Annotated in this window: 60 protein-coding genes (2 of these 60 running past the window's edge); 22 read left to right on the plus strand and 38 right to left on the minus strand. The window is 58.2% G+C overall.

Annotation, left to right across the window (positions count from 1 at the left end; genetic code table 11):
- Window positions 1–357, plus strand: the 3' portion of a protein-coding gene (locus tag L0664_RS03345; protein WP_235224209.1) for a MarR family winged helix-turn-helix transcriptional regulator. It extends 159 nt beyond the left edge of the window; the window shows 357 of its 516 coding nt (coding positions 160–516); its start codon lies off the left edge, out of view; the stop codon is at window positions 355–357.
- Here L0664_RS03345 and L0664_RS03350 read toward each other — a convergent pair.
- The 6 genes from L0664_RS03350 to L0664_RS03370 are packed head-to-tail and all read right to left on the minus strand — an operon-like array spanning window position 351 to window position 4,642.
- Window positions 351–863, minus strand: coding sequence for a DUF1194 domain-containing protein (locus L0664_RS03350; RefSeq protein WP_336247086.1), 513 nt, complete (start codon window positions 861–863; stop codon window positions 351–353). The genes L0664_RS03345 and L0664_RS03350 overlap by 7 nt on opposite strands.
- Window positions 835–1,065, minus strand: coding sequence for a DUF1194 domain-containing protein (locus L0664_RS18620; RefSeq protein WP_336247087.1), 231 nt, complete (start codon window positions 1,063–1,065; stop codon window positions 835–837). The genes L0664_RS03350 and L0664_RS18620 overlap by 29 nt, the downstream gene beginning before the upstream one ends.
- Window positions 1,062–1,748, minus strand: coding sequence for a DUF1194 domain-containing protein (locus L0664_RS03355; RefSeq protein ID WP_235224886.1), 687 nt, complete (start codon window positions 1,746–1,748; stop codon window positions 1,062–1,064). Before L0664_RS03355 ends, L0664_RS18620 begins: the two co-directional genes overlap by 4 nt.
- Window positions 1,749–1,777: 29 nt before the next feature.
- The gene (locus tag L0664_RS03360; protein WP_235224210.1) at window positions 1,778–2,212 is read right to left on the minus strand and encodes a VOC family protein; all 435 of its coding nucleotides are present in this window, start codon (window positions 2,210–2,212) and stop codon (window positions 1,778–1,780) included.
- A 56-nt stretch (window positions 2,213–2,268) separates the two neighbouring features.
- Window positions 2,269–3,669, minus strand: coding sequence for a hypothetical protein (locus tag L0664_RS03365; protein ID WP_235224211.1), 1,401 nt, complete (start codon window positions 3,667–3,669; stop codon window positions 2,269–2,271).
- Window positions 3,638–4,642 carry a thymidylate synthase gene (locus L0664_RS03370; protein ID WP_235224212.1) on the minus strand — a complete coding sequence of 335 codons (1,005 nt, stop codon included), beginning with the start codon at window positions 4,640–4,642 and terminating at the stop codon, window positions 3,638–3,640. The genes L0664_RS03365 and L0664_RS03370 overlap by 32 nt, the downstream gene beginning before the upstream one ends.
- Before the next feature lie 205 nt (window positions 4,643–4,847).
- Here L0664_RS03370 and thyX point away from each other — a divergent pair, with 205 nt between their 5' ends.
- The 3 genes from thyX (at window position 4,848) to L0664_RS03385 (ending at window position 7,158) form a co-directional block, all read left to right on the plus strand.
- A complete protein-coding gene (gene thyX / locus L0664_RS03375) occupies window positions 4,848–5,756 on the plus strand; it encodes an FAD-dependent thymidylate synthase (RefSeq protein WP_235224213.1) in 909 nt (302 codons plus the stop codon).
- Between the two features lie 3 nt (window positions 5,757–5,759).
- Complete coding sequence (locus tag L0664_RS03380; protein ID WP_235224214.1) at window positions 5,760–6,674, plus strand: DUF4238 domain-containing protein; 915 nt, start codon at window positions 5,760–5,762, stop codon at window positions 6,672–6,674.
- Window positions 6,675–6,834: 160 nt separating this feature from the next.
- The gene (locus tag L0664_RS03385; protein ID WP_235224215.1) at window positions 6,835–7,158 is read left to right on the plus strand and encodes an arsenate reductase family protein; all 324 of its coding nucleotides are present in this window, start codon (window positions 6,835–6,837) and stop codon (window positions 7,156–7,158) included.
- Window positions 7,159–7,325: 167 nt separating this feature from the next.
- On the opposite strand, the gene L0664_RS03390 is transcribed toward L0664_RS03385, so the two are convergent.
- Window positions 7,326–7,532: a cold-shock protein gene (locus L0664_RS03390; protein ID WP_235224216.1), complete on the minus strand. Its 207-nt coding sequence runs from the start codon at window positions 7,530–7,532 to the stop codon at window positions 7,326–7,328.
- 135 nt (window positions 7,533–7,667) lie between these two features.
- Here L0664_RS03390 and L0664_RS03395 point away from each other — a divergent pair, with 135 nt between their 5' ends.
- Window positions 7,668–7,991: an arsenate reductase family protein gene (locus L0664_RS03395; RefSeq protein ID WP_235224887.1), complete on the plus strand. Its 324-nt coding sequence runs from the start codon at window positions 7,668–7,670 to the stop codon at window positions 7,989–7,991.
- The gene (locus L0664_RS03400) at window positions 7,991–8,356 is read left to right on the plus strand and encodes a hypothetical protein (RefSeq protein ID WP_235224217.1); all 366 of its coding nucleotides are present in this window, start codon (window positions 7,991–7,993) and stop codon (window positions 8,354–8,356) included. The genes L0664_RS03395 and L0664_RS03400 overlap by 1 nt, the downstream gene beginning before the upstream one ends.
- Here the strand turns inward: L0664_RS03400 and L0664_RS03405 are convergent.
- From L0664_RS03405 to L0664_RS03435, 7 genes are all read right to left on the minus strand, one after another.
- Window positions 8,353–8,886 carry a DoxX family protein gene (locus L0664_RS03405; protein ID WP_235224218.1) on the minus strand — a complete coding sequence of 178 codons (534 nt, stop codon included), beginning with the start codon at window positions 8,884–8,886 and terminating at the stop codon, window positions 8,353–8,355. The genes L0664_RS03400 and L0664_RS03405 overlap by 4 nt on opposite strands.
- A gap of 11 nt (window positions 8,887–8,897) precedes the next feature.
- Window positions 8,898–9,632, minus strand: a complete 735-nt coding sequence (locus L0664_RS03410) for an HvfC/BufC N-terminal domain-containing protein (protein ID WP_235224219.1) — start codon at window positions 9,630–9,632, stop codon at window positions 8,898–8,900.
- On the minus strand, window positions 9,629–10,474 hold the full coding sequence (bufB, locus tag L0664_RS03415; RefSeq protein ID WP_235224220.1) for an MNIO family bufferin maturase: 846 nt from the start codon (window positions 10,472–10,474) through the stop codon (window positions 9,629–9,631). Before bufB ends, L0664_RS03410 begins: the two co-directional genes overlap by 4 nt.
- A gap of 82 nt (window positions 10,475–10,556) precedes the next feature.
- Window positions 10,557–10,856 (minus strand): BufA1 family periplasmic bufferin-type metallophore, encoded by a 300-nt coding sequence (locus L0664_RS03420; RefSeq protein WP_235224221.1) that lies wholly within the window; start codon window positions 10,854–10,856, stop codon window positions 10,557–10,559.
- A 211-nt stretch (window positions 10,857–11,067) separates the two neighbouring features.
- Complete coding sequence (gene thrS, locus L0664_RS03425; protein ID WP_235224222.1) at window positions 11,068–13,014, minus strand: threonine--tRNA ligase; 1,947 nt, start codon at window positions 13,012–13,014, stop codon at window positions 11,068–11,070.
- A 222-nt stretch (window positions 13,015–13,236) separates the two neighbouring features.
- The gene (locus L0664_RS03430) at window positions 13,237–13,662 is read right to left on the minus strand and encodes an MAPEG family protein (RefSeq protein WP_235224223.1); all 426 of its coding nucleotides are present in this window, start codon (window positions 13,660–13,662) and stop codon (window positions 13,237–13,239) included.
- A 12-nt stretch (window positions 13,663–13,674) separates the two neighbouring features.
- Window positions 13,675–14,418 carry an ArsR/SmtB family transcription factor gene (locus L0664_RS03435; protein WP_235224224.1) on the minus strand — a complete coding sequence of 248 codons (744 nt, stop codon included), beginning with the start codon at window positions 14,416–14,418 and terminating at the stop codon, window positions 13,675–13,677.
- 105 nt (window positions 14,419–14,523) lie between these two features.
- Between L0664_RS03435 and L0664_RS03440 the strand changes: the two genes are divergently transcribed.
- The 4 genes from L0664_RS03440 to L0664_RS03455 all read left to right on the plus strand — a co-directional run bounded on the left by L0664_RS03440 (window position 14,524) and on the right by L0664_RS03455 (window position 18,389).
- A complete protein-coding gene (locus L0664_RS03440) occupies window positions 14,524–15,282 on the plus strand; it encodes an alpha/beta fold hydrolase (protein WP_235224225.1) in 759 nt (252 codons plus the stop codon).
- A gap of 133 nt (window positions 15,283–15,415) precedes the next feature.
- Window positions 15,416–16,759, plus strand: coding sequence for an MFS transporter (locus tag L0664_RS03445; protein WP_235224226.1), 1,344 nt, complete (start codon window positions 15,416–15,418; stop codon window positions 16,757–16,759).
- Entirely contained in the window at window positions 16,749–17,606 is an 858-nt protein-coding gene (locus L0664_RS03450) for an alpha/beta hydrolase (protein ID WP_235224227.1), read from the plus strand. Before L0664_RS03445 ends, L0664_RS03450 begins: the two co-directional genes overlap by 11 nt.
- 72 nt (window positions 17,607–17,678) lie before the next feature.
- Window positions 17,679–18,389 carry an alpha/beta fold hydrolase gene (locus L0664_RS03455; protein ID WP_235224228.1) on the plus strand — a complete coding sequence of 237 codons (711 nt, stop codon included), beginning with the start codon at window positions 17,679–17,681 and terminating at the stop codon, window positions 18,387–18,389.
- On the opposite strand, the gene L0664_RS03460 is transcribed toward L0664_RS03455, so the two are convergent.
- Both L0664_RS03460 and phaZ read right to left on the minus strand, forming a co-directional pair.
- Window positions 18,386–18,961: a DUF6151 family protein gene (locus L0664_RS03460; protein ID WP_235224229.1), complete on the minus strand. Its 576-nt coding sequence runs from the start codon at window positions 18,959–18,961 to the stop codon at window positions 18,386–18,388. The genes L0664_RS03455 and L0664_RS03460 overlap by 4 nt on opposite strands.
- Window positions 18,958–20,235: a polyhydroxyalkanoate depolymerase gene (gene phaZ / locus L0664_RS03465; protein WP_235224230.1), complete on the minus strand. Its 1,278-nt coding sequence runs from the start codon at window positions 20,233–20,235 to the stop codon at window positions 18,958–18,960. The genes L0664_RS03460 and phaZ overlap by 4 nt, the downstream gene beginning before the upstream one ends.
- Window positions 20,236–20,389: 154 nt before the next feature.
- Between phaZ and phaC the strand changes: the two genes are divergently transcribed.
- The 4 genes from phaC to L0664_RS03485 all read left to right on the plus strand — a co-directional run bounded on the left by phaC (window position 20,390) and on the right by L0664_RS03485 (window position 24,643).
- Window positions 20,390–22,195 (plus strand): class I poly(R)-hydroxyalkanoic acid synthase, encoded by a 1,806-nt coding sequence (phaC, locus tag L0664_RS03470; protein WP_235224231.1) that lies wholly within the window; start codon window positions 20,390–20,392, stop codon window positions 22,193–22,195.
- 204 nt (window positions 22,196–22,399) lie between these two features.
- On the plus strand, window positions 22,400–22,849 hold the full coding sequence (locus L0664_RS03475) for a Phasin (RefSeq protein WP_235224232.1): 450 nt from the start codon (window positions 22,400–22,402) through the stop codon (window positions 22,847–22,849).
- Window positions 22,850–23,031: 182 nt separating this feature from the next.
- The gene (phaR, locus tag L0664_RS03480) at window positions 23,032–23,592 is read left to right on the plus strand and encodes a polyhydroxyalkanoate synthesis repressor PhaR (protein ID WP_235224233.1); all 561 of its coding nucleotides are present in this window, start codon (window positions 23,032–23,034) and stop codon (window positions 23,590–23,592) included.
- Window positions 23,593–23,680: 88 nt separating this feature from the next.
- Window positions 23,681–24,643: a LysR family transcriptional regulator gene (locus L0664_RS03485; protein ID WP_235224234.1), complete on the plus strand. Its 963-nt coding sequence runs from the start codon at window positions 23,681–23,683 to the stop codon at window positions 24,641–24,643.
- On the opposite strand, the gene L0664_RS03490 is transcribed toward L0664_RS03485, so the two are convergent.
- The 17 genes from L0664_RS03490 to L0664_RS03570 form a co-directional block, all read right to left on the minus strand.
- Complete coding sequence (locus tag L0664_RS03490; RefSeq protein ID WP_235224235.1) at window positions 24,640–25,821, minus strand: DegT/DnrJ/EryC1/StrS family aminotransferase; 1,182 nt, start codon at window positions 25,819–25,821, stop codon at window positions 24,640–24,642. The two genes, L0664_RS03485 and L0664_RS03490, sit on opposite strands and share 4 nt — an antisense overlap.
- A gap of 100 nt (window positions 25,822–25,921) precedes the next feature.
- Window positions 25,922–27,229: an NAD(P)/FAD-dependent oxidoreductase gene (locus L0664_RS03495; RefSeq protein ID WP_235224236.1), complete on the minus strand. Its 1,308-nt coding sequence runs from the start codon at window positions 27,227–27,229 to the stop codon at window positions 25,922–25,924.
- Window positions 27,229–28,317, minus strand: coding sequence for a hypothetical protein (locus tag L0664_RS03500; RefSeq protein ID WP_235224237.1), 1,089 nt, complete (start codon window positions 28,315–28,317; stop codon window positions 27,229–27,231). Before L0664_RS03500 ends, L0664_RS03495 begins: the two co-directional genes overlap by 1 nt.
- Entirely contained in the window at window positions 28,314–29,666 is a 1,353-nt protein-coding gene (locus tag L0664_RS03505; RefSeq protein ID WP_235224238.1) for a glutamine synthetase family protein, read from the minus strand. The genes L0664_RS03500 and L0664_RS03505 overlap by 4 nt, the downstream gene beginning before the upstream one ends.
- A complete protein-coding gene (locus tag L0664_RS03510; protein ID WP_235224239.1) occupies window positions 29,663–30,340 on the minus strand; it encodes a type 1 glutamine amidotransferase in 678 nt (225 codons plus the stop codon). The genes L0664_RS03505 and L0664_RS03510 overlap by 4 nt, the downstream gene beginning before the upstream one ends.
- Before the next feature lie 57 nt (window positions 30,341–30,397).
- Window positions 30,398–31,726, minus strand: a complete 1,329-nt coding sequence (locus tag L0664_RS03515; protein ID WP_235224240.1) for a glutamine synthetase family protein — start codon at window positions 31,724–31,726, stop codon at window positions 30,398–30,400.
- 5 nt (window positions 31,727–31,731) lie between these two features.
- Entirely contained in the window at window positions 31,732–32,541 is an 810-nt protein-coding gene (locus tag L0664_RS03520; protein ID WP_235224888.1) for an ABC transporter permease, read from the minus strand.
- A complete protein-coding gene (locus L0664_RS03525; protein ID WP_235224889.1) occupies window positions 32,541–33,425 on the minus strand; it encodes an ABC transporter permease in 885 nt (294 codons plus the stop codon). Before L0664_RS03525 ends, L0664_RS03520 begins: the two co-directional genes overlap by 1 nt.
- Before the next feature lie 64 nt (window positions 33,426–33,489).
- Window positions 33,490–34,215, minus strand: a complete 726-nt coding sequence (locus L0664_RS03530) for a transporter substrate-binding domain-containing protein (RefSeq protein WP_235224241.1) — start codon at window positions 34,213–34,215, stop codon at window positions 33,490–33,492.
- 90 nt (window positions 34,216–34,305) lie between these two features.
- Complete coding sequence (locus L0664_RS03535; RefSeq protein WP_235224242.1) at window positions 34,306–35,076, minus strand: ABC transporter ATP-binding protein; 771 nt, start codon at window positions 35,074–35,076, stop codon at window positions 34,306–34,308.
- Window positions 35,077–35,094: 18 nt separating this feature from the next.
- Window positions 35,095–35,880: a phosphate/phosphite/phosphonate ABC transporter substrate-binding protein gene (locus L0664_RS03540; protein WP_235224243.1), complete on the minus strand. Its 786-nt coding sequence runs from the start codon at window positions 35,878–35,880 to the stop codon at window positions 35,095–35,097.
- A complete protein-coding gene (locus tag L0664_RS03545; RefSeq protein WP_235224244.1) occupies window positions 35,880–36,317 on the minus strand; it encodes a tellurite resistance TerB family protein in 438 nt (145 codons plus the stop codon). The genes L0664_RS03540 and L0664_RS03545 overlap by 1 nt, the downstream gene beginning before the upstream one ends.
- A 40-nt stretch (window positions 36,318–36,357) precedes the next feature.
- Entirely contained in the window at window positions 36,358–36,786 is a 429-nt protein-coding gene (locus L0664_RS03550) for a tellurite resistance TerB family protein (protein ID WP_235224245.1), read from the minus strand.
- 38 nt (window positions 36,787–36,824) lie between these two features.
- Window positions 36,825–37,595 carry a 23S rRNA (adenine(2030)-N(6))-methyltransferase RlmJ gene (gene rlmJ, locus L0664_RS03555; RefSeq protein ID WP_235224246.1) on the minus strand — a complete coding sequence of 257 codons (771 nt, stop codon included), beginning with the start codon at window positions 37,593–37,595 and terminating at the stop codon, window positions 36,825–36,827.
- A 94-nt stretch (window positions 37,596–37,689) separates the two neighbouring features.
- The gene (locus L0664_RS03560) at window positions 37,690–39,333 is read right to left on the minus strand and encodes a CTP synthase (RefSeq protein WP_235224247.1); all 1,644 of its coding nucleotides are present in this window, start codon (window positions 39,331–39,333) and stop codon (window positions 37,690–37,692) included.
- 201 nt (window positions 39,334–39,534) lie between these two features.
- Window positions 39,535–39,906, minus strand: coding sequence for a preprotein translocase subunit SecG (gene secG / locus L0664_RS03565; RefSeq protein ID WP_235224248.1), 372 nt, complete (start codon window positions 39,904–39,906; stop codon window positions 39,535–39,537).
- Between the two features lie 81 nt (window positions 39,907–39,987).
- On the minus strand, window positions 39,988–40,386 hold the full coding sequence (locus L0664_RS03570) for a DUF6524 family protein (RefSeq protein ID WP_235224249.1): 399 nt from the start codon (window positions 40,384–40,386) through the stop codon (window positions 39,988–39,990).
- Window positions 40,387–40,528: 142 nt separating this feature from the next.
- Here L0664_RS03570 and L0664_RS03575 point away from each other — a divergent pair, with 142 nt between their 5' ends.
- Window positions 40,529–41,824 (plus strand): adenylosuccinate synthase, encoded by a 1,296-nt coding sequence (locus L0664_RS03575; protein ID WP_235224250.1) that lies wholly within the window; start codon window positions 40,529–40,531, stop codon window positions 41,822–41,824.
- Window positions 41,825–41,833: 9 nt separating this feature from the next.
- A complete protein-coding gene (locus tag L0664_RS03580; protein ID WP_235224251.1) occupies window positions 41,834–42,064 on the plus strand; it encodes a DUF2842 domain-containing protein in 231 nt (76 codons plus the stop codon).
- A gap of 134 nt (window positions 42,065–42,198) precedes the next feature.
- On the opposite strand, the gene L0664_RS03585 is transcribed toward L0664_RS03580, so the two are convergent.
- On the minus strand, window positions 42,199–44,235 hold the full coding sequence (locus L0664_RS03585; RefSeq protein WP_235224252.1) for a hypothetical protein: 2,037 nt from the start codon (window positions 44,233–44,235) through the stop codon (window positions 42,199–42,201).
- Between the two features lie 222 nt (window positions 44,236–44,457).
- On the opposite strand from L0664_RS03585, the gene L0664_RS03590 reads away from it, so the two are divergent.
- Window positions 44,458–45,144 (plus strand): thiamine diphosphokinase, encoded by a 687-nt coding sequence (locus L0664_RS03590; RefSeq protein WP_235224253.1) that lies wholly within the window; start codon window positions 44,458–44,460, stop codon window positions 45,142–45,144.
- Here the strand turns inward: L0664_RS03590 and L0664_RS03595 are convergent.
- Both L0664_RS03595 and L0664_RS03600 read right to left on the minus strand, forming a co-directional pair.
- Window positions 45,089–45,994: a DMT family transporter gene (locus L0664_RS03595; RefSeq protein ID WP_235224254.1), complete on the minus strand. Its 906-nt coding sequence runs from the start codon at window positions 45,992–45,994 to the stop codon at window positions 45,089–45,091. The genes L0664_RS03590 and L0664_RS03595 overlap by 56 nt on opposite strands.
- 18 nt (window positions 45,995–46,012) lie before the next feature.
- Window positions 46,013–46,957 (minus strand): DMT family transporter, encoded by a 945-nt coding sequence (locus L0664_RS03600; RefSeq protein WP_235224255.1) that lies wholly within the window; start codon window positions 46,955–46,957, stop codon window positions 46,013–46,015.
- A gap of 177 nt (window positions 46,958–47,134) precedes the next feature.
- On the opposite strand from L0664_RS03600, the gene hisD reads away from it, so the two are divergent.
- Together hisD and L0664_RS03610 are read left to right on the plus strand one after the other, a co-directional pair.
- A complete protein-coding gene (gene hisD / locus L0664_RS03605) occupies window positions 47,135–48,442 on the plus strand; it encodes a histidinol dehydrogenase (RefSeq protein ID WP_235224890.1) in 1,308 nt (435 codons plus the stop codon).
- A gap of 113 nt (window positions 48,443–48,555) precedes the next feature.
- Window positions 48,556–49,545 (plus strand): alcohol dehydrogenase catalytic domain-containing protein, encoded by a 990-nt coding sequence (locus L0664_RS03610; protein ID WP_235224256.1) that lies wholly within the window; start codon window positions 48,556–48,558, stop codon window positions 49,543–49,545.
- Here the strand turns inward: L0664_RS03610 and L0664_RS03615 are convergent.
- Both L0664_RS03615 and L0664_RS03620 read right to left on the minus strand, forming a co-directional pair.
- Window positions 49,542–50,591 (minus strand): TauD/TfdA family dioxygenase, encoded by a 1,050-nt coding sequence (locus tag L0664_RS03615; RefSeq protein WP_235224257.1) that lies wholly within the window; start codon window positions 50,589–50,591, stop codon window positions 49,542–49,544. The two genes, L0664_RS03610 and L0664_RS03615, sit on opposite strands and share 4 nt — an antisense overlap.
- Window positions 50,591–51,964, minus strand: a complete 1,374-nt coding sequence (locus L0664_RS03620; protein WP_235224258.1) for an L-serine ammonia-lyase — start codon at window positions 51,962–51,964, stop codon at window positions 50,591–50,593. The genes L0664_RS03615 and L0664_RS03620 overlap by 1 nt, the downstream gene beginning before the upstream one ends.
- 187 nt (window positions 51,965–52,151) lie before the next feature.
- On the opposite strand from L0664_RS03620, the gene rpiA reads away from it, so the two are divergent.
- From rpiA to hflK, 3 genes are all read left to right on the plus strand, one after another.
- A complete protein-coding gene (gene rpiA, locus L0664_RS03625) occupies window positions 52,152–52,940 on the plus strand; it encodes a ribose-5-phosphate isomerase RpiA (protein ID WP_235224259.1) in 789 nt (262 codons plus the stop codon).
- A gap of 116 nt (window positions 52,941–53,056) precedes the next feature.
- Complete coding sequence (gene gor, locus L0664_RS03630; RefSeq protein ID WP_235224260.1) at window positions 53,057–54,415, plus strand: glutathione-disulfide reductase; 1,359 nt, start codon at window positions 53,057–53,059, stop codon at window positions 54,413–54,415.
- Between the two features lie 83 nt (window positions 54,416–54,498).
- Window positions 54,499–55,147, plus strand: partial view of an FtsH protease activity modulator HflK gene (gene hflK / locus L0664_RS03635; protein WP_235224261.1) — the 5' portion only. 560 nt of this gene lie beyond the right edge of the window; the window shows 649 of its 1,209 coding nt (coding positions 1–649); the start codon lies at window positions 54,499–54,501; its stop codon lies beyond the right edge, outside the window.

Consider the following 55,147-nt stretch of genomic DNA (forward strand, 5'->3'; position numbering starts at 1 on the left):
GAAATCAACGCTGTTCAGGCGTTGTTATTGTTCAACATCGGCGACAACGAAGTCACCGCCGGAGAGCTGAAATCGCGTGGCTACTACCAAGGCAGCAACGTCAGTTATAACCTGAAAAAGCTGGTTGATATGGGCTATATGCACCATCAACGCTGCGAAATTGACCGCCGCTCAGTGCGTGTCCGCTTAACCGAAAAGGGCCGTGCGGTGCGTGATGTCGTGTCTGATTTGTTCATGGGCCATGCAACGGGGCTTCAGGATAAAGGCGTGTTGGATATGAACGGTTTGGACGAAATTGCAACCGCCCTGCGCCGTGTTGAACGGTATTGGACCGACCAGATCCGTTATATCTACTGAAGCTCCCCAATGGCGAGGGTCGTTAGTTCGCGCAACAGCTTGCGTCGCATGGCATTGGCATAATCCTCAAACCCGAGGGCCGTTTCAACAAAGGCGTTGGGGCCGCGGATGACATAGGCCGTGTAATAGGCGGTCAATTCGCCTATTTGCAGGTCGCGTTCGTGCCCGAAGTTGCCATCGTCCACGCCGATGACCAATCCGTTGACGGTGACACCGTTTGGGGTACCTGTAACGTCTTGCGGGCGCTGGCCGGTATTGCCTTTGCCATCGCCGGAAATGTCTAGGGTTCGCGTCCAGCAGTCCGGTTGCCGTTCAAGCAAGGCAAATCCGGTTTGCAATGCCGCGCCAAGGCCTGTGCTTGGCCCCATATCTGCGCGCTGGGTGCTGCGCAATGTGGACTGAATGGTAAGAAGGCGTGCCTCGTCGGTGACGTCTGTCCAGTCAAGAACAATGCGGGCGTCTGTGGGATCAGACCATTCATAAATGGCCAGACCGCACGGGGGCATCCATTTGCGACAAAAGGGCGTCAACAACGTCAGGATGACCGAGCGCATCGGCCAAACCGTCCAATTGTAACCGGTATTCACGCCGATCAACGGACCCAGACACATCAAGGCCAAGCGCCAGTGCTTGTCGACAGTTTTGCGCCGATGCAGGCGATGCGATAGAAAAAGCACACAAAACCGCGAAAGAAATGGCCCTGATCATCCGCCATGCTCGTCTGAAACAGCGGCATTTTGGCCAATCATCAACACGCCCAATTCGCGGATCAGCTTTGCCTCCATCGCGCGGGCAAAATCCTCAAACCCGTCTGCGAATTCAACAAACGCGGCGGGGCCTTGGATGACGTTTTGTACATAGTAAGACAGCAGATCGATCTGCCCTTCGCGAAATGCCGCATCATCGGGTTCTTCAATGACAAGGCCGTTCACTGTCACCCCGTCTAGATCGAAGACATCATAGGCTTGGCGGGGTTCAAACCCGTCATTGTTCAAACCGTCGCCAGACACATCGATGGTCTGCGCTGCACAATCGGGTGCCACTGCCAGCAACCCCGCCGAAAACCCCAAAGCATAACCAAGGGCCGTTGGACGTTCGGCAACGATGCGGCGTGTTGTTGCGATTTGTGTTGCCACTTGCGTCAAGGTGGCTTCGTTTTCGATCAAGACCCAGTCTTGGATCAGTCTTTGATCATTGCGGCCCGACCATTCAAACACAGCCAATGCGACAGGGGCGTCACTGGCGAAAAACGCATCGCGCACAGAGGGGGCAACCAGGGCGGCGGCAAGCCCCGCACGCTGGAGCGCGTCTTCGGTCGCATCGACCGAACTGGACACATCCATCGCTAGCACTAAAGCGAGGCGGCAGGCCTGCGCGCCGTGTCCCCACATCGTCAAACCTGCCACCAAGATTAATGTTTTTACCAAGAACCTGTGTTGTCCATGCTGGCCCACGGTTCCGCTTTTTCGAGGGCATCGCCTGCTTGCAACAATTCGATCGACACATTGTCAGGGCTGCGCACGAACGCCATATGCCCATCGCGCGGGGGGCGGTTGATCGTCACGCCATTGTCCATAAGGTGTTGGCAAAGTTCATAAATATTGTCGCATGTATAGGCGAGGTGGCCAAAGTGGCGGCTGTCTGAAGGTAGGCCATCATCGCCGTCCCAATTGTACGTCAGTTCCACATCATTGTGGCCGTCGGCGTCATCGGGTGGGCACATGAACACAAGCGTAAACCGCCCGCCTTCGCTTTCGCTGCGGCGGCGTTCAACCATTCCCAAAAGTTTGTAAAATGCGATCGACGCGTCGAGATCTTTGACGCGCACCATGGTGTGTAGGTATTTCAGGGGCATGTTTTCTCCTTTGGTGATGGGAGAGAGCCTAGCACGCGCAGCGGTGGCGACCAGTGTCAGAAGCTGGAACGCACACCAATATTGAGAGAATATTCATCCCGTTGAAACCGGCTGACATTGCTTTGCGTATCCTGCACACCCAATGTGACGACGGGCACGAAGCCCGCGTAATCGATGCCCGGAAAAACCGCGCTGATGCTACCAAAAATCCGCGTGTCCTGTCGCCCACCAGGGACGGGCACAAGGATCGTGTAGTCACGATAGTCGGCCAAAGACACGCCCGCGGCCACGGACAGCTCAATCGGGCCGATTGGATCGGCCCAGGTGTATGTGATCTGGCCTGTGACGGATTCAAAACGCTCATTGGGTTGTTCAGACGATTGCCCCGACACCGACAGGGCTGCCGTGATCCGGTTTCCTGTGTCGGTAAAATGGGTCAGCGTTGTGCTAAGGCTGCGGTCCTGATTGGTGCGTGGGAATGTCGTGTTGAGGTCGATGGATTCAAGCCTGCCAACCACAGACAGCCGCGTCCGTTCCCCCACCGGAATCGCATACCCCAATCGGCCGCGCAGATACGTGCGGCTTAGATCACCGCCAAACCACGATGCGCCGATCAGGGCTTGTGCTGACACAGTTCCGACGCCCGCCCGTTGGCTGTGATCCAGTGAAAATTCCAGAATCTGCGATCCAAAATCCGAATTTCTGCTGTCGGGTGCAATTGTGCGTGCTTCATTGTTCAGCCAAACGGCCCGGGCGTAGGCGCGGGCACCCAGCGTCGTGCGCCGCTGTGCGCTGCGTGACACATCGTAGGCCAAACGGACGTCGGCCACGCCGATGGTACCGGGCAGGGCGCGCGCGGCACCGCTAAAAACCCCGACCAAGGGTGTCCCGTCAGGGTTCGTGACCCCGTCAATAATATTGAATTCTGAATCCGTTCCGCCGTTCACATTGCTGGATGGCGTAATCGAAAATCCAAGCCGCACCGACCACGGGTTAAGGTTTCGCACGCCACGGTAATCCTGCTGTGTCTGGCGAAACGCGCGTTCATCCGGTGCATTCACCGCAGCCCGGCGCAGCCAGATTTGGCTGAGCGTATATCGTTCTTCGTTTGCTGCCGCGAGGGCCGTCAGGCGCGCGGCCTCGTAGCGTTCATCGTCAGTTTGTGACAATCGAAACGCCCGCACACCGGCACGGCGACCATCGCGCGCAGCACCCAATTTCGGCTGAACGGCAGCCAGAACAATAAGGGCGTCGCGGTCATCGGCATCTGCATCCGTCAGCGCCAGCGCAAAATCACGTGCCAGCTCAAATTGTCCCTGAAGGGCTGCTTGACGTGCCGCAACGCGCCCCTCCTCGAGGCTCAGTTCGAACGTTTGTGACAGAGAGGGGGAGCTTAACCAGATAAAAAGAAAGGCTAAGGCCTGCTTAAGGGTCTGGGTTAACCGGAATTGCGTCACAAAGAGCATCCTCACCAGTCTGGCCACATTGGGTCAGCACAAACACGCCAAACTCGATCTCGTTATCAATCGCTGGTATCCAGTCCCCATCAAGGTTGGTCGTACCGGCAACGCCTGCCGCCTCGGTTCCACCAAACGTGCCACCATACGCACCAATGCTTTCTTGTGCCGGGTTTTCAACGGTGCCCAAGAACGTGCCTTCGGTTGTGATTGTCGCCGGGATTAAAAACACATCATCCAGTTCGACGCCGCCAAGCAGCGTCGTTAGACCCGCGCTGAGGTTGGAAAAGGACCGCTCATAGATCGCGCCGTTGATCGTGTTGTCCTGAAAATCCGCGTTGATAAAGATATTGCCGACAATCTGTGCCGGCTGATCGGGCCTGATGGCGTCATCTGTATCAGCGGGGAGGGGAAGCAAAGCCGCGCCGTCGCCATCAAGGTTGGACAAACCGGCGTAAACACCCGCGTAGCTGACCAGACCCGTATCATTTGTAGGGTTGCCAGGTGTGTAGTTGCCATCGGTCGCGTAAAAACCGCCGCTAAAGAATTTGGTGAACTGGCCACCGTCCATCACGACAGCGCCAACGACGGACCCATCGGAGCTTTGGGCGGCAATTGCCACGAACATACGATCAAGTGCGTCGTCTTGGTAACTGAACACTTGATAGCCCTGCGCCAACATTTCCGTCGTCGCCAGGCCAGGGTTTGGCGTGTATTCTGATAACGGAATATCCGTGTCAGAACGATCCAGAGCAGCCAGATCGACGAACAACGTCCCCAATGTCGGATCAAACGCGACAGACCGCAAATCGTCGGCCAATGACGTGGGGATACCTTCTGTCGTGACTTCCTCACCGTCGTCGATAACCGGCGCGTCGCCCGCGTCTTCTTCTTCGGTTGCCATAAAGGGATTGGCTGAATCGCAGGCGGCCAAAGAGGCGACCAACGCGAGGGCGGTGAAAATTCTGCTCATGACATCGTGTCCCAGACTGTATGTGCGCGGTTGTGCGTCGTTGCGCCCATAGTCGGAAATTGCGCGCCTCAAGTCAACGCGGGGTTCACGTGAAATCCCACTGGATATCGCGGTTTTCGCCACAAGTTTGCGTAGATATAGTGTATCCCATCACTTTAGGCAGAATCACCGCCTCCGACATTCTCGCGAAACAAAGGACAGACCCATGCCCGTGACCCCCGAACAACAGGCCGAAATCGACGAACTGCGCCAAGCCACACAGCCGACGTTGCGCGCGGTGTCGCCGGGGATGGAGAAGCATCTGTACAAAGCGGTTGATGTCCTCGACCACGGTTTTGTGCGCGTCATTGATTACATGGGCGACGACGAAGCGATCTGTCAGGCCGCCCGCGTGTCCTACGGGCGCGGCACGAAATCGGTGCAAAACGACGAAGGCCTGATCCGCTATTTGATGCGCCACTGGCATTCCACCCCGTTCGAGATGTGCGAGATTAAGCTCCACGTCAAACTGCCTGTGTTTGTGGCCCGCCAATGGATCAGGCACCGCACGGCCAACGTCAACGAATACTCCGCACGCTATTCCATCCTTGATCGCGAGTTTTATATCCCACGCGCTGAGGATTTGGCCGCCCAATCTGTCGTGAACAACCAAGGCCGTGGTGAGGCGCTGACGGGCGAAGAAGCCGAACGCGTGCTGCGGTATTTGAAAGACGATGCAGGCCGCGCCTATGACCACTACGAAGAAATGATTTCTGACGAAGGCCAACAGGGGCTGGCGCGCGAACTGGCCCGCATGAACCTTCCGGCGAACATCTACACCCAGTGGTACTGGAAGGTCGATCTGCACAACCTGTTCCACTTCCTGCGCCTGCGCGCGGACAAACACGCCCAATACGAAATCCGCGTCTACGCCGATGCGATCTGCGAAATGGTCAAAGACTGGGTGCCAGCGGCCTACGGAGCTTTCGAAGACTACCGCTTGGGCGGGGCCACGTTGTCTGGCAAAGCGTTGGAATGTATCCGCAAGATGGTGGCTGGGGAAAAGGTCACGCAGGAAACGTCAGGGATGAGCAAGGGCGAGTGGCGTGAGTTTATGGGAGTTGTTGGGGGGTAAAAGTTGGCTCCGAAGTATAAAAAAAATCACTTTGTAGCAAAGTCGATAATTGCTCAGTTTCTTGGTGCTGGCGGAAAGGTCACCCTTTGGGACAAAAGCGTTTCTGAAAATTTAGAGCTTAGAAACCCAACGAGCGTGCATTCTGTCGACTACCTTTATGCAAAGTGGGCAGTTGATGGAACGCGGAACAGTGAAGCTGAGAAGGCACTAGATGACGAAGTCGATGATCAATCAGTAGCGACTATTAAGGAACTAATTGAAAGTTTCGAATCGACTGGACGTTTCGAGGTGACTTTGCTCCAACGTCTGTTCTTTGCTAGGTTGCTCGCGAGGACTTTCATACGGAATCCCACCACTCTTAACCATTTAGCTGCTTTACCTAGGGTTAGATTTGGTTTGTTTCTGCATCGTATATCCCGATGGATAGAACGAGGTAAAAATGCTGATATCGCATATGAAAGATATGGGAGGGAACGTGTATTACTAGGGGAGTTAGCTAGTCAGGCCGCCACATCTAATATCGATTCATTTGTGATCGAAATTGCCAAAAGAGGCTTTCAGTTTTGTATACCGGAAAACAACGCACGCAATTTTATTCTTGGTTCACAACCGTTCTTGATTAACAATATTGCAAGTGAACAAGCCAACAGTAGTCGAATAGTACAGTTACCTGACGAATCGGGAGAATTTTATCTCGTCTTACATCCACGTATTATGATTAAAGTTCATGGCCGTGAAGATTTTTTCGAACCAATTCCCCTTGATGATGAAGACATGAAACGGATCAACGGACTTTTTGTAAAGTACAGTAATTCAGTGATAGCGGTGAATTCCAGTGATCTAGACGAAGTCTGGTATAAGGAGTTTGGCAAAGAGACTGAGGATGATTTCGTCAGAGTATCGATTAGTCAGAAATAGGCTTCATAAGAGCGAAACTCCGTTTCGCACGCGCCTGACCCTCCCCACGGGAGGGCGCGTTCCGCACCCACCCTGGGTCAGGCGCGTGGGTCGCCGATAGGGTGGTGGCATTTCAGATGGATTTTAGGCACAGTCGCCCAAACAACCGAAAGCCCCACCCATGATCCTCTACGGCCTCCCCACCTGTTCTGAATGCAAAAAGGCCGAGAAGGCTTTGACCGAAGGTGGCCACAAAGTCACCTTCCGCGATGTGCGCGCGGAGCCCATGTCTGAGGATGAATGGGCCGTATTGCTCGCCGAGTTTGGCGACAATCTGGTGGATCATAAATCCCAAGCCTACCGCAACCTCAACGCGTGGATGCGCGAGAGCGAGGCGGATGCGCAATTGGCCGACACTCCCGCCCTCATGGCGCGGCCTGTGATTACGGATGGCACCACATACACGCTGGGATGGGACGACGCGGCGCGCGGGGCGTGGCTCTAGCGGCGGCATGGGGAAGGGGGGCGCCATTCTCCCCTGACAGCGCGGGGTACAAAGGCCCATGCTCAGCGTATGAATACACACACGCAAACCACGCAGCACAACCCGTTGTACCCGCTGACACCCCAGCAGGTACGTGATTTATTGGCAAAACTGGTGGAAAAGACGGGTTAGACCGCCTTCAGGTCACCGGCCATCTTGCGCCCGTCGCGGCCCTCGATCAGTTCGTATTCGATCGCCATGTCATCGGCCAAACCTGTCAGGCCCGATTGTTCCACCGCCGAGATGTGCACGAACACGTCCGCGCCGCCTTCTTCTGGTGCGATAAAGCCGAAGCCTTTGGTTGTGTTGAACCACTTCACTGTGCCTTTGGGCATGATAGTCTCCTTCACTTGCCTTAAGGGGCCTCTTGCCCCGCCGTGACGTTAATCTTAGGTCGTGTGTGAAAAAGGCAAATGACAAATCCGCGCAGAGCAGCAATGGTGCGCGGGATGTCGCAACAGGAGGCACAGATGCGGTTCTTTGGTCTAAAAACATGCGATACTTGTCGCAAGGCGCTTAAATCTTTGGCACCGCGCGAGGTCGAGGTGATCGATGTGCGCAGCGACGGGATCAGCGATGCAGACCGCGCCGCGATTTTGGACGCTTTCGGTGCGGCGGCGTTGAACACCCGATCAACCACGTGGCGGGGCCTGTCTGAGGTAGAGCGCGCCCGTGATCCCGCCGAATTGTTGGCCGACCACCCGACATTGATGAAACGCCCCGTGATTGAGGCGAATGGCACGTGGTATCAGGGCTGGACGCCCGATGTGCGCGCCGCAATAGGAGTAGAATAATGCGAAACGCAGCAGGGGTCTTGGGCCTGATCGCCGGATTTATCGGCATTTTTGTAGGGCTGTTCGGGTTCGGTTGGGTCGAATTGACCCGCGAGGTGCCCGAGGCGGGCCAGTTGGGGTTGTTTGAAAACCCCGGTTTTGTGCAATTCGCCAGCTTTATCGCGCCATTGTTGTGCATCGCGGGCGGGGCCATGGCCAAGTCGCGTGCGCTGTGGGGTGGCATCGCGATGCTTTTGGGGGCGGCGGCGTTTTACTTTGCGTTCGGGTTCAATGTGGCGACGATGTTCCCCATCGGGTTTGCCGGGCTTGGCGGGCTATTGGCCATCGCCGCCGGAAAACCGGATGAGGAAAAAGCCCACTTTTAGCGGTTGCGCGACAACAGGCGATCCACGGACAGTGGCCCTGCGCCCTTGAGGACAAGTGTGACCAGCAGAAGCACCCAGAACGCGCGCTGATCCAGGATCGTGCCGGTTGGCAGGCCGTCAAACCATGCGCCAAGGGTTTCGGCGTGTTCGATCCCGCCGTGGCCATAAAGGTCTGTCAGGGATTGCACGATCACAAAGCCGATCATGCCGAAGGCGGCGAAGCGGGTGAAGAGGCCGATGACGATCAGGAACGGCAGGATGAATTCTGCCAATGTGCCCGCAACCACAACGGCCCAGTGAAAGATGGACATTTGCGAAATGTCATAGGCCACGGCCTCCATCGCTTTGGGGAAGATCTGTGCATAGCCGCCGACGCCCGGGGTGAACGGTGAGCCGTCAAATTTCGTGAGGCCCGAGTTCCAGAAGTAAAACATCAATGTTGCGGCGAACACGAAGCGCGCGAGCGTGGGCAGGATGCTGTCCGCTGATGCGTTGAGGGTTTGGGCTGTGCGGTCATAAAGGGCGATCATTGGGTATTCTTTCAGGTCTGTATTGAAATCAAGGCGTTGCGGGACAGGAGGAGGCCGAGGAGTGTGCCGAGATCAAAATCAGCGCCACCGTGGCGCAGGGCAGCACCGAGGGGGTCCCCCGCTATCAAGGCCGCCAGAACCGCCGCCTGTTGAGGCGTGAGGGCATCAACGGCGGGGTCAAATTCGGGCCGAGTGATAAGGGTTGGTTGTGCGGATTTCGACACCTCGCCGCCATGGGTGTTGGCCCACCAGATGGAATGCAGCGGGTATTTGGACGCGATCAGATGCACTGAGGGGGCGAAGGTAAACGTCACGTTTGGCAGGGTGTCAGGTGCGATCTGGCCCAAAGCATCGGGGGCCATAGGGGTAGCATCCGCGGCGTGGTAGCTGTGACGCAGGGCGAGTTCGAGGCGTGCGACGTCGGGCAAATACGGAACCGATTGCGCGGGGGCGAAGGCGGCCAGAAAGTCCGGCATGTCGCTGCCATAAAACATCATCACGGGCGATGTGGGCGGGTGGGCGCGCAGGTAAACCCCTGCCATCGCGCGGAAAAAATCGGTCCCGACCAGTTTGTTCACCACGGGAAACGCGGTTTCCAATGCGTCGGTCAGGCTGACGGCGACGTTGTTGCGGTAGACGTCAAACCGTTTGGTGGCTTGTACGCCATCAGGGTTGCGCAGGCCATCGGGTGGCGGGCTGGACGGGTCCAGCAGGGCTGTGCGGAACTGTGTTTGTGTGGTGATCATGTGAGGGCCAATGCAGTTTCTGCGCGTTTGGTTTCCTCAACCAGTACGGCCCATTCGGGAACGTCGGTGTCCCATTCGATCAACAACGGTTTTGGCCCCGATTTGGCAAGGGTGTAGCCCAGCAGCGCCCAAACAGGGTCCACCACGTGCGCGCCGTGGCTGTCAATCAGCAGGGGCGCGCCTGTTTCGTCCTCGTCCTCATCATGACCGCCGAGGTGGATTTCCCCCACATGATCAAGGGGGTAGGCGTCTATGTATTCTTGCGGCGAATAGCCGAGGTTGGTGGCGCTGACGAAGACGTTGTTTACATCCAGCAGCAACCCACAGCCGGTGCGCGCTGCGATCTCTGCTAGGAAATCAGTTTCGCTCATGTCGGATTCCGCAAAGGCCAAATAGCTGGACGGGTTTTCCAGCAGCATCTGGCGGCCAAGCGTGGATTGGACTTCGTCGATATGATCGGCCACGCGTTTCACCGTTGCTTGCGTGTAGGGCAGGGGCAGCAGATCGTTCAGGAAGGCGCTGTCATGGGTGGACCACGCGAGGTGTTCGCTAAAGCTGGCGGGGTTTAGCCAGTCACACAGGGTCTTCAAACGCGCCAGATGATCGGCATCAAGGCGGCCTTCGCCACCGATGCTGAGCCCGACGCCGTGGACGGAAAACGGGAATTTTTCGGACAAATGGCGCAGCTGCGCGAGGGGGCGGCCGCCCATCCCCATGTAGTTTTCGGCATGAATTTCGAGCCAGCCGACGGGCCCCGCATCCGCCATGATGTCATTGAAATGTTGGGCTTTATAGCCGACGCCGGGCGTGTGGGGCAGGGATTTGCGAGTGGCGTCTAGCATGGGGCACCTGTATCAATGGGGTAGATATGTTGACGCCCACCCTAATGTGGATGGGCGTCTTTGTAGAGTGGTTTGGGATGGCTTAGCCAGCCATGTCGCGGTCAAGCTCTTCCAAGGAACCCATGCGCTCAACGCCGTCCATGCCGTCGATCATTGTTGTTTCGCATGTGCCAGCTGGAACGAATGTCCAAGCGTTGCCCTGATAATCAACTGTGGATGTACCGGCGCATGTTGTGCCCGGGCCCGCTGCGCAGTCGTTTTCGCCAGCAAGGGAAATGCCGTAGCACTTTTCGTTGGATTGTGCGTGTGCGGCTGTGGACAGACCAGCGATTGCTGTTGCGACGGATGCTGCGAGGGCGAGGGTTGTTGTTGTCTTGGACATGATATGAATTCCTGTTGTTCAGTTGCAGATTAGCGCCGTCATTGGCGACTGAGGACACCTTATGTCGGGGGGGGCTTAACAAGCTATTCACAGCGCCGTGCATCGCGTGTGCGTTATCGCCCGTTAGAACGTAGCTGATGCTAAGGCGCTGAAAACAAAGGCCCGCCCCTTTTTGAGGGACGGGCCTGTAACACGCATCTGCGCTGGAATGTTACAAAAGGTCGGGTGGTGTGGCCGATTTTTGCAGTTCTTCCACGATGGCATCCAAAGATGTTACAGAAGTCTGCTTTTCGCCAAGGCGGCGCACGGACACGGTGCGTTCTTCGACCTCGCGCGCGCCGCACGCAAGGATGATTGGAACCTTGCCGACCGAGTGTTCGCGGACCTTATAGTTGATTTTTTCATTGCGGATGTCGGCCTCGGCGCGCACGCCTGCGGCCTTTAGTGCTGCGACCACGTCATGCACGTAGTCATCGGCGTCCGAAATAATCGACGCCACGACAACCTGCCGCGGGGCCAGCCAGAACGGCAGTTTGCCTGCGTGTTCTTCGATCAGGATGCCAATGAACCGTTCGAACGATCCCAGCAGGGCGCGGTGCAACATAACTGGGCGGTGCTTTTCGCCGTCCGCGCCGATGTAGCTTGCGTCCAGCCGTTCGGGCAGGACGAAATCCACCTGGTGGGTGCCACACTGCCAATCGCGCCCGATTGCGTCTGTCAGCACGAATTCGAGCTTTGGGCCGTAAAACGCGCCTTCGCCGGGGTTCAGGGTTGGTTCAATAGCTGCGGCGCGTGTCGCCTTGAGCAGCGCGGCTTCCGCTTTGTCCCAGACCTCATCACTGCCGGCGCGCTTTTCAGGGCGGTCGGAGAATTTGATGCTGAAGTCTTCAAACCCGAGGTCTTTATACACCTCGGACAGGAAGGTGATGAACTGCGCTGTTTCCTCTTCGATCTGGTCTTCTGTGCAGAAAATATGCGCGTCGTCTTGGGTGAAGCCGCGCACGCGCATAATGCCGTGCAGCGCCCCTGAGGGCTCGTAACGGTTGCACGATCCAAATTCTGCCATACGCAGCGGCAGGTCGCGATATGACTTAAGCCCTTGATTATAAATTAAAACATGGCAAGGGCAATTCATCGGCTTTAGCGCGTTGACCGCTTTTTCACGGGCATGTTCTTCGTCGACTTCAACGATGAACATGTGATCTTGGTACTTCTCCCAGTGGCCGGAGGCCTCCCAGAGTTTTCTATCAACTACCTGAGGGGTGTTAACTTCGACATAACCACCCGCGCGCTGTTTGCGGCGCATGTAGTCTTGTAGGGTTGTGAAAATGTGCCAGCCGTTGGGGTGCCAGAAGATCTGGCCGGGGGCCTCTTCTTGCATGTGGAACAGATCCATTTCGCGGCCCAGTTTGCGGTGGTCGCGTTTGGCCGCTTCTTCGAGCATGTTCATGTGCGCGCGCAGCTGTTCCTTGTTCTGGAACGCGACACCATAGATGCGCTGCAACATGGCGCGGTCACTATCGCCGCGCCAATACGCACCTGCGATGGACATCAGTTTCCATGAATCGCCCGGCACCTGGCCTGTGTTTTGCAAATGCGGACCACGGCACAAATCCTGCCAGTCGCCATGCCAGTACATGCGCAGGTCTTCGTTGCCCGGGATGCTTTCGATCAGTTCGACTTTGTAGGGTTCGCCCTTGTTTTCATAGTGTTTGATCGCTGCGTCACGGTCCCAGACCTCGGTGCGGATTTCGTCGCGCTTGTTGATGATTTCCTTCATCTTCTTTTCGATGGTGGCCAGATCGTCGGGTGTGAAGGGTTCTTTGCGATCAAAATCGTAGTACCAGCCATCTTTGATGACAGGGCCGATTGTGACTTGTGTATCGGGCCAGATTTCCTGCACCGCGCGCGCCATGATATGGGCGAGGTCATGGCGGATCAGTTCCAGCGCGGGGGCTTCGTCTTTCATGGTGTTGATGGCGATGCTTGCGCTGGCGTTGATGGGCCACTGCATATCCCAGTGTTCACCGTCCACGGTGGCGCTGATTGCCTTTTTGGCAAGCGATGTGGCGATAGATGCGGCCACGTCAGCAGGGGTTACGCCAGCGTCATAGTCGCGTGAATTGCCATCGGGAAATGTAAGGGAGATTTGGGCCATCTTGGGCTCCTCGTCAGTTTGACGCCTACGAAGCGTCCGGTTGCGGGTTATGTTCGCTGCCTTGTCGCCGATTGGGAATACTGCGTCAAGACTGCGGATTTGGCGATATGGGTTTGGTATGGGTCCGGTATGGGTCTGGTATGGGTGAGTGCTGGGCACAAAAAGGCGCGGCCCGCTAAGGTGCGGACCACGCTGGATAAAACGCTGATTTGGGATTTTGGCTTAGGCGGCGGCGAAGACCGAATAGGCCATGATCAAGGTGCAGACCCATCCGGCGGTAAAAATCAGCGGGCGGACGGGCATAAGCGCGAGGCCGGAAATGTAGCCAATGGCATGGGCGACGCGCAGCCAGAAAAACGCGATGGCCGTCCAGTAGGTGAGGGCGGTGAACCCATCGAGCCGGTCAATGATCAGCACCAGCACCGCGAAGGGAAACGCCTGTTCCAGCAAATTCATATGCGCGCGAAACGCCCGTGCGATCCAATCGGGCATCAGATGAATGTTGTGGGGGCGAATGAAGCCATCTGGCGCGCCTTCCGGCAGATCGCCTTCTTTCAAATTGGCAGAGCCGACGATGAAAGGAATCCACAGCGAGGCCGCGAGGATCATCAGGCAGGTGAGAATGCCGAGTTCGGTTGGAAAATCCATGTGTCGTGCCCCCTACATCGCCGCCTTGAGCGGTTCACCCGTCTCAAGGAAGGATTTGAGGGACGCGGCGAGGCGGGCCCAGCCTTCGGCAAAGCCATCCTGGCCCGGTGCCATGTCGTAGTGTTCGATCGTCAGCTTGCAGGTGTCGCCTTGGGGTTCGATCAAGTAAACCATGTGGCTGGGCGGGGCGTCGGGGCCCATGAACAGCGGTTCAAACGTCATGGCGATTTTGGATTTCGGATCAAGCGCGGTGGTGACCTGGCGCAACATTGCTTCGCCGTGGGGAAGGATGAATGTCGTGGCGTCGCCGACCTTGGCGTTGCCTTGCACGGTGTTGCAGGCAAAGTGATAGCGCGCCATGTCATCGGCTTGCGTCAGTGCATCCCAAAGGGCGTCTTGGGTGCAGCGGATAAACGTTTGCATCATGAAATCGGGTTTCGACATATTGGTGTCCTTTTCAAGTTTGGTTTTCAAATCGGAGAGGGCTTTGGCCTGTGGTTGCAAAAACGGGGCGACCCAGCGGTCCATCAGGTCCTGCAAAGGCAGCGCGTTGAGGTAGTGGTGTTTGAAGCGACCAGACTTGCGGGTGACGATCAGGTTTGCGTCCTCCAACAGGTTCAGGTGTTTCATCACGCCAAAGCGTGTCATTTCGAGCGCGGCTTCGAGTTCAGTCAGGGTTTGGCCGTCTTGTGTGCGCAAGGCATCCAGAAGGGCGCGGCGGGTCGGATCGGCGAGGGCTTTGAAAATGGGTTCCATGGGGGCTTTATATGTGAGTATTTAGTCACGTGACAATAGTGTAACGTGATTTACCTAACCGCACGGCTGCGCTAGGGTGCGGGGAAACTAGCCTAGGGGATTGAAATGGTTGAAAGACTTCATACCGCGCAGGACCGCGATATTGCCTACCATCTGACGCCCGGTGCGGGGCCGACGGTCGTGTTTTTGGGCGGGTTCAAGTCTGACATGTGCGGATCCAAGGCGGTTTTCCTTGAAAACTGGGCCCGTGATTCTGGCCGCGCTTTTTTGCGGTTTGACTATTCGGGCCATGGGCAAAGCAGCGAAGCGTTCGAGGATGGCTGTATTGGCGATTGGTTTGAAGACGCAGTGGCCGCGCTGGGCCTGATCGAGGGGCCCGTGGTGCTGGTTGGATCATCCATGGGTGGCTGGATCGCGCTGCAAATCGCGCGCGCGATGCCTGAAAAGGTTGCAGGGTTGGTCGGGATCGCGACTGCACCGGATTTTACCGAAGACGGGTTTTGGGCGGGCTTTAGCGATGCCCAAAAAGCAGAGCTGGAAAGCGCGGGCCGTGTGGCCGTGCCATCGGAATACGGCGATCCCTACATCATCACCAAGCGGTTGATCGAAGAGGGGCGCGCGCGGTTGGTAATGCGCACGCCGCTGCCCTTGCCATTCGCGGTGCGGTTTTTGCAAGGGACGGCGGATACATCGGTGACGACACAGACCGCGATACGCCTGCTGGAACACGCCGACAGCCCCGACATGCGCCTGACATTGGTGGACGGGGCGGATCATTCGTTTTCTGACGCGCGGTGTTTGCCGCTGATTGTCAGCGCGATAAACGATGTGCTTGCGCCTGCGGCGGGCGGGGCTGGGGGCTAGCCCCCGTCCTGCGGACTCCCCCAGAATATTTAAGAAGCTCAGACGAGGGGCGGGCCTGTGACCCAACGTTTGGTTAGGGAATTATGGGGTCGCGTGGCTAGGGTCTGACAAACGCGCATCGGGAGGGCACGGCATGGCATTATCTTTGGGACAAAAGGCAGGTTGGGGGCTGGCGGACATGGGCGTTGTCGTCTTTGTCGTGGTCAAACAGCTGTTGGTGTTTGCCTATCTGACATCCGTGCTGGGCGTTCCGGTTGAGATTGCGGGGATGGCGACGACGGGGGTTTTGGTGTTCGACATGATTACTGATCCGCTGGTTGGCTATCTGAGCGACAAGACCCACACCCGTTGGGGCCGCCGCGCGCCGTGGATGATTGCGGGCGCGGTTGTGATGTGTGTCGGCATGGTGGGGCTGTTTTCTGTGCCAGCCGGATTGATCGGTGTGGCCGCGTTGCCCTGGGTTTTGGGGTTTTTCATGATTGCGACGCTTGGGTTTACGATGGTGGCTATTCCTTACGGTGCCATGGCTGGAGAGATCACGCAGGACGGGCGTGAACGATCAGCCATGACCGCGTGGCGCATGGGGTTCGCGTCTGTCGGGATTTTGGTGGGCGGTGCGTTGATCCCCGGGATTGCGGCCGGATCAGGGTATTCCGTGGCCGCGCTGACGGTGACGCCATTGATCATCGGGGCGATCTGGATGTCGGTGTTTGCCACCCGCCGCGCGCCCAAGATCGAAACCCCGTCAAGCGTGAGCCCTGTGCGCATGATGTCATTGGTGTTTTCCAACCGCGCCTTTGTGATGCTGGCGGTGCTGTATGGTGTGATGACACTGGCGATTGCGTTGATCACCGCGGGCCTGCCGTTTGCGGCGATTTATCTGGTGGTGGACACGGGCGATACACCACTGTCGGGTGCGGCCAAAGCGCTGAGCGTGCTGAGCCTGATGTTTGCGTCCTTTACGGTCGGGTCGATCCTGAGCCAGGCTGGGTGGGTGTTTGCATCCGCGCGCCTTGGCAAGTTAGGGGCGTTGGTGCTGGGTCTTTGCCTATATATTGTGTTGTTGTTCGGGCTGTATTCGGTTTTGCCATCTGTCAATGTGACGGCTGTGGCGGGGATGTTTGTGTTGGCGGGGATGACCAACGGGTCGTATCAGCAGATCCCTTGGGCGATGTATCCGGACCTGATGGATGTGACGCGCCGCGACACCGGTGAGGCGATTGAGGGCGCGTTTTCGGCCATCTGGTTGTTTGGGCAAAAGGCGGCGAATGCCTTTGCGCCCCTGATACTGGGCACGATTTTGGGCGCATATGGTTGGGTTGAAACGACTGCCGGTGTGGCAGAGCAGCCCGCCGCGGCGCTGGGCGCGTTGCACTGGGCCGTGACGCTGGTGCCGGCGGGGATTTTGGCGCTGGCGATTGTCGGGTTGATCGCGTTGTATCGACCCTTAGAGCGGAGGGCGTTGCATGTTGCCTGAACTGGCTGACCTTGAAGGATGGATGGCCGCGCAAGAGGCGGCTGTTGGCGGTGTGCGGCCCGGATGTGCGCGCCAGATTGTGTGGCACGACGGGGTGCAACAGACGGATATTGCGCTGGTCTATATTCACGGGTTTTCAGCGACAGGGGCCGAGGTGCGCCCGCTGCCCGATCTGGTGGCCAAGGCGCTGGGCGCGAACATCTATTTCGCCCGCCTGACGGGGCACGGGCAGGGCGGCGCCGCGATGGGGCGCGCGCGATTGCCCGATTGGGAACGGGACGTAGATGAGGCCTTGGCGATTGGTGCGGCGTTGGGCCGTGAGGTGATTGTTATGGGCTGTTCCACCGGATGCACGTTGTTGACGACAGCCCTGGCGCGCGGTGCCAAGGCCAAGGGCGTTGTGCATGTGTCACCGAATTACGGGCTGCGCCATATGCTGGCGCATGGGTTGTTGCAGATGCCAGCGGTGCGCAGTTGGGGGCCGTTTCTGGTAGGCAAGGAGCGGTCGTTTGATCCGATTTCGGACACCCATGCTGCGTTGTGGACTGTGAAATATGACACGCAGGCGGTGTTCACGATGGCGGATGCGGTGCGCGCCGCCATGGCGAGCCGGATTGAGGCGATCACCACCCCTGCCTATTTCGCCTTTTGTGAGGACGATCAGGTTGTCAGCCCCGCCAAGACCCGCCGTGTGATGGCGCGGTGGGGTGGCGATGTGGCTGAGGACATTCTGGTGCAGGGCCCGCAGGACGATAAAATGGGGCATGTGATGGCGGGGGATGTGTTTAGCCCCGCCCAAACCGCCCCGTTGGCGAGCCGTATCATTGGCTGGGCCAGACAGCTGTAGATTGGGCTTGCGTCTGGGGCGCTGCCATGAACAATCAGGGCAACCGTAATCCCAATTTATGCAAAGGCAGTCATGGCAGAACCCCTCGTCCTTTTGCCAGGTATGATGTGTGACGCACGTGTTTGGGCGACGCAGCTGACTGTGCTGAGCTATGAGCGCCCGGTGACCATCGCGCCCGTCTGCACAGGCGACCGGATCGAAGAAATCGCATCCGGTCTATTGTCATCCTTGCCAGCGAAATTCGCGCTGTGTGGGCATGGAATGGGCGGCGTTATCGCGCTGGAGCTGTTTCGCCGCGCGCCGGAACGGGTGATCCGGCTGGCGTTGATTGGCACCAACCCGTTGTCTGACACCCCACAAGAGGCCGCGGACCGTGAACCGCGTATGATTGGCGCGAAATCGGGGCGGTTTGAACAGATGCTGGAGCGTGAAATTTTGCCCCGTCATGTGGGCGGTGGGCCGCTGCGCGCGCAGGCCATCGCGGATATGAACGAAATGGCGCTGTCACTAGGTGCGGATGTGTTTGCGCGTCAGGAACGTGCGATGCAGCGGCGGCGCGACCAGCAGGGTACGCTGCGCCGGATCACCCAGCCGACACTGGTTTTGGCCGGGTCCGAAGACCAGGTCGTGCCGCTGAAACGTCAGGAATTTCTGGCCGAACTGATCCCATATGCCAAACTGGGCGTGTTGGAAGGGGTCGGGCATATGGCGATGCTGGAAGACCCCGAAGGCACCACAGAGGCGCTTTATGCGTGGATGCGCCAGCCGTTGGTGCTGCGTTAAAGCTGCGCTTGCGCGCGGTCTTCGTGGGTGAGGGGGCGCACCTGCGCAATCGGCTGTCCGTCATCATCAAAAAAGGGCGTATCGCGCCATGTGCCGGACAGGCGCGCGCTGATCGTGCGTTTGATAAAACCGCCCATAAACCCCAGCGCATTGGTATGGCCGCGTTTGCCATTTGGTTTTGGCACGAAGGCGTGGGCTTTGACGGGGCCGAGGGGCGCGGGATCTGCGATGCGATCCACCATAAAGCTGGCAAAGGCCCATTTGGGGCTGTTGAGCGTGTTGAACAGCGCGGTGTTGCAGCAGGGCGCAAACCAGCGGACGAGCTTTTCGCTTTTCCAAGTGAAGGCTGACAAGGTGTCGCCGCCTTGATGGAATGTCACGCGGTTGGGCGTGGTCTGAAAATAGCGCACGCCGTCTGGCCCGGGGTCAGCTTGGCCAAGCCAGACAATCGCGCGGCGGCAATCATCACAGTGGCATTGAACCTGTCCGCCCGCGCTGGGCGTGATGTCGTGCAAGAGGCCGTGGACCTTGCCGCATTGGCACGCAAAGGGGAGGTCCACGCCCACAGTCATTCAGCCGCGATGTTTTTATTGGCCGATTTGGCCTTTTTGGGCGCGCCGGAATTCGCATCGATGAAATCCAGAACCAGCGGGCGGATGTTGTTGCGCCAGCTTTTGCCCGCGAAGATACCGTAGTGGCCCGCGCCCGGTTCAAGGTGGCTGGCCTTTTTGGCGTCGGGAAGGCCTGTCAGAAGATCAAGTGCAGCAAGGCATTGGCCCGGCGCTGAGATATCATCTTTTTCGCCTTCGACGATTTTGACGGCGACGGTGGTGATCTTGCCGATGTCCACGGGCTTGCCTTCGACGGTAAAGGAATTCGTGGCGATTTCGCGGTTCTTAAAAATGCGCTGCACAGTCGAGAGGTAGAATTCAGCCGTCATATCCATCACGGCGAGGTATTCGTCATAGAATTTGTTGTGCTTGTCGTTGTCGGACGCATCGCCTTTGGCGACGGCCATGATCTGGTTTTGAAACGCTGTGGAATGGGTTTCGCTGTTCATTGAGATGAACGAGGCCAGTTGTAGAAGGCCGGGATATACCATGCGGCCCACGCCGGGGTATTTGAAACCGACGCGCTGGATCATCGTTTCTTCGAGCTGGCCCATGGTGACGGAACGGCCAAAGTCGGTGACTTCGGTGTGGTTGGCCTCTGGGTCGACGGGGCCGCCGATCAGGGTGAGGGAGCGCGGCTGTGCCTTTGGGTCTTGTTCGGCCAGATAGGCGGTGGCGGCGAGCGCCAGCGGAACGGGTTGGCACACGGCGATCACGTGGGTGTCAGGGCCGAGTTCGCGCATGAATTCAGCCAGATACAGCGTGTAATCTTCGACGTCGAATTTGCCCATGCTGACGGGGATGTCGCGGGCGTTGTGCCAATCGGTGATGTAGACTTCGCAATCGGGGAGCAGGGACACGACGGTTTTGCGCAGCAATGTCGCGTAGTGGCCCGACATCGGCGCGACCAACAGAACCTTGCGCGGGCGTTCGTGGCGGCCTGCGATGCGGAAATGGATCAGATCGCCGAACGGTTTTTCGACAACTTTGCGGGTGGATACGATGTGATCGCGCCCGTCTTCGGCTGTGACGCTGTCGATGTTCCAGTCGGGTTTGGCGACCATGCGTGCAAAGCTGCGTTCGGTCACTTCGCCCCAGGCGCGCATCATTTCCATGGCGGGGTTGGGCCACATGGCAACCGCCGGATACGAGGCCATGGCGCGCGCTGTCGCACCCATCCACTCGTTCGTGTTCCGCATGGTTTCCATAATGTCGTAAGTTGCCATATACTTCATCTGCTCGCCCTCAAGGCTGGTGCGTCTTAACCCGACCTTTTGGTCTTGAGGCGCGACGCGGTCGTTGCATTGACGAATCCCTGCTACACAGACAGGAGGGGCGTAAATGCTGCACCTGCACAATATACCTAATTATGAATAGGGCAACTGCGATATGACAAGTGATGGATCAACAAAAGATGAATCCCGCGATCCATCGGCTGCATTGCCCAAGCTAGAAGAAAACATGGCCCGCATTCAGGAACTGACACAGCGGCTGGTCGGGGCGATGTCCAATAAACGGTCCGTGCCCCAGGATTTGCAGGGCCCTGCGCCGGATTTATACGCCAAGGCATCGACGTCATATATGCATGATCTGGTGAACAATCCGTCCAAGATCATTGAACAGCAGGTCGGATATTGGGGCAAAACCCTGCAACATTTTGTGGATGCGCAACAGGCGTTGGCATCGGGCAAACTGGCCGCACCCGAGGATCACACGGCCACTGACAAGCGGTTCAAGAACCCGTTGTGGCAGTCCCACCCTTATTTCAATTTCCTTAAACAGCAGTACATGTTGAACGCCGAAGCGGTGGATAAAACCGTGGCCGGGCTTGACCTTGATCCTGCCGAAAAGCGCCGGATGGAATATTTCAGCAACCAGATTGTCGACATGCTGTCGCCCACCAATTTTCTGGCGACGAACCCTGATGCCCTGACCAAAGCCGTTGAAACAGAAGGCGAAAGCCTTGTGCGGGGGTTGGAAAACATGATCCACGATATGGAGGCCAACGACGGGGAGCTTGTTGTGTCCCTAGCGGATGAAACGGCGTTCACCGTGGGTAAGAATTTGGCCACGACACCCGGTGAGGTCGTGTTTCGCAATCATATGTTCGAGCTGATCCAATACACGCCGAGCACGGAAAAGGTTCATGAAACGCCGCTGATCGTGTTTCCGCCGTGGATCAACAAATTCTATATTCTGGATCTGAAAGAACAGAACAGCCTGATCAAATGGATCGTCGATCAGGGGTTCACGTTGTTTGTGGTGTCTTGGGTCAATCCTGACGCGACCTACCGCGACATCGCCATGACGGATTATGTAGAAGACGGGTATTTGACGGCGATTGAGACCGTGCGCGATATTTGTGGCGTCAAACAGGTGAATGCGGTGGGCTATTGCATCGCGGGCACCACGCTGAGCATGTCTTTGGCGGTGATGAAGGCGCGCGGGCTTGATTATGTGAAATCCGCCACGTTGTTCACCACGCTGACCGATTTTTCCGATCGCGGCGAGGTTGGCGTGTTTCTGGATGATGATTTCGTGGACGGGATCGAGGCGGAGGTGAACGAGGCCGGGTTCCTTGATAAGTTCTATATGAGCCGCACGTTCAGCTATCTGCGCAGCAATGATCTGATTTATCAGCCCGCGATCCGCAGCTACATGATGGGCGAGGCGCCCCCGGCGTTTGATTTGCTGTATTGGAACGGGGACGGGACGAACCTGCCCGGTAAGATGGCGGTGCAATACCTGCGCGGCCTGTGTCAGGACGACAAATTCGCCACGGACGGGTTTGACGTGGCAGGGATCAAAGCGCAGATCGGCGATGTTGATGTGCCGCTGTGCGCCATTGCGTGTGAAAGCGATCATATCGCGGCGTGGAAATCATCCTATCGCGGGGTTCAAAAGATGGGATCGAAGGACAAGACATTTATCTTGTCGGGGTCGGGCCATATCGCGGGCATCGTCAATCCGCCCGCCAAAAAGAAATACGGCCACTGGACGAACACGGACCTGAGCCTGTCGCCCGAAGACTGGCAGGCAGGGGCACAGGCCCATGAGGGGTCGTGGTGGCCGATGTGGGGCAAATGGCTGGCCAAAAAGTCAGGCAAGAAAATTGCTGCACGTGCACCGGGGTCGGAGTCGTATCCGTCGATTTCGCCTGCTCCGGGCCGTTATGTTCTGCGCGAAAAGGCGTAAATTTCTACACCCTATAGGCGAAAATTAGGGATTTTTCCCTGTGTTTGTTGGAATTCTGCAATGAATTCCGCAGCTTGACCCGCGCGTAATTTATTTATGCTGCAGCGCAGAAAAAACTTGAAATGCCGCAGTGCAGCATGTAGATAAGATGCAGATCAAGAAACGCCGTCACGATCCGGCACATAATTTCAAAGGAGCACCTCAATGGCTGCTAAGACACAAGATTTCACCGCCGTTATGAAAGACATGATGGGCGCATTCCCGGTCGACACAAAAGGCATGGAAGACGCATTCAAAACACAGACTGCATTGTCCGAGAAACTGTCCGCTGTTTCCTTGACTGCAGCACAGAAGTCCACAGACCTGTCCGCGAAGTGGGCACAGGACACACTGACAAAAATGACGTCGCTTTCCACTGCAAAAGCAGAGCCAGCTGACTACGCAAAGTCCGTAACAGACTTCGCATCTGCATCCGCAGAAGCCGCTGCAGAGCACATGGCTGCGTTCGCCGAGATCGCCAAATCCGTTCAGACAGAAACACTGGAACTGATGATGGCTGCTGGCAAAGACATGTCCGAGGACATGACCGCTGCTGCGAAAAAAGCACAGACAGAGATGACTGCTGCTGCAAAGAAAGCCACTGCTGCAAAGTAAGTGACTGATAAACCTCGCGTCTCCTCCTCCCTAGGGCGCTGAGAGTTAAAGAAACCGCACTGCGCCTCCCCGCAGTGCGGTTTTTCTTTGTGATAAGGCCAGTGGACTAAACTCTTCCCATTTGCGCACTTGCAGCATAGGCTTCTCTCTGCACTGCAACACAGCTCCGGGGAGGGCGCACGTTGGCCAACACATCACAGCCACTACTGATCAAGCGCTACGCAAGCCGTCGTCTTTATAACACCGAGACGTCCGATTACGTGACACTTGAAGACATCGCGACCTTCATCCGCGAGGGCCGTGAGGTGCAGATTGTTGATCTTAAATCGGGCGACGATCTAACCCGTCAGTATCTGTTGCAGATCATCGCGGAACACGAAAGCCGCGGCGAAAGCGTGCTGCCGGTCGATGTTTTGACCGATCTGGTGCGGTCTTACACGTCCCAGTCCATGTCCGTGGTGCCCCAGTTTCTTGCGCAGTCGTTCGAGATGCTGCAAGGCGGGCAATCCAAAATGATGGAAAACATGGGCGCGATGAACCCGCTGGCCAAGATGCCCGGATTTGACGCGATGAAGGCCCAGCAAGAGGCGTTCATGAAGGCTATGACCGGAGGCATGATGCCAACGGGTGGTCCGGCGGATGCGGCACCGGCCAAACCTGCGGAAAAATCCGATGAGGGGCTTGATGATATCAAGGCCGAATTGGCGGCGCTGCAAGAAAAGCTGTCAAAACTGGGGAAGTGATGCGGCTTTTGGTGGCGGTGTTTTTCAAAGGGCGGTGCGCTGTCGCAGTCGGCTGATTGGCGCGGGTCTTCGTGAGATAGGGGGGCGTATGGCCAATACATCCGGTAGGATTACTCTTTGGAATGTCGAAGTTTTTGTCGCCACCGCTGAGGAGGCGTCGATTTCTGCGGCGGCAAAGCGGTTGGAAACATCGCCCGCGACGGTGTCCCAGCAGGTTACATCGCTTGAAGGTGCGATCGGCACGTCATTGTTGAACAGATCCGCGCGCCCCGTGACATTGACCCCCGCGGGCGAGATGTTTTTGCGCCGCGCAAACACCATCCTGAACGAGGCCGAACAGGCGCGCGCCGAACTGGCGATGGCCGACCTGAGCCGCCTGATGCGTCTTCGCCTTGGAATGATTGAAGATTTCGATGCGGATGTGACGCCGCGACTGCTGGGCGATATGGGCGAGGAGCTGAAATCGTGTCAGTTTCTTCTTGAGACCGGGGCATCGCACCGTTTGTTTGATTTGCTGGACACCCGCGCGCTGGATGTGATCGTGGGCAGTGAAATCGGATCGTCTGCCGACTGGATGGAGGTCCATCCGTTGATGGAAGAACCCTTCGTCGCCGCCGTGCCTAAGGGTGTGTTGAAGGATGGCGATGTCGGGCGGCAATTGCGCCGGTTGCCGATGGTGCAATACACCACACGTCATCATATGGGCCGCGTGATTGCGGGACATCTGGCGCGCCAGAACCTGAACCTGAGCGCGAAATTCGAGCTTGATAGTTATCACGCAATTATGGCGATGGTCGCTGCGGGGGCAGGCTGGTCTATTCTGACGCCGCTGGGGTGGTTGCGCGCGGCACGGTTCCGCGATCAGGTTGATCTGGTCCCGCTGCCCTTTGAACCGCTGAGCCGCACGATTTCGCTGACTGCACGGCGGGGCGTGTTGGGCAAAATGCCAGCCCAAATGGCGGACCGGCTGCGCCCTGTTTTGCAGGAATTGATCGTCGGCCCCACGGTTGACCACGTGCCATGGCTGAAGGGCCAGATGAAGCTGCTTTAGGCGGCGTGTTGTTTCATCGCGTCGCTGGCAGATTGCATCAATACATCGGCAATGACATCGCAGTCCGCAAGCGACAGCCGCGCGGGCAGACGTACATCGCACGCCCGCATCAGCATTGCGCGGGTTTGCGGCAGATCAGGGGCTTTGCCCAGAAATTCCCAATTCCAGAAGGCGCGGGCGTTGTCCGTGCTTTGGCCGAAAATCTGCACCTTGAGGCCGCGGTTTTGGGCGGCACTGGCAAAGGCCTGCGCCTGCGCGTCTGTCATATCGACGAGATTGAACTGGATTGAATCCGGGGCGCGGATTTCACCGTCCAGCGGGGCAGGAACGTGTAACACGGGCGAGGTATTCAGGATCGCTGCGACGTGATCATGATTGCGGCGCCCATCAGACACGCGGCGCGCCAGTTCGGGCAATTGCGGGCGGATGATCGCGGCGGACAGATTGGACAGGCGCAAATTGTAAAGCGGCAGTTTGTTTTGCCAGCGTTCCATCGCGGCCGCCGGGACGCTGTGTTTCATCCAGGTGTGTTCGTATGCGCCCGACATGATGATCGCGCGGGCCACCAGATCGGCGTCGTCGGTGACCATGATCCCGCCTTCGCCCGCGTTGATCATTTTGTAGCTTTGAAAACTGAAACAGCCAATTTTCCCAAGGGTTCCAATGTTTTGCCCGTTCCATGTGGTGCCAAGGGAATGGGCCGCGTCTTCAATCAAGGGGACGTTTGCAGCGGCGCACAGGGCCATGATCGCATCCATGTCCGACGTGTGGCCACGCATGTGGCTGATCAGGACGGCGTCCGCATCGGGCAGTTTTGCGATGAAATCATCAATGTCGATGCGGTAGGTGTCGCTGCATTCCACCAGCACGGGCACGCAATCCGCATGAACGACCGAGGATGGCACTGCGGCAAAGGTAAAGGCGGGGATCAGGACGCGGGCCTTGGCAGGAAGATCGAGCGCCTTGAGGGACAAAAACAATGCCGCCGAACAGCTGGACACCGCAAGCGCGTAGGTGCTGCCCAACAGGGCGGCAAATTCCTGCTCAAGCAGGGCGACGGGGGCGTTTTCGGGGGCGGTGTAGCGGAACAGATCGGCGGTGCTCAGAAGGCGGGCGACGTCTTCCATGGCGGCGGATGGGATGGGTTCAGCGTTGTAAACATTGGGGATATCGCGCATGTTCATATTTCCTGAAATGTTATTTCAGGTTATCTAACATAAATGTCGCCATAAATCTATGGTGGATCCGGCGTGGGGGGCGGCGTCGGGAAGGGGCTGTCTAGAAACCGAGGCGGTCGCGCAGGGAATACCATGTCATCGCGGCCATCAGCAGGGGCGCGCGCAGCAAGGTGCCCCCGGGAAAGGCCGGGGTTGGCAGGGTTGAGAAAATATCAAAGCGTTCCGCCTGACCGCGCACGGCCTCTGCCATCAATTTGCCCGCAAAGCCCGAATGGGCAACACCGTGGCCCGAATATCCGCCCGCGCTGAGGATGTTGGGCGCTGTGCGCATCAACACGGGCAAGCGCGTCGGCGTGATGCCCAGCGTCCCGCCCCATGTGTAGTCGATTTTGACGCCCCGAAGCTGCGGGAACATGTGTTCCATGCGTTTGCGCAGGCTGGGTTCGATGTTTTGCGGAAAGCCGATGGAATAGTTTTCGCGCCCGCCAAACAGCAAACGGTTGTCTTCGCTGAGGCGGAAATAATTGACGACGAATTTGCTGTCGGCGACGGCGATGTCCTCGCTCAGGATGTCTTTGGCGCGGTCCCCCAAAGGTTCGGTCGCGGCGATGAACGAATTGAGCGGCATGGTGCGCGCGGCGACTTTTTTGTTCAGGTTCGGAAGGTATCCGTTGCCTGCAAGGATCACGAAGGGGGCTGTGACGCGGCCCTGTCCGGTGGCGACAACCGCGGGATCGCCTTCGTCGATGTAATGGACTTCGGCGCGTTCATAGATCGTGGCGCCGGCCAGTTCTGCGGCCTTTGCCAGCCCAAGGGCGTAGCGCAGCGGGTGGATGTGGCCCGCGCCGCGATCAATTAGCCCGCCCTGATAATGAGGTGATTTAACAAGGGTTTGAAAGGCGTCCCGCGTCAGTCCTTCGGCGTCTTTGTAGCCATAGGTGCGGCGCAGGTATTCGACTTCGTCGCGCAAATCGCGGGCTTCGACGGCATCGTAGGCACCGTGCGCCACACCGGGGCGGAACCGCGCATCGGGTGCATGTTTTTCGAGGCGGGATTTCAGCAGGTCCTTTGCCTCTTCTGACATGTCCCACAGGGCTTTGGCGGCGCCTTTGCCGACTTTGGCGGCGATCCAGCGTTGGTCTTGGTTGAACCCGCTGCCGACTTGCCCGCCATTGCGCCCCGATGCGCCCCAGCCCGCGCGGTGGGCATCCAGAACGACAACCTTCATGCCGGATTCAGCCAGTTCAAGCGCGGCCATAAGGCCCGTGTAGCCCGCCCCGACGATGCACACATCTGCCGTGATTTGCCCCTTTAGGGTCGGGCGTTCTGGCGGGATGTCTGCCGTGGCCGCGTACCAGCTGTCGGGGAAATGACCGGGGCGGTCGTTGCGATAAAGCGGGTTGGTCATTATGGGGCCTCGCGCAGGTCGTAATAGCTGAGGGAATAGCTTTCGGCGCGCCAGTCTTGCGCATATGCGGTGTCGGTGAAATCGCCTTCAATCTTGAGGAAATAACAATCCACGCAGGTGGTATCCAGCGCGCCGGTGACGAAGGCCGCAAAATCGGTTTCGGTGTTGTGTTGATCCAGCGTGGCGTTTGACAGGGTGTCATAGGCGGACGCGGGCAGGGTGGTGGTGCCTGTCACATGGGCAAGAACAGAGAAAAACCGCGCCTCAAGGAACGGGATTTCTGCGTCGTTCAGCACAACGGGGCTGTTGTTGTCTTTGTCGCCGAGCACGGCAAATCCCTGATTTTCGATCTGCACCCGATCAAGGCGCGCGCCGTCGGGCAACAGCGGCGTCAGGGCATCGCGCACTTTTGCGGTGTGGGTTTCAAGGTTGAACGCATCATCGGTGGCCGAGATGACGGTGGGCAGACGCACCGTGAGGGTTGCAGGGCGTTGTGGCTGGGGGAATGTCCCATCCGGGCGCGCGTTAAGCAGCATGTAATTCGGGTCCGTGGCGACGGCATCAATCGTGGTGAGGTAATCGCCATAACTGTCGAACTGATCATCGATGCGCACCAAGGGCATGCCGAGCGCGGTTAACCCTGCGTCGTCGGTGTTTGAGGTTGGTCCGCAAGGGCTGGAGCATTGAACGGAGGCCACGAGCACGTCATCGCGGTAGATTTCGGCGTAGGTTTCGGCGTAGGTTTCAGGGGTGGGGGCGCGGTTGGGCGCGATGGCAAAGCCAGCGGCGGTTACGTGCGCGGTGTCTTTGGCGGCGGCCAAGGCGGCAGCGTCGCGGATGATCAGGGCTTTGCCGTTCGCGCCTGATTGGTACAAAACAAGGGCGATATCGCCCGCGCCTAGATCAATATCGCGCAGAAAGTATAGCTTTTCGATAGTTGGTTCCGGCGCGGCCTCTGGGGTTTGGGGGGCTGGCGCGGCCTGTTTGACATCGACCGCGCCCCCTTCAGATCCGCGAGCCAGAAAAAATGCGCCAAACGCGAGCAGCCCTGCCAAAAGGGCGACACCAAGAAAGGCGAGGCGGATCATACGTTGAGCAGGAGGTGTTCACGCTCCCACGGGCTGATCACTTGTAAGAATTCCTCGTATTCGGCACGTTTGACGATGGAATAGACCCGCGCGAAATCAGGGCCGAGCATGTCGTGCATGGCGGTGTTTTCATCGAACAAATCAAGCGCGGCCCATAGGCCTTGGGGCAATTCGCCGTCGCCTTCATAGGCGTCGCCTTCAAACCGTGTGTCGGGTTTGGTTGCGTTTTTCATGCCGAGGTATCCACACGCAAGGGACGCCGCGATGCACAGGTACGGGTTGCAATCCATCCCCGCGAGCCGGTTTTCAATGCGCCGCGCATTCGGGGACGACAGCGGAACCCGCAGGCCCGTTGTGCGGTTGTCGCGCGCCCATGACAGATTGATCGGGGCGGCGTGATCTTTGACGTAGCGCCGGTAGCTGTTCACATAGGGCGCCATGATCGCCACGACCGATGGCAGGTGTTCTTGCAGGCCACCGATGAAGTGGAAAAACGCATCCGTTTCGCCGCCGTCCTTATCGGTGAAGATGTTGTTGCCTGATTTATCGAGGATCGAATGATGGATGTGCATCGCAGATCCGGGTTCGTTTTCAATGGGTTTGGCCATGAAAGTTGCAAAGCAGTTGTGTTTAAGCGCGGCCTCTTTCAGCAGACGTTTGAAGAAAAACACTTCATCCGCCAGCGCGATCGGATCGCCATGGTTGAGGTTGATTTCAAGCTGCCCTGCGCCACCTTCCTGGGTGATGCCGTCAATTTCGAACCCTTGGATTTCGGCGAATTCATAGATGTCATCGATGACAGGGCCGTAATCATCCACGGCTGTCATGGAATAGGCCTGACGCGCGGCGGCGGGGCGGCCGGACCGCCCGATCATCGGTTCAATCGGTTTGGCGGGGTCCGTGTTGGGCGCAACAAGGAAGAATTCCATTTCGGGCGCGACAACGGGTTTCCAACCTTCGGCCTCGTACAAGGCCACGACCCGTTTGAGAACATTGCGCGGGGAAAACTGGATCAGATCGCCTGCGGTGTTGTAGGCGTCGTGGATCACTTGCAGCGTGCCGTCCGCTGTCCATGGGGCGGCGGTGGCGGTGGTATAATCCGGTTTCAGGATCATATCAGGTTCGGTAAAGCCCGCATCGCCCGCCGCTTCGCCCCAGCCGCCTGTCAGGGTCTGAAAGAAGATCGATTCAGGCAAATGGAACTGGGTTTGCTTTTCCCATTTGGCGGCCGGAACCGCCTTACCACGGGCAATGCCGGGCAGGTCAGAGATCATGCATTCGACTTCGTCCAGACGGTTTGCATCCAGATAATCGCGCGCGGGTTTCGGGATTTTATCAAGCCATGTCATGCGCTTACACCTTTGAAAAAGGCGGTGATCTGCGCGGCAAGCCGTGCGTTGTGGTTGTCTTCGCGAAGGTTGGATTTGGCGGTTTCGATCAACTCGGGCGGGACGGTTCCTGCGCGTGCGTTGATCAGGCCTTCGATGAAGTTGGATTCAAATTCGGGGTGGGCTTGCAGGGTAAAGGCGCGATCCCCGTAGATCAGGGCGGCGTTTTCGCAAAAGTCATTGCTGGCCACCGGGGTTGCGTCTGCGGGGCGTTCAATGACTTGATCTTGGTGCCATGCATTGAGAGAGACCTGTTCGCCGTCCCAATCATAGGTTTGGCGTCCGACGGCCCAGCCGCCTTCAAATTGTTCGACCTTACCGCCCAAGGCTTGTGCGATAATTTGGTGACCAAAACACACCCCGACCAGCGGGCGCGCGACGGCATAGACATCGCGGATCAGCGTTTCAAGCGGGGCAATCCACGGCAAATCATCGTAGGCGCCGTGTTTGGACCCGGTGATCAGCCAGCCATCGCATTGATCCGGCCCGTCCGGGAAATCGCCGTCCACGACTGCGAAGGTTTCAAACGTAAATCCCTGCCCGCTGAGAAGCTGTTCAAACAGGTTGTTAACGTCGCCAATGACAGGGCGCAGCTCATCCGGAGCGTGGCCTGTTTGTAGAATGCCGATTTTCATGGAACACCAATGTTGTTGCGCACTTAGGGTAATCGCTGCCTTGCGGGCACACAAGCGCTAGACAGTATCGAGGTACAGGTCGAGCTGTTCTTCGGGGCTGAGGTCCGCGAAGGCCTGTAGTTCCTGCCGTTTGGTGGCCACAAGATTGCGGATCAGTTCAGCCGGAAAGATGCGTTTGATGCGCGGGTCGGTTTCGAAGGCATCAATCGCGTCGCCCCAGCTGGCGGGCAGTTGCGGCAGGCCCTGATCATAGGCGTTTCCGGTGATGGGTGCGGGGGGCATTTCAGCGTCTTCGATCCCCGTGAGCGCGGCGCCAAGCACAGCGGCGAGCATCAGGTAGGGGTTCACATCCCCGCCCGCGACGCGGTGTTCGATGCGGCGCGCCTTATGGCTGCCGCCGGGCACGCGGATGGCGGCGGTGCGGTTTTCATAGGCCCAGCAGATCGACGTGGGCGCATGGGCGTTGGGCACCAGACGGTCATAGGAATTGCCGTGGGGCGCAAGGATCAGCGCGGACGGGGCCAGCGCGTTCATGCAGCCCGCGATGGCATGGTGCAAAACGTCTGTGCCCTCTGGCCCGCCGTTGTCAAAGATGTTGGTGCCGTTTTCGTCCAGCACAGAAAAATGTACATGCATCCCGTTGCCGGAATATTCGGGGTAGGGTTTGGCCATAAAGGACGCGGCGAACCCGTGTTGGCGCGCCACACCCCGCACCAGCAATTTGAACAGCCATGTGTCATCCGCCGCTTTCATCGCGTCCGAATGGCTGAGGTTGATTTCGAATTGGCCCAGCCCGGCCTCTGAGATTGCGGTTTCGGCGGGGATGTCCATTGCCTCAGCGCCATCATAAAGGGCGGTGAAATAATTATCGAAGGCATCCAGCGCGCGCAGGGATAGGATTTCGGCACCGGGGCGGCGTTTGCCGGATCGCGGGGAAGGCACGACCTGAAGGTCTTTGCCGCTGTCATCCACGAGGTAGAATTCAAGTTCCGTACCGCAAATCGGGGTTAGGCCGCGATCTTTGTAGCGTTTCAGAACGGCGGCGAGCGCATGGCGCGGATCGCCATCAAAGGCGCGCCCGTCTTCGCGATACATCCACATCGGCAGCAGGGCCGACGGACTGTCGAGCCATGGCATCGGCATAAAGCCGCGTTCTGTCGGCAGGCACACGCCGTCGGGATCGCCTGCTTCGAACACCAGCGGGGAATTGTCGATGTCTTCGCCCCAGATATCGAGGTTCAGGACGGACAGGGGAAAGCGCGTGCCGCTGTCTTCGATCCCTTGGGCGAATTTGGTTGGCATCCGTTTGCCCCGCGCCACGCCGTTGAGGTCGGACGCTGCGACGCGGATGGTTTTGATGTGGGGGTTATCATGAAGCCATGACATAGGATTTACCTGATGATTTGAGGGCGAAAGCGGAATTTCGGGCGCGGGGCGTCCTGTGGCAGATGGCGGTTCAGACGGGTCCCGATCCGCCCCATAATAGCGATAATCACCAGCGTCAGCAGAATGAAATACATCGCCAGAATGGGGTAGGGCACGAAGGGATTGAACGTCTTGTCGGCAAAGAAGGCCGCGTAATACAGCGCGTCGCCTTTCTGCTGCCAGACGGGAAAGCCGCTGAAGAAAACGAGGGTCGTGGAATGAAACAAAAAGATCGCTTCGTTGGTGTAGGCGGGCCATGCAAGGCGCAGCATCGTCGGCCAGATCACGCGGCGAAACCGGGTCCAGCCTGACAACCCGTAGGCATCGGCTGCCTCTGTGTCGCCCTTGGGGATGGATTGCAGCGCGCCGTAGAAAATTTCACCAGTGTAGGCGGAGGTGTTGAGGAACAACACAATCAACGCCCCGAGCCACGCGGAGGTGAACAGATCAAAGAACGGATAGGACCCCTTGAGCGACAGGAAGAAAAAGTAGGCAAAGAAGAACTGGATAAACAGCGGAGAGCCGCGGAAAATAAAGATGAACCATTCGCTGAGCTTGCGGATCACGGGGCGTTTGCTGGCCTTGCCAAGGGCGACCGCTGTCGCGAGGAAGAAGCCTGAAAACAGCGCCAGAACGCCGAAATAGACGTTCCAGATCATGCCGGATCCGATCAGCGTGAATTGCTGGCACAGCGTGAAATCTGATCGGGGCAGTTGGCGCGCGCCAATCCCGATGGAGCGCAGGGCGTAATCTGCAATGGTGTCGAGGCATTCCATCATGCACCGCCCTTACGCTGGGCTTCGCCGCCTGATGTGGCCTGACCACGGGTGAGGCGGCGCATCGTGCGGTCCAGCGCGATTTCGGACACCCGCGTGAACGCGAGGTAGAACACCAACAGCCCAAGGAAATACCACATGCGCCAATCGCCGTGGGGGTAATCCGTAAAGCGCGGTGTTTTCGTCGCGCCGAGTTCGCGGGCCCAATAAACGATGTCTTTGATGCCCAGCAGGAACAACAATGGCGTGGCCTTGATCAGCACCATCCACAAATTCCCGAGGCCGGGCAGGGCATAGACCCACATTTGCGGCACGATGATGCGCCAGAACGTCTGGCGGCGGGTCATCCCGTAGGCCTGCGCGGTTTCGATCTGCGGGCGCGGCACGGCCTTCATGGCGCCAAACAACACGTTGCCCGCAAAGGCGCCGAACACGATGGCAAAGGTGAAGACGGCGATAAAGAAACTGTAGCGATCATGGACGGATTGATCAGCATTGCTGAGCGGCATTTTCGCCGCCGTGCAGACGATGAAATCATTGCCCTGCCGGATCGCGTCGGGCCAGTCGGGGCAAAACGCCTGATGGCGCAGGTATTCGATGCCCTGATCCAAGGCGATGACGAAAAACAGGAAAAATGCGATGTCGGGTACGCCGCGCACAATTGCGATGTAGCTTTTGCCAAACCATGACAGGGGTGCGATTTTGCTGCGCGCCGCAATTGCGCCGCCAAATCCGAATGTCAAAGCCAGTGGGGCCGTGATCGCCAACAACGCCAATACGGTGAGGAACGACCAATAAAAACCCATGTGCTTGCCTGTGGTCAGGTAGCAAGAGAGCCATTGGAACGTCCCCAGGACGTCGGGATCTGCGCAGAATTCAAAAATAAGGTGCCCCGATCAGGCAAATGGAACTGCGCCCCGCCCATAATGGGCAGGGCGCAAGGCTGGTTTATTCGAACGTGGACGCGACTTCCCACTTTTCGATCAGCGCGTTCAGGGAACCGTCGTCCTTCATGGACTGGATTGCGGTGTTGAACGTGTCGCGCAGTTCATTGTCGCTTTCGCGGATGCCCATGCCAACGCCTGCGCCCAAGGATACTTCTTGTTCGAGCATCATCAGTTCGGACTGGCCTTCGATGGCAGCGGCCAAGAAGGATTTGTCAGCGAAAACTGCGTCTGCTTCGCCAGCGCGTACAGCAGCAAGGGTTTCTTCTGGTGTCGCGAATTCAACCAGTGTCCAACCTTGGTCAGCAATGTAGGCCGCCTGAATTGTACCTGTCTGTGCCGCGACAACGCCTGCTGCGGGATCAACGTCCATGGACAAAGCCACGAAAGATGTCGGGTCAGCTGGTGTGTAGGCCATTGTGAAATCGATGATTTCGTCGCGTTCGTCGGTGACGGACATACCGGCGATGATTGTGTCGTAGTTGCCGGACACGAGGTTCGGGATGATGCTGTCCCACTCGTTTGTGACCCATTCACAGGTCAGCTCAGCGCGGGCGCACAGCTCATCACCGAGCTCGCGCTCAAAGCCGTCGACTTCGCCGGCGTCATTGATGAAGTTCCAAGGGGCGTAGGCGCCCTCGGTGCCCATGCGCACGACGGAGTGGCCGTCTGCGAATGCCATGGTGGATGTCAGTGCAACCGCTGCGGTCGCGAGGATCAGGTTTTTCATCGTAAATCTCCCGTTGATGAAGCGGCGACTCGTATCGCGGTCGCCAAACTGTCGAGCAGAATGTTCTGCGCGATGTGAAAAGGCAATGGTTTAAGCGGTTTGCGTAACGGAAAGAAAGCCGCGCAGGCGGTCTGATTTCGGATTTGTGAACAGTTCTTCTGGTGGGCCCTGTTCTTCGATGCGGCCTTGATGAAGAAAAACCACGTGATCGGAAATGTCGCGGGCCATGCGCATGTCGTGTGTGACGACCAACATGGTGCGTCCTTCTGCGGCCAGATCTTTGATAACCTTGACGACTTCTTGTTCCAGTTCCGGATCAAGCGCCGAAGTCGGTTCATCAAACAGCAGCGCCTTGGGTTCCATGCACAGCGCGCGCGCGATGGCGGCGCGTTGTTGTTGCCCGCCGGACAATTGCGCGGGGTAGACATCACATTTGTCGCCAATACCGACCTTATCGAGGTACTTGCGCGCAGACGCTTCAACCTCAGCGCGATCGCGTTTCAACACAGTCAGCGGTGCTTCCATCACGTTTTGCAGAATGGTCATATGCGCCCAGAGGTTAAATTGCTGGAACACCATGGACAGGTTCGTGCGGATGCGGATCATCTGGGCGTGATCACCGGGTTGGCGATTGCGCCCGCTGCCCTTCCAGATGACGGGTTCACCGCAAAACAAAACCTCGCCCTGCTGGCTGTCTTCCAACAGGTTCGCACAGCGCAGCAACGTCGATTTACCAGAGCCGGATGACCCGATCAGGCTGACAACATGCCCCGTGGGCGCAGTGATATCGACGCCTTTCAGGACTTCAAGATCGCCATAAGCTTTGTGCAGGTTCTGGATTTCAATGACAGGTGACGTCATGGGGCCTCGCGCTGATGTTCAGGCGATTAGGGCTGAATTTGTGGCTGATTGCAATGTGCCATTCGCGGACGGGCGCGGGGCATCTGGCAGGGGGATGTCAAATGCACGCGGTGGTAGATCGATGATCCCGCGCAGGCCGAGCGTGGTGGCATGATCTGTGGGCAGGTTCGCGATCGTATCAACCAATGCGGCGCGGATCGGGGCGGGGTCATGATCTTTGCCGGTGATGAACATCTGCCCCGGCGTCGCGCGGGTGCGGCCAATGACGCGAAGATCGCGCGCACGTGGTTCCCATGCGTCAAACATGCGCCAGGACACGGCATCAATCGCCGCCAGATCGGCGTGCCCATCCGCGACGGCGTGCAGGCTGTCGATGTGCGCGCCCGTGCGGATCGTTGTGTGAAACCGCAACCCTTGGGCGGTTACAGCGGCCAAAGGCGCGCCCCAACCGGATTGGGACAGCGCATCGTTGTATGCAAACCGGCCCAGCGTGGCCGGGACCAACCCGCGCGGCGCATCCTCTGCGCGCACGACAAACAGCGAATGATAGTACCCCGCCGGCGTGTCCTGCAGGCCGTAATCCGAACAGCCAAGCGGGGTCACGCGATCAGAAAACACAGCACGGTAGGGCAGGTTGCAGATATGGCCGAAAAACAGATCAGGGCGCGCCCAGCCGTCTTCGTAATAGGTGTCACGATCAAGGGGCGTGCGCGCCATATCCAAACGATCACACACACCCGCCCACAGCGCATCATGCGCCGCCGCGTTTTCAACGCGATCATACATCGGCAGGCTGGCGAACATTAGGCCGGTGTGACCCGCAGGCGCGCCTTGTGGCTGTCTTGATCCGAAATCCCCAGAAGCGGCGCGACCATGCGCAACATCGCGTCCTCATGGCGGTCGCGCACGCCGTCCACCAGAACGACAGACCACATGGCCTCAATCACACCGATGCGATCATCGTAATCCACGGCTTCTTTGATGGCCTTGGTAAAGCGCACGGTATCGGGGGCCTCTGCTTCGGCGATTTCACAGTCGGCGCGCAAATTGGCGGCTTCAGCGTCTGTCAGCCCATAGCGCTGCATCAACACCGCATCGATTTGGGCAATTTCATCACCGTCATAGGACCCGTCCGACCGCGCAAGCCGCACGAGCAACACACCAAGGGCAATCCGCGCATCTGTAACAGACAGCGGGGCAGGGTCGGGGGCGGTCAGCCGCTTGAAAAGATCACCAAACATAAGGAAGGATATAGGCGGCCTTGGGGTGAAGGCCAAGGGGTTAGGCGCGCAGGGCGGCCGCGGCCTCAGGTGACATCCCAAATCCTCGCGTGGCAATCGCGACAACCTTTTCTTCGGTATCGTGACGCAGCCCATCCGCATCCGCGACCTTCCACAGCGCAGACACGAGGTTGTCGCATTCCCCGCTGGTCACATCACAACTCAGGATATGAGCAAGCTCATCGGTGTCCGGCATCGCATCCTCGAGCTTTTCACATTCGGCGCGCATGCGTGCGGCCTCGACCGCGTTCAAATTATAAAGATCGGCGAGGAGAAGGTCGATTTCCTCAATCTCTTGGAACAAATACGCGCCATCTGCCTTGGCGACCCGCACCAGCAAAGCCCCGAGCGCATGGCGTGCATCCGCCTCTGGCATGGAGGTGAAATCAGCCGCAGGGGCGCGAAGACGGGCTATAATACGTTCAAACATGTTGTTCATTTTAGGCGTGTTAACTATTCTCGCAAGCCTCAAAGCGCGCCAAATTTGCCCCCGATGCGTGCAAGTTCGTCCTCAAGCCCCCAAGGCGCGTTCACAATCATCATACCAGACCCGACCATGCGGTGCCCGTCGCGCGCTGGCGGGAACGCGACCTCATGGAAAATCGCACCGGGAATGTCGTTTTGCAGCGCGCGGATCATGCCACGATGGCGTTGATCCACAAGAATCGGATACCACAGCATCAACACACCAACGGGCCAGATTTTGGCGATCTTTGTCAAATGGCGGGGGATGTCGCGGTAGTCGTCTTTGACCTCATAGGACGGATCAACCAGCATCAACCCGCGGCGGGGCGTGGGCGGGCACTGCGAAAAGGCCATGTCGAACCCATCCTGACCGTGGACATGGACGCCGGGCACGACATCTTCCAAAATCATGCGTTCCAGTGGGTGCAGCTCGGCAACGTGCAACACATCATCGCTGCGCAACATATGCGATGCGATCCATGGGCTGCCGGGGTAATTGGTGTCGCCGTTTTCGTCGCGACATGCCGCCAACGTTTTGGAATAGGGATGATCGGCGTCAAACCAGCCCGCAACAGTTTCAATCCCCGCAGCCGCCTCTCCGGTTTTGACCGCCTCATCTGCCTCCAGATCATAAAGCCCGCGACCACCATGGGTTTCGATATAACTCAGCGGCTTGTCCTTGCGGGTCATGTACTCCAACACCCAAGACAGCGTCGCGTGCTTGTGCACATCCGCAAGATTGCCTGCATGATAAAGATGTTGATAAGACAGCATCGCCCACTCCGCCCCCTTCTTTGGTTCACAAATATGCCGGGGGGTCTGGGGGGCTGGCCCCCCAGCGGATCGGATGGGCGAAGCCCATTCGAATTCAGACCAAACGCGACGTTTCCACAGCGGCGCGCACGAAATCAGCGAACAACGGGTGGGGCGCGAAGGGTTTGGATTTCAATTCAGGGTGGAACTGTACGCCGATGAACCACGGATGGTCTGTCCATTCCACGATCTCCGGCAGTTTGCCGTCCGGTGACATGCCCGAAAACACAAGGCCCGCTTTCTCAAGCTGCTCGCGGTATTTTGTGTCCACCTCGTAGCGGTGGCGGTGGCGTTCTTCGATGGCCAGTGATCCGTAAATCTCGGCCACTTTGGACCCGGCGGTCAGCGTCGCATCATAGGACCCAAGGCGCATGGTGCCACCTTTGTCGTCGTCCGCTTTGCGTTTCACTTTCGCGTTGCCCTGCACCCATTCTTTCAGGTGGTAGACCACAGGTTCGAACCGTTTGCGGCCTGCTTCGTGGTCGAATTCTTCTGATCCGGCTTCGGTCATACCTGCCACGTTGCGCGCGGCCTCGATCACGGCCATTTGCATCCCCAAACAGATGCCGAAATACGGAATTTTGCGCGTGCGTGCGAATTCTGCTGCTTTGATTTTGCCTTCGGTGCCGCGTTCGCCAAAGCCGCCGGGCACCAAGATCGCGTGATACCCTTCGAGGTGAGGGGCCGCGTCTTCTGTGTCGAACACTTCCGCGTCGACCCATTTGACGTTTACTTTGACACGGTTGGCCATGCCGCCGTGGGTCAGCGCCTCTTTGAAGGATTTGTAGGCGTCTTCAAGCTGGGTGTATTTGCCAACAATCGCGATGTTCACTTCGCCGTCAGTGGAATGGATGCGGTCATAGACATCGTTCCACACGGTCAGGTCGGGCTTGGGGGCGGGGTTGATGTTGAACGCATCCAGCACCGCCTGATCAAGGCCCTGTTTGTGATAGGCCAGCGGCGCTTCGTAGATGGATTTCAGATCATAGGCGGCGACGACGGCTTCTTTGCGCACGTTGCAAAACAGCGCGATCTTTTCGCGTTCTTTTTCGGGAATGTCATGTTCGGACCGGCAAACCAGAATATCGGGCGCGATGCCGATGGATTGCAGTTCTTTGACGCTGTGCTGGGTCGGCTTTGTCTTCAGCTCTCCCGACGCCGCAAGGTAGGGCAGCAACGTGAGGTGCATGAAAATACATTCACCGCGGGGTTTGTCGTGGCTGAACTGGCGGATGGCCTCAAAAAACGGTAGGCCTTCGATGTCGCCGACTGTGCCGCCGATTTCGCACAGCATGAAATCAACTTCGTCTTCGCCGATATTGATGAAATCCTTGATCTCGTTTGTGACGTGGGGGACCACCTGAATGGTTTTGCCCAGATAATCGCCGCGCCGTTCTTTTTCGAGGACATTGGAATAGACCCGCCCCGATGAAACAGAATCCGTCATGCGCGCGGGCACACCGGTGAACCGTTCGTAGTGCCCAAGGTCCAGATCGGTTTCCGCGCCGTCGTCCGTCACAAACACTTCGCCGTGTTCAAAGGGCGACATCGTGCCGGGATCAACGTTGAGGTAGGGATCAAGTTTGCGCAGCCGGACCGAGAACCCGCGGGCCTGCAACAGCGATCCGAGAGCAGCAGAAGCAAGGCCCTTGCCAAGCGAGGACACAACCCCACCAGTGATAAAAACGAAACGCGCCATGAAGCAGGTGTCCCCCGAGAAAGTCTAAATTATGTGGATTACACCCCGCCAATCACATGCCAGATGCGATGTATCACGGGATTTAACTATGGCGGATTCGCGTGGATTTGGCAACCAGCCCCGCGCACTTTAGCATCCGATTTCCAAACAAAAATCGCAATATCGAGTGGTTAGAAGGCCTTAGTCCGCAACAGATAGTGGTTAGTCGGCGTCTGGAACCAGCGGTGCATCGCTTGGCACGGCGGGTGTCGGGGGCAGCAGGCTTTCGCCCGCGCTTGGTGCGCCTTCGGTCTGTTGCGTCGGGGGCAAAAGCGCGTCACCGCCAACAACGGACGCATCGCTTGCCTGACGGGCAGACAGGATTGTCAGCGCGATGGACGTGCAGATAAACGCAATCGCCAAAAGCCATGTGACCTTGCCCAATGCCGTCGCCGCAGAGCGACCAGACATGGCACCACCGCCACCGCCGCCGCCACCAATGCCAAGACCGCCACCTTCAGAACGCTGCAACAGCACCACGCCAATCAGCGACAGCGCGAGCAACAAGTGGACGACAAGAACGACATTTTCCATGGAGCGGACCTTTGGCGGAAGAACGAGTGGTACTTAGAAGCGAAAGGGAGGTGCTGCAACCCCCCAAACTTGCCAAATCGTTTAGTCGTCCACATCGTCCATATCTGCTTGCCCTGACAGACGGCGGCGCACATGGGACCACGACAGCCCGATGCCCAGCACAAAAGACAGTGCAATCAGGGCGATCCATGTGTTTGCAGTGGGGTTTTCAAAGCTCATCCAGCCCAGATCAAACGCGACCCAAAGCCCTGCGGCGACAAGCGCCAGAACCAGCGCCATGCCAACCGGCCCGATGGATCGCATCGTGGCGCGCATGTAAATGATATAGCCGATGATCAGGATCAGACCGATCAACACGGCGACAGACAGGTTTTCGCGCCCCGACGTCATGACCCATGTCGAAAAGTTCCACTCTGTCGGATTGAACGTCGCCGCCAGAAGCAAAAAGGCAAAAAGCCACCGCACAAGAAAACCAGCCATTTCACACCTCGGTTGTGTCGTTTTGCGGGCAGAATGGCCGTGGCATGTGCCTGTGTCCAGCCGATGGGTGCAATTGTGCGCTTTCCCCCTGCGGGTTGTTGCCCTATGACGTGCACGGGTTTGACCTCAGGGGATATGAAAAATGGCGAATGTGGTGGTTGTCGGCGCACAATGGGGCGACGAAGGCAAAGGCAAGATCGTGGACTGGCTGTCGGAACGCGCCGATGTGATCGCGCGGTTTCAGGGTGGCCACAACGCGGGCCACACGTTGGTTATCGACGCCAAGGTTTACAAATTGCACGCGCTGCCCTCGGGCGTTGTGCGGGGCGGCAAATTGTCGGTCATCGGTAACGGTGTTGTTCTCGACCCGTGGCACCTGATGAAAGAGATCGCCACGATTGAAGCGCAGGACGTCACCATCAACCCCGACTGCCTGATGATCGCCGAAAACACGCCGCTGATTTTGCCGCTGCATGGGGAACTTGACCGCCTGCGCGAAGAAGCCGCGAGCGCGGGCACCAAAATTGGCACGACAGGGCGCGGCATTGGCCCCGCCTATGAAGACAAAGTCGGGCGCCGTTCGATCCGCGTGGCTGATCTGGCGGATGATGCGACGTTGCAGGCCCGTGTGGACCGCGCGTTGCAACACCACAACCCGCTGCGTAAAGGTTTGGGGTATGATGAAGTGGACCGCGAGGCATTGCTGGCGGACCTTCGTGAAATCGCCCCGAAAATCCTGCCGTTCGCCGCACCTGTCTGGAAAGTGCTGGCCGAAAAACGCAAAGCCGGAAAGCGGATTTTGTTTGAAGGCGCGCAAGGGGCGTTGCTGGATATCGATTTCGGAACCTACCCGTTTGTGACGTCGTCCAACGTGATTGCAGGGCAGGCGGCGACGGGTGTTGGCCTTGGCCCGACGGCGATCGATTATGTGCTTGGCATCGTCAAAGCCTACACCACCCGTGTGGGTGAGGGGCCGTTTCCGACCGAACTGGAAGACGAAGACGGCCAGCGATTGGGCGAACGCGGCCATGAATTTGGCACAACAACCGGGCGCAAACGCCGCTGTGGCTGGTTTGATGCGGCGCTGCTGCGCCAGACCTGTGCGACGTCTGGAATCACCGGGATTTGCCTGACGAAACTGGATGTTCTGGACGGGTTCGAGACGCTGAAAATCTGTGTCGGCTATGATCTGGACGGTGAACGTCTTGATTACCTGCCAACGGCCGCAGAACAACAGGCCCGTTGCACACCGATCTATGAGGAAATGCCGGGCTGGTCTGACAGCACCGAAGGGGCGCGGTCTTGGGCTGACCTTCCTGCGGCGGCGATTAAATATGTGCGCCGCGTGGAAGAGTTGATCGACTGCCCTGTCGCGCTAGTTTCCACATCACCCGAGCGCGAGGACACGATCCTCGTGACGGACCCGTTTGCGGATTAAGAGGCACAGATGGCACTGACACATAAGGCAAAGAAACGCTGGTCGCTGGTGATTTTACTGGTCGGATTGCCTGTGTACATTGTGTCGGCCGTGACGATTTTGAACGTGCTTTACCCTGATCCGAACGCCCGCGCGCCCTTTTGGGTCGAGCTGGGGATTTACATCGGACTAGGTGTACTTTGGGCGTTTCCGTTCAAGTTCATGTTCAAAGGCATCGGCCAAGCCGACCCGAACGGTTAAGACGCGGAGCCGCTGCGCGGCGCAGTTTTGTTTGGCGTGTGTGGCTGGCACGAGACAATCGCGGAGACGTTGCGCATGTAAAAACGGCGCGAAGGACATGCCTACGCGCCGTTTTATTATTTATAATAGATGCCTTAGCTGGCGCGACGTTCCGGGTTGAAGCGGCTGTCGTCTGCGACCTGGAACCGGCCATTGCGCACTTTCGTGAAGCGGCCCGCGCTGATCAGTTCGGCAAAGCTGCGCAATTCGTCTTCGCGTTTGAAGTCGTCAGCGGCCACAGCGCGCACACGGCGCAGGATTTGTGGGCGTGAAAACTCGTCCGCGCCTTCAACGAAGGCCGTGTAGGCGGCGGCTGCTTCAAGAAGATCACGCAGTTCGGTTGCACCCATGTTGTCTGCAAATTCTGCAAACGATCCGGATGCGCGCGGTTCGCGTTCGACTTCTTTGCGTGCGGCAACGCGGCGTGGAACGACAGGGCCGTCACGGCGTGCTTCGGCCTCTGCAAGATCAACGCGCTGTGCGGCGACCAGTTTCAATGGCGCGGGGCGTGGGCGTTCTGTGCGTGTCCCTGTGCGAACCACGGGGCGCGGACGTGCGCCCCCGCTTGCCTCTGGCCCGACGGCTTCGGAGAGGTCATTGCGGAATGCGTTTTCCACGTCTTGACCATCGTCATCAGGTTCTCCGACTTGGCGGGCTGCTTCTTTGGCGGCAACTGCGGCCTTGAGTTGCGCAATTGCGTCGCGACGGCGGCTGCCCTCGGGTTCTTTCATTTGCGCATCTGTTTCGTCCATCAGACGATCAAGGGCTGCGTCATCGACCTGCGGGTCGTCGGACATGAAATCAGCGGCGTCGTCTTGTGCGGCATCATTCGAGGCGTCAGCCTGTGGGTCTGATGTTTCGTGGTCCGACAAAGCGTTTGCCACTGCGTCAACAGTTTCGTCCGCGTCAACAGCCGGTTCTTCGGCTGCGATATCGGCTGCGGCATCGTCCTGAATGGCCTGAAGATCCTGGGCAAGATCAGCGTCATCGACACCGGACATGTCGTCGGTGAAATCGCTGTCTTCCAGGTAGTCGTCCAAGTCATCCGCACCGTCCAAAAAGCCGAAATCGGGGCCTGTTGCTGTCGCGGCTGCGTCTTCTGCCTGAGCTTTTTCAGCAGCTTCGTCGGCCATGGCCTTTTCGAAATCGGCGCGTTTCATGCGCACGACACGGGCACGTGGTTGGTCCGGTTCTGCCTCTGCTTCCGGTTCGGCGTCAGACGTTTCTACCTCTGGTTCCGCTTCAGCGTCGCCTTCGGAATGATGCGCCATGACCCGAGAGATCATGTCATTTCCATCTTCGGCGTCCGGTGCGGGCGCGTCTGGTTCGGCGACCACTTCATCGGTGTCCACACCGAGATCATCGGCCGGGGTTTCGGCATCTGCGACGTCCGGTGCTTGCGTTTGTGGCAAGAACTGTTCGGTCAGATCATCCGCCGACGCGGTGTCTTCATCGGTATCCGCAGCGCCGACGACGGCGCGGATGCGCTGTAGTTTCGCGGCAACGCTGTCGGTGTCTGGATGCGCGGGGGCTGATGGGGCAGCCTTGGGAATTTCGGGGGCTGAACCGTCCGCCGCGAGCATAGAAGACGGCACATCGTCGTGCGTTTCTTCGACATCGGGTTCGGTGGTCCCCTCCGAAGCGTCTGCCGTCGCAGTGCTTTCGGATTCTGAAATCGCGTCGTTGTCCGCATCTTCTGCGGCGTCGCGGGCGTCTTCTGCGGCCTTGGCGTCTGCTTGTGCGTCCGCTTTGGTCTGGGCATCGGCCTTTGCTTGCGCGTCTGCCTTGGCCTGTTCCTTTTCAGCCTGCTTGGCGGCCTTTTCGGCGGCTTTTGCTTCTGCTTTTGCAGCGGCTTTGGCGGCTTTGCGTGCGGCTTTTGCGGCCTTGCGGTCTGCCTCTACCTTGGCGCGGGATGCGTCATCGTGGACTTTGGCAGCGCTGTCGTCTGACTGGTCTGTCAGGGCAGCGGCGCGCAGGACGATTCCGTCCTCGTCCATCGTGGCATCCACACGGCGCGAAATTTCACGCTCGGCGATTTTTGCCAGCATTTCTGCGTCTGGGGTGGGCGGTTCCGCCCCGAAGTACCTGTCATCAGAGGCAAGACCGCGGAAATATTCCGCAATCGCTTTCATCGTGTTGAAGGAATCATCGAATCCTTCAAGCGTGCACGAAAAAGTGCCATAGGAGACGGTAAGAATTTTGCTCGTTCCAACCATTGTTTGCTCGCTTTCTACCCAACCAGTGACATTCTGTTTACCATCAATTGGTTCGTAATCCGGTACAGTACCGCGATAAAGTGGGTATTATTTCGTGACCGTTTTAAGGCATGTTTCCAAAATTAGGGGTAATCAAACGTGAACCAGCCGATTGTTTCAAGTCCGCGTCCAATCACATTGATCGGTGGCGCCGACCCTGCACCCGGCATCCTTACTGTTGCGTTAAAATTAGGCGAAACGGTGGTTTGTGCAGATGGCGGGGCCAACCATGCGCTGTGGGCCGAGCTTAACCCAGTTGCTGTGATTGGCGATATGGATTCGATTTCAGACGCCGCGCGCGATGCATTTGCACAGGTTTTGCACCCCATCGCCGAGCAGGACAGCACCGATTTTGACAAAGCGCTTCGTCATATTGAGGCGCCTTTGGTTCTGGGCGTCGGGTTTAGCGGGGCGCGGCTGGATCATGAGCTGGGGTCGATGACTGTCCTGACGCGCCATCCGGACCGGCGCTGTATCCTGATCGGGGAAGACACGATTGTTTTGTTGTGCCCGCCTGAAATCGTCCTTGATCTGGCGGAAGCATCGCCTGTGTCGCTGTATCCGATGGCGGAAGTGGCGTGTGAGAGTGACGGGTTGCGCTGGGCGACAAACGGTTTGCGGTTTGCGCCGGATGCGCGGGTGGGGACGTTGAACAAGGCGACGGGGCCTGTGACGCTGCGCCCGGATGCGGCCAAGATGTTGCTGATCCTGCCGCGCGATGCGTTGGACGTTACTGTGCGGGCGTTGCAGGAACAGCCCGCGACATGGCCCGTTCGCGCAGGATAATATAAAGCCCCGCGGCGACCGTGATGCAGATGCCAAGGGCGGCCAGCCCGTTGGGCAAGTCTTTGAAGATCACAAAGCCGATGACTGTGCCGATGGGAATTTCGAGGTATTGCATCGGGGCGAGGGTGGCAGAGGGGGCGAACCGCAGGCTCCACGTCATGAGCAAATGGGCGACGGTGCCAAGGCAGCCCAATATAGCGAGCAAGATCCACGCACCGTTCGGGATGGGATGCACCGCCAGCACAGGAATAGCTGGAAAGGCGATCAGTGCCAGCCCGACGATGGGCACGGCCATTATACCCGACAGCGCCTGTAATCCGATGGGGTCCACGTCTTTGGCGATCTGGCGGGTGACCAGCATGAACAGTGCAAAAACCACGGCCACGCCAAGGGGCAGCAGCGCGGGAAGGCCGACCGCAACGAAGTTGGGCTGCACGACCAGCAGGGTGCCGATGAAGCCAACGGCGCAGGCCGTGAGGCGGTGCGGGCCGACGTGTTCGTTCAGATAGACGCGGCCCAGCAGCAACATGATGAACGGCATCATAAAGGCGATGGCGATGGCGTCTGCCAGATCAAGATATTGCAGGGACGAAAACATCAGGCCGATCCCGCAGATGTGCAAGACCGTGCGTATCCCTGTCAGCCGGATCAGCCGCGCGCCCGATGGCAGCGGGTATTTGAACAACCAGACCAGCGGCATGAGCAGCAGCACCTGAACCGAAAAGCGCACGAACACCAGAAAGCCGACGGACAATTGGCCGCCCAGCAGTTTTGCCATGGCGTCGCCCAGCGGGGCGAGCACACAAAAGCCGAGCATCAGCAGGATTCCGAGGAAGGGGCGATCTGTCATGATGGCACGCTAGGACACTTAGACGGGGCCCGGCAACCGCGTGATGGTGCGTGCGGTCACCCGTTCGCGGTGCACAACATAAAGACCGGAGGCCATGATGATCACGATCCCCCAAAGTGCCATGCCGTTGGGGATGTCGTCGAAGATGTAATAGCCAAGAATGGCGGCTGTTATGATCTCAAGGTAGTGCAGCGGCGCGAGGGTCGCGGCGGGGGCCAGCATTAGGGCGTAGGTCATCATCATATGGGCGATGGTCGCGAAAAATCCGACGCCGAACATATAGGCCCAAAAGATGCCTGTTGGCCAAACGGGATCAAGGGTGTTCCATGCTCCATTCGTCAAGGCGCGCCCGTCCGCCAGCCAGATCAGCGGCACCAGCATGATCGTCGCCGCCAAGCCGGTTTGGAACTGCATTTCGACAGGGTGCAGTTTTCCGCGCAGGCCACGAGTGACCAGAACATAGGCCGCAAAGGTAACGGCGGTGCCAAGGGGCAGCAGCGCGACATAGCCAAAGGCCACAAAGCTGGGTTGGATGACCAACAGGCAGCCTGAAAACCCGACAGCGGATGCGATCAAGCGGCGCGGGCCGACCTGTTCATCAAACATCAGTTTTCCGCACAGCAGGATGATAAACGGTTCCACAAACACAATCGCCAGTGCATCGGCCAGCGGCATGAAGCGCAGGGCAGCGATGATGAAATAGGTCGACAGCATCAAGAACAGCGCCCGCAACGCCACCATCGGCCACAGCGCGACAGGCATCCGCAGGCTAAGACCCATGACCAGACACACGGGCAACATCAGCGCCGTCTGCACGATGAAACGCGCGGCGGTGATCTGGCCCACGGGGATCACATCTGCGGCGATTTTGGCGCAGACATCCAGCAAGGGCGCAAAGATGCAAAAGCCCACGATTAGGGCCATGCCCAATGGAATACGGTCGGTGTTTGATGCGGTTGTCATAGTGCGGGTATGGGGGCGCGTTGCCAGCTTTGCCAGTCTGAAACCGACCTTTGCCAATCGGCTTTGACGTGGCTTTGCCAAATCAGACCTTCAGCAAAAGCAAATGATGTTCAGCTTTGTTTGAAATGGGTCCAACGCTCTGCCATGAGAGAGGAAATCTTGATGGAGGATCGCCCTGTGGCCCGTGAATATCTGAAAAAAGCAACTTTGACCGCACAGTCCGGTGCAAGCGACGTGCAGGACATTGTGCAGGGCATCCTGAGCGATATCGAAGAGGGCGGTGATGCCAAGGCGCTGGAATATGCCGCCAAGTTCGACAAATACGATGGCAACGTGATCCTGACAGCCGAAGAGATCGAGGCGGCTTGCGCGCGGGTGCCCCAAAAGCTCAAGGAAGATATCCAGTTTGCCCATGACAATGTGAAACGTTTTGCTGAGGCGCAGAAATCCACGCTCGTTGATGTCGAAGTCGAAGTGCAGCCCGGCCTGATCGCGGGGCAAAAGGCAATTCCTGTGAATGCGGCGGGGTGCTATGTGCCTGGCGGACGTTACAGCCACATCGCGTCGGCCATCATGACGGTGACAACGGCAAAGGTTGCGGGTTGTAGCCACATCACGGCGACGTCGCCACCGCGCCCCGGTCTGGGTGTCGCGCCGGCCATCGTTTATGCGGCCCATATCTGCGGTGCGGATAAAATCATGGCGCTGGGCGGTGTTCAGGGTGTTGCGGCGATGACGTTTGGTCTGTTCGGGCTGCCAAAGGCGAACATTCTGGTCGGCCCCGGCAACCAGTTTGTCGCCGAAGCAAAGCGCATCCTGTTTGGCCGTGTGGGCATCGACATGATCGCGGGGCCCACGGATTCATTGGTACTGGCAGACAAAGACGCCGACGCGATGATTGTTGCGGTCGATTTGGTGAGCCAGGCAGAGCACGGATATAACTCCCCCGTTTGGTTGGTGACAGACAGCCGCGATATGGCGGAAAAGGTGATGGCACTGGTGCCCGACCTGATTGCAGATTTGCCAGAACTGAACCGCGAAAACGCCTTTGCCGCCTGGCGCGATTATGCCGAAGTGATCCTGTGTGAGGACCGCGAAGACATGGCGGCGTGCAGCGATGAATATGCGCCCGAACACCTGACCGTTCAGGCACAAGACCTTGATTGGTGGCTGGGCCGCTTGTCTTGCTACGGATCGCTGTTCTTGGGCGAAGAAACCACAGTGTCTTACGGGGATAAAGCAGCCGGTACGAACCATGTTTTGCCGACATCAGGTGCCGCGACCTATACGGGCGGTTTGTCTGTGCACAAATACATGAAGATCGTCACATGGCAGCGTTCAACGCCCGAAGGGTCCAAGCGCGTCGCCGAAGCCACAGCTCGGATTTCGCGCCTTGAGGGTATGGAAGGGCACGCGCGTGCAGCTGATGTGCGTTTGGCCAAATATTTCCCCGGTGAAAATTTCGATCTGACGGCCGAAGGCTAAGCGCGTCAAAGGCGTCTTCACGATTGTGCGGGGCAGGGGTTTTTCCGCTGCTCTGACGTGGTCTGCTGTGCTACGGATCAGGTGGTGAAGACGAGCAGGGGCGCGAGGGCGACATGAAAGCACTGATTTATGATGGCCCCGAAGTGCTGCGGTACGGCGATGCGTCTGATCCTGTTGCAGCCGACGGGGACCATTTGATCCGCATCGAAGCCGTCGGTATTTGCGGATCTGACATGCACGCCTATCTGGGCCACGATGCTCGCCGACCTGCGCCGCTTATCCTTGGTCATGAGGCAGCTGGTGTGATCCTTGGCGGCCAAAAGAGCGGCGCGCGCGTGACGATCAACCCGTTGGTGACCTGCGGTACATGCGAGGCCTGCGCGTCGGGGCGCACGAACCTGTGCCCGAGCCGTGAAATCATATCCATGCCCCCACGCGAGGGCGGATTTGCGCAATTCGTGACCATGCCTGCGGGCAATCTTGTAGAGGTGCCTGAGCATGTGACGTTCGCGCAGGCGTCCCTTGTGGAACCGATTGCCTGTGGTTGGCACACCGCGCGATTGTGCCGCCGTGCCTTTCCACGGGGACGCACCGCACTTGTGATTGGCGGCGGGGCGATTGGTCTTGGTGCGGCCCTTAGCCTTGTGGCGCAGGGCGTTATGAATGTGAAAATCCTTGAACCCAACCGCCTGCGCGCCGCCTATTTGCGCGATGCCTGCGGGCAAGTGGTGATTGCACCCGATGATCTGCCCGATGGCGGGACGTTTGATATCGTGATCGACGGGGTCGGATATGAGGCGACCCGCGCCACCGCATCTGCACAGGTGAAGGCGGGGGGTGTTATCGGCCACATCGGACTTGGCGACGACATGGGCGGTTTGGATGTGCGGCGCATGACATTGCAGGAAATCACGTTTATCGGGACGTATACCTACACTGCACAAGATTTCCGCGACACGGCGGCGGCGATGTTTGATGGCCGTTTGGGTGATCTGGGCTGGACCGAACAGCGCCCCTTGTCTGCGGGCGCACAGGCCTTTGCCGACATTCGTGCAGGCGTGGTGGCCGCGCCGAAAATCGTTCTAATGCCGCAAGACGGTTAATCCAGCGGCGCGTTCAGGGTCGTGTTTGGTGTGATGATGCCGCCACGATTGCCGATTTCGATTGATCCATAGCGTTGGCGAAACACCTCTGGCAGGGGGCGGTCATCGGGGATGGACAACCACAAACGCAGCAAATGGCGCCGTTGGGTCGGGTCGGGCCAGTCGGTGAACCCGGTGCGGTCGTGCAATTGGCTGTGGTTGTAGACGAACTGCATATCACCGGGTTGAAGCTGCATGGACAAATGCAATTCGGGATCGTTCGCCAGCGCGTCAAACAGATCAAGGGCTTCGATGTGTTTGGGCGTCAGGCGCGGTGCGGCGTCAAAGCGTTGCGCGCTTTCGATGTATTGGCGTTGATAGAACACGGTCAGATGGCCGTCGTGCCATGACAAAACGGGGATGGTCATGAAAGGATCTGCGCCAACCGGCACTTCGCCGCGCCTGTCTGTTGCGATGGGGCCAAACAGCAGGTCCAGCAGATCGGGGCGGGTGTCGGCCATGCGGTTTGCGATGGTTTCCGCGCTGACGAGGAGGGACATGCCACCGACTTGTGCATCACGCAGGCACAGCAACCCGACGACATCTGCGCTGTCGGTGTGGAATGTCTGGCGTGCGTCGGTTTGGTAGATGCGCGTGTTGGCGTCATTTGCATCCGCGCCGATGTTGCGTACATGGCCCAAGATATGTCCGGCAGCATTTTGGGATCGCGCACGCCCCAGATGCGCACCAATCCCGCAAAAGATCGTTGCGGCGGTTTCTTGGGTGTAGGTTGCGGTGGGCAATCCGCGCAGCACTTCGAACCCGTGGCCGTTCAATAGAGTATCGGCCAAATCGCGCAGATGGGCTGAAAACGTCGGCAGGGGGAAGGCATCAGCGGTGATTTCGCCCACGTCGCGGCCAAGCGACAGGTAGTGCGCGGCGGCGGTTTCAAGTTCTACAATTTGGGGCGGTGTCAGGTGGATCAACCAGTCATCTTCGCGCATTTGCATATCGCGACCGACCCAAGCGGACGGGCCTGTGAACGGAGTGGGAAGGGGATGCGTCATCAGCAATTCGGCACGTTCACGGCCAACCCCCCGAGTGCGGTTTCTTTGTATTTTTCTGACATATCAACGCCGGTCTGGCGCATGGTTTCGATGGCGGCATCCAGCGGGACAAGGTGTGTGCCATCCCCGCGCATGGACAGCGACGCGGCTGACACGGCCTTGATCGCACCAAGGCCATTGCGTTCGATGCACGGCACTTGCACCAAGCCACGCACTGGATCGCACGTCATGCCAAGGTGATGTTCCAGCGCGATTTCCGCTGCGTTTTCAATCTGTTCTGGCGTGCCGCCCAATACTGCGCACAGCCCTGCGGCGGCCATCGCGGCGGCAGACCCGACTTCGGCCTGACAGCCTGCTTCTGCGCCCGAAATTGATGCGTTGAATTTGACCAACCCGCCAATCGCTGCCGCGGTGAGCAGGAAATCCCCGATTTTGCCAGCAGAGGCATTCGGCACGTGATCTATATAGTAGCGGATTGTGGCGGGCACGACGCCCGCAGCGCCATTGGTCGGGGCAGTGACGACTTGCCCACCGGCGGCGTTTTCTTCGTTCACAGCCATGGCGTAGGTCGACATCCAGTCGTTGATTGTGTGCGGCGCGGTCAGGTTCACCCCAGCCTCGGCGCGCAGGGCATCGTATATCCCTTTGGCGCGGCGTTTGACGTGCAATCCACCGGGCAGGATACCGTCGGTGACAAGCCCGCGATCAATGCAGTCGTTCATCACCTGCCAAAGCCGATCAAGACCGCGGTCAAGGTCTGCGCCCGCGATACGGCTAAGTTCGTTCTGGCGTTTCATGGCCGCAATGCTCAGCCCGCTTTCCGCCGCCATATCAAGCATTTCTGCGGCACTTTTGAACGGGAAGGGAACGGGCGCGCCGTCTTCTTTGTCGGCGCCGGCCGCCAGTTCGGCGTCTGTCAGAACAAAGCCGCCGCCGATGGAATAATAGATGACTTGCGTGACGACATCGCCCTGTGCGTCGGTGCCTTTCAGGATCATGCCGTTGGCGTGGCCCGGCAAGGCGGGGCCATAATCAAATTCAAGGTGGTCTTTGGGTTGGAACGCGAGCTGCCCAAGGCCATCGGGTGCGACCCAGCCATCAGAGGCGATCCGATCCATTTCAGCGTCTGCCTTGTCGCGGTCGTAATCATCCGCACGAAACCCCGCGAGGCCAAGAACCGTGGCGCGGTCCGTCGCGTGGCCCACCCCCGTGAAGGCAAGGCTGCCATGAAGTGAGGCGCGTAACCCGCTGACCTTAAAGGGTTGTTCGCGCAAATGGTGCAGGAACCGTGCAGCGGCGACCATCGGCCCGATGGTGTGGGACGAGGACGGGCCGATGCCCACTTTGAACATGTCGAAGACCGAAAGAAACATTGCGCCTGCCTTGATGATTTCACCGCAAACCTAAGCGATCTGGCACAGTTGTCACAGCCCAAAGCGACCAAGCACGCGTCGTTTGCGGGGGGAAGGCGTGCAGCAAATGTGAATGCGGGGGTCGCAGGTTGGGAAAGGCCGTTCTATAAGGGCGACAAGAACGATTCACCCGTGCAGGAGCTGCCCCATGCCGTCCGATCTGTCCCCCATCGACAAAGCCAAATTCGTCGCTGCGAAACAAGCGACCCAATATGTGCAAGACGGCATGAAAGTGGGCCTTGGAACAGGGTCGACCGCCGCGTGGCTGGTCAAATGCCTTGGCGAGATGGTCGAGAAAGATGGGTTGAAAATCAAGGGTGTACCGACCTCCACACGCACTGCGGAATTGGCGCGTGACGTCGGGATTGAGGTGATTTCGCTGGATGAGGCCAAATGGCTGGACCTGACGATTGACGGCGCGGACGAATTTGATGGCAACCTGAACCTTATTAAAGGCGGGGGCGGTGCTTTGCTGCAAGAAAAGATCGTGGCGACGGCGAGCGATCAGATGATTGTTATCGCGGATGCGGCCAAGAACGTCGAAACGCTCGGGAATTTTCCTTTGCCGATTGAGGTGATCCCGTTCGGTTGGCAAACGACCAAAACACTGGTCGAAGAAACGCTGATCGGTATGGACGTGTTGGGGCGCAAAGTATCGCTGCGCATGAACGGTGAGGCGCCGTATTACACGGATGAGGGCAATCATATCCTTGATCTGCACCTGAACCGGATTGGTAATGCGCGGCAATTGTCGTTGATCCTCAATCAGATACCGGGCGTTGTTGAGAACGGGTTGTTCATCGACATTTGTGATATCGTAATCATCGGATTTGGTGATGGGCGTGTGGAAGTGCGCGACATCAACGAAGGATCCGTAGAAGAAGGCCGCATCGATTTCTTGGAAACCGACAACCTGTTCGCGGACCTGAACGACTAGGCATGTTCGCGCTGCATGTGGTCCCTGCGGAGCGCACAGCCCTGTGACTGGCCAACGCCGCAGGCCTGTGATCTATCGATAGCCGAAATTAAGTCCCCGTTTGAAAGGCCCCTGAGATGTCCGATTTTGACTACGATCTTTTTGTGATTGGCGGCGGATCTGGTGGCGTGCGCGCCGCGCGGGTCGCGTCGGCGACGGGGGCCAAGGTTGGTCTGGCCGAAGAATTCCGCATGGGCGGCACCTGTGTCATTCGCGGCTGCGTTCCCAAAAAGCTGATGGTGTTCGCGTCCGAGTACCAAGAGATGTTCGCGGATGCGCGCGCCTATGGTTGGGACGTCAGCGATGGCACGTTCGACTGGTCGAAATTCCAGGGTCGTATGCACGCCGAGCTGGAGCGCCTTGAAGGGATTTATCGCAAGCTTCTGGCCAATTCTGATGTGACGATCCACGACAGTCGCGCAACGGTGTCCGGCCCCCACGAGGTGACGCTGGCTGACGGGTCCACATTCAGTGCCAAACACATTCTGGTGGCGACAGGCGGGCGGCCTGTTTTGCCGGATATGAAGAACGCTGATCTGGGCATCACGTCCAACGATATTTTCAATTTACCCGAACTGCCCAAGAATATTTTGATTGTAGGGGGCGGTTACATCGCGTCCGAATTTGCCTGCATTCTGAACGGGTTGGGCGTGGCGGTAACGCAGTTTTATCGCGGCGCGCAAATCCTGCGCGGCTTTGATGATGAGGCCCGTGGGTTGGTGTCTGAGATGATGATCGAAAAGGGCGTCAATCTGCATCTGGGCACCAATGTTCTTGAGATGGAAAAGCGCGAGGGCGGCATCTGGGTGAAATGCACCAACGGATCCGAAGCGGTTTTTGATCAGGTGATGTTTGCCACAGGCCGCACGCCGAACACGGATGGTTTGGGGCTTGGGGATGTCGGCGTAGACATCGGGCGGCGCAACGAAGTGGTCGTTGACGATTATAGCCAGACAAAAGTGCCCAGCATTTATGCCATCGGCGATGTGACAAACCGTGTGCAGCTGACGCCTGTGGCGATCCGCGAAGGCATGGCGTTTGTGGAAACCGTATTTAAGGGCAACCCGACGAAAGTGGATCACGATCTGATCCCGTCGGCGATTTTCACACAACCAGAAATGGGCACCGTTGGCCTAAGCGAAGAAGATGCGAGTGAGCAGGAAGCCGTTGAAATCTATGCCACATCTTTCCGCCCGATGCAGACGGCATTCGCGGAAAAACCGGACCGCGTGTTGATGAAACTGGTGGTGTCAAAGGCCACGCGCACGGTTCTGGGATGTCATATTGTCAGCCCCCACGCCGGCGAGATGATCCAGCTTGCGGGTATTGCGATCAAGATGGGGGCCACGAAGGAACAGTTTGACGCAACCTGCGCCGTACACCCGACAATTTCCGAAGAACTGGTGACGATGCGCGATCCGGTGAGAACCGCTTGAATTTCGCGGCGTAAAGCACACTTATAGACATAGACGATAATAGGCCCCGGCAGTGGGGTGGTTAGCAAGGGAAGACAGGCTTAATGGCTGGAAACAACGGCGGCCCCTGGGGGGGCGGAGGCAATGATGGCGATGATGACGACGATCGTTTTCGCCCGAATGGAAATGGCGACCGCAATGGCGGGCGTCGTCCCAACAACGACCCGCAAATCCCCGAATTCGATGAAATCGTAAATAAAACCAAAGACCAGCTGCGTGTGCTGATCGGTGGCGGGAACGGCAATGGCCGGACCGGCGGAAGTGGTGGCGGGGCCGGTGGCCCACAAATCACGCGCGGTATGATCGGCCTTGGTGCGCTGGCGGCTGTGGCCGTTTGGGCCTTTTCGAGCTTTTACACCGTCCGGCCCGAGCAAAAATCGGTCGAGCTGTTTCTTGGCGCGTCTTATGCCATCGGTGAGCCCGGTCTGAACTTTGCGCCGTGGCCTTTGGTCACAGCGGAGGTCGTGAACGTGACACAGGAACAAACCATCGAAATCGGTGTGGGCCGTGGCAACACAGCAGATGCGGGTTTGATGCTGACGGGTGATGAAAACATCGTCGACATCGACTTTCAGGTGGTTTGGAACATCACAGAACCTGACCGCTTCTTGTTCAATCTGGCCGATCCGGAAACAACAATCGCTGCCGTGGCTGAATCCGCCATGCGCGAGATTATTGCACAATCCGAGCTTG

Source organism: Octadecabacter dasysiphoniae (assembly GCF_021532615.1).
GTDB classification, from domain to species: domain Bacteria; phylum Pseudomonadota; class Alphaproteobacteria; order Rhodobacterales; family Rhodobacteraceae; genus Octadecabacter; species Octadecabacter dasysiphoniae.

Excerpts from the sequence above, each read along its gene's own strand:
- L0664_RS03435 (WP_235224224.1), bottom strand. The coding sequence starts at position 14,418 with ATGGAACCCATTTTCAAAGCCCTCGCCGATCCGACCCGCCGCGCCCTT.
- gor (WP_235224260.1), top strand. The coding sequence starts at position 53,057 with ATGTCCGATTTTGACTACGATCTTTTTGTGATTGGCGGCGGATCTGGT.
- L0664_RS03370 (WP_235224212.1), bottom strand. The coding sequence starts at position 4,642 with ATGAGCAGAATTTTCACCGCCCTCGCGTTGGTCGCCTCTTTGGCCGCC.
- L0664_RS03495 (WP_235224236.1), bottom strand. The coding sequence starts at position 27,229 with ATGACCAACCCGCTTTATCGCAACGACCGCCCCGGTCATTTCCCCGAC.
- L0664_RS03545 (WP_235224244.1), bottom strand. The coding sequence starts at position 36,317 with ATGTTTGGTGATCTTTTCAAGCGGCTGACCGCCCCCGACCCTGCCCCG.
- L0664_RS03535 (WP_235224242.1), bottom strand. The coding sequence starts at position 35,076 with ATGACGTCACCTGTCATTGAAATCCAGAACCTGCACAAAGCTTATGGC.
- L0664_RS03500 (WP_235224237.1), bottom strand. The coding sequence starts at position 28,317 with ATGATCCGCCTCGCCTTTCTTGGTGTCGCCCTTTTGGCAGGGCTGCTC.
- thrS (WP_235224222.1), bottom strand. The coding sequence starts at position 13,014 with ATGGCCCAAATCTCCCTTACATTTCCCGATGGCAATTCACGCGACTAT.
- rpiA (WP_235224259.1), top strand. The coding sequence starts at position 52,152 with ATGCCGTCCGATCTGTCCCCCATCGACAAAGCCAAATTCGTCGCTGCG.
- L0664_RS03420 (WP_235224221.1), bottom strand. The coding sequence starts at position 10,856 with ATGTCCAAGACAACAACAACCCTCGCCCTCGCAGCATCCGTCGCAACA.
- L0664_RS03410 (WP_235224219.1), bottom strand. The coding sequence starts at position 9,632 with ATGATCACCACACAAACACAGTTCCGCACAGCCCTGCTGGACCCGTCC.
- L0664_RS03360 (WP_235224210.1), bottom strand. The coding sequence starts at position 2,212 with ATGCCCCTGAAATACCTACACACCATGGTGCGCGTCAAAGATCTCGAC.
- L0664_RS03505 (WP_235224238.1), bottom strand. The coding sequence starts at position 29,666 with ATGACATGGCTTGATAAAATCCCGAAACCCGCGCGCGATTATCTGGAT.
- L0664_RS03440 (WP_235224225.1), top strand. The coding sequence starts at position 14,524 with ATGGTTGAAAGACTTCATACCGCGCAGGACCGCGATATTGCCTACCAT.
- L0664_RS03585 (WP_235224252.1), bottom strand. The coding sequence starts at position 44,235 with ATGAAAGCGATTGCGGAATATTTCCGCGGTCTTGCCTCTGATGACAGG.
- L0664_RS03450 (WP_235224227.1), top strand. The coding sequence starts at position 16,749 with ATGTTGCCTGAACTGGCTGACCTTGAAGGATGGATGGCCGCGCAAGAG.
- L0664_RS03580 (WP_235224251.1), top strand. The coding sequence starts at position 41,834 with ATGGCACTGACACATAAGGCAAAGAAACGCTGGTCGCTGGTGATTTTA.
- L0664_RS03570 (WP_235224249.1), bottom strand. The coding sequence starts at position 40,386 with ATGGCTGGTTTTCTTGTGCGGTGGCTTTTTGCCTTTTTGCTTCTGGCG.
- L0664_RS03355 (WP_235224886.1), bottom strand. The coding sequence starts at position 1,748 with ATGTGGGGACACGGCGCGCAGGCCTGCCGCCTCGCTTTAGTGCTAGCG.
- L0664_RS03475 (WP_235224232.1), top strand. The coding sequence starts at position 22,400 with ATGGCTGCTAAGACACAAGATTTCACCGCCGTTATGAAAGACATGATG.
- L0664_RS03400 (WP_235224217.1), top strand. The coding sequence starts at position 7,991 with ATGCGAAACGCAGCAGGGGTCTTGGGCCTGATCGCCGGATTTATCGGC.
- L0664_RS03620 (WP_235224258.1), bottom strand. The coding sequence starts at position 51,964 with ATGTTTCTTTCGGTCTTCGACATGTTCAAAGTGGGCATCGGCCCGTCC.
- L0664_RS03540 (WP_235224243.1), bottom strand. The coding sequence starts at position 35,880 with ATGTTCGCCAGCCTGCCGATGTATGATCGCGTTGAAAACGCGGCGGCG.
- L0664_RS03595 (WP_235224254.1), bottom strand. The coding sequence starts at position 45,994 with ATGACAGATCGCCCCTTCCTCGGAATCCTGCTGATGCTCGGCTTTTGT.
- L0664_RS03350 (WP_336247086.1), bottom strand. The coding sequence starts at position 863 with ATGCCCCCGTGCGGTCTGGCCATTTATGAATGGTCTGATCCCACAGAC.
- L0664_RS03615 (WP_235224257.1), bottom strand. The coding sequence starts at position 50,591 with ATGACGCATCCCCTTCCCACTCCGTTCACAGGCCCGTCCGCTTGGGTC.
- L0664_RS03530 (WP_235224241.1), bottom strand. The coding sequence starts at position 34,215 with ATGAAAAACCTGATCCTCGCGACCGCAGCGGTTGCACTGACATCCACC.
- L0664_RS03390 (WP_235224216.1), bottom strand. The coding sequence starts at position 7,532 with ATGCCCAAAGGCACAGTGAAGTGGTTCAACACAACCAAAGGCTTCGGC.
- L0664_RS03445 (WP_235224226.1), top strand. The coding sequence starts at position 15,416 with ATGGCATTATCTTTGGGACAAAAGGCAGGTTGGGGGCTGGCGGACATG.
- L0664_RS03485 (WP_235224234.1), top strand. The coding sequence starts at position 23,681 with ATGGCCAATACATCCGGTAGGATTACTCTTTGGAATGTCGAAGTTTTT.
- rlmJ (WP_235224246.1), bottom strand. The coding sequence starts at position 37,595 with ATGCTGTCTTATCAACATCTTTATCATGCAGGCAATCTTGCGGATGTG.
- L0664_RS03610 (WP_235224256.1), top strand. The coding sequence starts at position 48,556 with ATGAAAGCACTGATTTATGATGGCCCCGAAGTGCTGCGGTACGGCGAT.
- bufB (WP_235224220.1), bottom strand. The coding sequence starts at position 10,474 with ATGCTAGACGCCACTCGCAAATCCCTGCCCCACACGCCCGGCGTCGGC.
- secG (WP_235224248.1), bottom strand. The coding sequence starts at position 39,906 with ATGGAAAATGTCGTTCTTGTCGTCCACTTGTTGCTCGCGCTGTCGCTG.
- L0664_RS03490 (WP_235224235.1), bottom strand. The coding sequence starts at position 25,821 with ATGCGCGATATCCCCAATGTTTACAACGCTGAACCCATCCCATCCGCC.
- L0664_RS03430 (WP_235224223.1), bottom strand. The coding sequence starts at position 13,662 with ATGGATTTTCCAACCGAACTCGGCATTCTCACCTGCCTGATGATCCTC.
- L0664_RS03395 (WP_235224887.1), top strand. The coding sequence starts at position 7,668 with ATGCGGTTCTTTGGTCTAAAAACATGCGATACTTGTCGCAAGGCGCTT.
- L0664_RS03550 (WP_235224245.1), bottom strand. The coding sequence starts at position 36,786 with ATGTTTGAACGTATTATAGCCCGTCTTCGCGCCCCTGCGGCTGATTTC.
- L0664_RS03575 (WP_235224250.1), top strand. The coding sequence starts at position 40,529 with ATGGCGAATGTGGTGGTTGTCGGCGCACAATGGGGCGACGAAGGCAAA.
- phaZ (WP_235224230.1), bottom strand. The coding sequence starts at position 20,235 with ATGAAGTATATGGCAACTTACGACATTATGGAAACCATGCGGAACACG.
- L0664_RS03510 (WP_235224239.1), bottom strand. The coding sequence starts at position 30,340 with ATGAAAATCGGCATTCTACAAACAGGCCACGCTCCGGATGAGCTGCGC.
- L0664_RS03515 (WP_235224240.1), bottom strand. The coding sequence starts at position 31,726 with ATGTCATGGCTTCATGATAACCCCCACATCAAAACCATCCGCGTCGCA.
- thyX (WP_235224213.1), top strand. The coding sequence starts at position 4,848 with ATGCCCGTGACCCCCGAACAACAGGCCGAAATCGACGAACTGCGCCAA.
- L0664_RS03560 (WP_235224247.1), bottom strand. The coding sequence starts at position 39,333 with ATGGCGCGTTTCGTTTTTATCACTGGTGGGGTTGTGTCCTCGCTTGGC.
- L0664_RS03455 (WP_235224228.1), top strand. The coding sequence starts at position 17,679 with ATGGCAGAACCCCTCGTCCTTTTGCCAGGTATGATGTGTGACGCACGT.
- L0664_RS03405 (WP_235224218.1), bottom strand. The coding sequence starts at position 8,886 with ATGATCGCCCTTTATGACCGCACAGCCCAAACCCTCAACGCATCAGCG.
- L0664_RS03600 (WP_235224255.1), bottom strand. The coding sequence starts at position 46,957 with ATGACAACCGCATCAAACACCGACCGTATTCCATTGGGCATGGCCCTA.
- phaC (WP_235224231.1), top strand. The coding sequence starts at position 20,390 with ATGACAAGTGATGGATCAACAAAAGATGAATCCCGCGATCCATCGGCT.
- L0664_RS18620 (WP_336247087.1), bottom strand. The coding sequence starts at position 1,065 with ATGATCAGGGCCATTTCTTTCGCGGTTTTGTGTGCTTTTTCTATCGCA.
- L0664_RS03385 (WP_235224215.1), top strand. The coding sequence starts at position 6,835 with ATGATCCTCTACGGCCTCCCCACCTGTTCTGAATGCAAAAAGGCCGAG.
- L0664_RS03520 (WP_235224888.1), bottom strand. The coding sequence starts at position 32,541 with ATGGAATGCCTCGACACCATTGCAGATTACGCCCTGCGCTCCATCGGG.
- L0664_RS03460 (WP_235224229.1), bottom strand. The coding sequence starts at position 18,961 with ATGACTGTGGGCGTGGACCTCCCCTTTGCGTGCCAATGCGGCAAGGTC.